Source organism: Aquimarina intermedia, assembly GCF_008124785.1.
Classification (GTDB): Bacteria; Bacteroidota; Bacteroidia; order Flavobacteriales; family Flavobacteriaceae; genus Aquimarina; species Aquimarina intermedia.
Genome location: NZ_VNHU01000009.1, coordinates 1 through 57,671 on the forward strand (window position 1 = coordinate 1; position 57,671 = coordinate 57,671).

At 35.1% G+C, this 57,671-nt stretch carries 60 protein-coding genes and 1 riboswitch (1 of these 61 running past the window's edge); of the genes, 20 read left to right on the plus strand and 40 right to left on the minus strand.

Features of this window, described 5'->3' with window-relative positions; all coding sequences use genetic code 11:
- Window positions 1-105: 105 nt before the first annotated feature.
- The 5 genes from BD809_RS12490 to BD809_RS12510 form a co-directional block, all read right to left on the minus strand.
- Window positions 106-846: a hypothetical protein gene (locus BD809_RS12490; RefSeq protein WP_148783319.1), complete on the minus strand. Its 741-nt coding sequence runs from the start codon at window positions 844-846 to the stop codon at window positions 106-108.
- Window positions 847-1,478: 632 nt separating this feature from the next.
- Entirely contained in the window at window positions 1,479-2,471 is a 993-nt protein-coding gene (gene lpxD / locus BD809_RS12495) for a UDP-3-O-(3-hydroxymyristoyl)glucosamine N-acyltransferase (RefSeq protein WP_148783320.1), read from the minus strand.
- 219 nt (window positions 2,472-2,690) lie between these two features.
- Entirely contained in the window at window positions 2,691-4,001 is a 1,311-nt protein-coding gene (locus tag BD809_RS12500; RefSeq protein ID WP_148783321.1) for a DEAD/DEAH box helicase, read from the minus strand.
- A 16-nt stretch (window positions 4,002-4,017) separates the two neighbouring features.
- Window positions 4,018-5,364, minus strand: a complete 1,347-nt coding sequence (locus BD809_RS12505; protein WP_148783322.1) for a DEAD/DEAH box helicase — start codon at window positions 5,362-5,364, stop codon at window positions 4,018-4,020.
- A 70-nt stretch (window positions 5,365-5,434) separates the two neighbouring features.
- A complete protein-coding gene (locus tag BD809_RS12510; RefSeq protein ID WP_148783323.1) occupies window positions 5,435-5,884 on the minus strand; it encodes a KTSC domain-containing protein in 450 nt (149 codons plus the stop codon).
- Between the two features lie 251 nt (window positions 5,885-6,135).
- A riboswitch (SAM-I-IV-variant riboswitch) is annotated at window positions 6,136-6,232 on the plus strand.
- Between the two features lie 49 nt (window positions 6,233-6,281).
- Between BD809_RS12510 and BD809_RS12515 the strand changes: the two genes are divergently transcribed.
- Window positions 6,282-7,589 (plus strand): Na+/H+ antiporter NhaC family protein, encoded by a 1,308-nt coding sequence (locus tag BD809_RS12515; RefSeq protein WP_148783452.1) that lies wholly within the window; start codon window positions 6,282-6,284, stop codon window positions 7,587-7,589.
- A 60-nt stretch (window positions 7,590-7,649) separates the two neighbouring features.
- On the opposite strand, the gene BD809_RS12520 is transcribed toward BD809_RS12515, so the two are convergent.
- From BD809_RS12520 to BD809_RS15760, 5 genes are all read right to left on the minus strand, one after another.
- Window positions 7,650-9,047 carry an NAD-dependent succinate-semialdehyde dehydrogenase gene (locus BD809_RS12520; RefSeq protein WP_246131535.1) on the minus strand — a complete coding sequence of 466 codons (1,398 nt, stop codon included), beginning with the start codon at window positions 9,045-9,047 and terminating at the stop codon, window positions 7,650-7,652.
- 348 nt (window positions 9,048-9,395) lie between these two features.
- A complete protein-coding gene (locus BD809_RS12525) occupies window positions 9,396-10,445 on the minus strand; it encodes an NAD(P)-dependent alcohol dehydrogenase (RefSeq protein ID WP_148783324.1) in 1,050 nt (349 codons plus the stop codon).
- Window positions 10,446-10,683: 238 nt separating this feature from the next.
- A complete protein-coding gene (locus BD809_RS12530; protein ID WP_148783325.1) occupies window positions 10,684-10,896 on the minus strand; it encodes a hypothetical protein in 213 nt (70 codons plus the stop codon).
- A gap of 64 nt (window positions 10,897-10,960) precedes the next feature.
- On the minus strand, window positions 10,961-11,221 hold the full coding sequence (locus tag BD809_RS12535; protein WP_148783326.1) for a peptidase associated/transthyretin-like domain-containing protein: 261 nt from the start codon (window positions 11,219-11,221) through the stop codon (window positions 10,961-10,963).
- 58 nt (window positions 11,222-11,279) lie between these two features.
- Window positions 11,280-12,386, minus strand: a complete 1,107-nt coding sequence (locus BD809_RS15760) for a trypsin-like serine peptidase (RefSeq protein ID WP_211356721.1) — start codon at window positions 12,384-12,386, stop codon at window positions 11,280-11,282.
- 283 nt (window positions 12,387-12,669) lie between these two features.
- Between BD809_RS15760 and BD809_RS12545 the strand changes: the two genes are divergently transcribed.
- The gene (locus BD809_RS12545; RefSeq protein ID WP_148783327.1) at window positions 12,670-13,035 is read left to right on the plus strand and encodes a hypothetical protein; all 366 of its coding nucleotides are present in this window, start codon (window positions 12,670-12,672) and stop codon (window positions 13,033-13,035) included.
- Here BD809_RS12545 and BD809_RS12550 read toward each other — a convergent pair.
- Window positions 13,032-13,400, minus strand: coding sequence for a DoxX family protein (locus BD809_RS12550; protein ID WP_148783328.1), 369 nt, complete (start codon window positions 13,398-13,400; stop codon window positions 13,032-13,034). The genes BD809_RS12545 and BD809_RS12550 overlap by 4 nt on opposite strands.
- Before the next feature lie 237 nt (window positions 13,401-13,637).
- On the opposite strand from BD809_RS12550, the gene BD809_RS12555 reads away from it, so the two are divergent.
- Complete coding sequence (locus BD809_RS12555) at window positions 13,638-14,528, plus strand: DUF4412 domain-containing protein (protein WP_148783329.1); 891 nt, start codon at window positions 13,638-13,640, stop codon at window positions 14,526-14,528.
- Between the two features lie 56 nt (window positions 14,529-14,584).
- On the opposite strand, the gene BD809_RS12560 is transcribed toward BD809_RS12555, so the two are convergent.
- Window positions 14,585-14,938 (minus strand): hypothetical protein, encoded by a 354-nt coding sequence (locus BD809_RS12560; RefSeq protein WP_148783330.1) that lies wholly within the window; start codon window positions 14,936-14,938, stop codon window positions 14,585-14,587.
- A 115-nt stretch (window positions 14,939-15,053) separates the two neighbouring features.
- Here BD809_RS12560 and BD809_RS12565 point away from each other — a divergent pair, with 115 nt between their 5' ends.
- The 4 genes from BD809_RS12565 to BD809_RS12580 all read left to right on the plus strand — a co-directional run bounded on the left by BD809_RS12565 (window position 15,054) and on the right by BD809_RS12580 (window position 17,375).
- A complete protein-coding gene (locus BD809_RS12565; protein ID WP_148783331.1) occupies window positions 15,054-15,251 on the plus strand; it encodes a hypothetical protein in 198 nt (65 codons plus the stop codon).
- Window positions 15,252-15,348: 97 nt separating this feature from the next.
- Window positions 15,349-15,645, plus strand: coding sequence for a hypothetical protein (locus tag BD809_RS12570; protein WP_148783332.1), 297 nt, complete (start codon window positions 15,349-15,351; stop codon window positions 15,643-15,645).
- A 170-nt stretch (window positions 15,646-15,815) separates the two neighbouring features.
- The gene (locus tag BD809_RS12575) at window positions 15,816-16,265 is read left to right on the plus strand and encodes a DUF2147 domain-containing protein (protein WP_148783333.1); all 450 of its coding nucleotides are present in this window, start codon (window positions 15,816-15,818) and stop codon (window positions 16,263-16,265) included.
- 30 nt (window positions 16,266-16,295) lie between these two features.
- Window positions 16,296-17,375 carry an endonuclease/exonuclease/phosphatase family protein gene (locus BD809_RS12580; protein ID WP_148783334.1) on the plus strand — a complete coding sequence of 360 codons (1,080 nt, stop codon included), beginning with the start codon at window positions 16,296-16,298 and terminating at the stop codon, window positions 17,373-17,375.
- Between the two features lie 653 nt (window positions 17,376-18,028).
- On the opposite strand, the gene BD809_RS12585 is transcribed toward BD809_RS12580, so the two are convergent.
- The 4 genes from BD809_RS12585 to BD809_RS12600 all read right to left on the minus strand — a co-directional run bounded on the left by BD809_RS12585 (window position 18,029) and on the right by BD809_RS12600 (window position 21,356).
- The gene (locus BD809_RS12585) at window positions 18,029-18,679 is read right to left on the minus strand and encodes a chloramphenicol acetyltransferase (RefSeq protein ID WP_148783335.1); all 651 of its coding nucleotides are present in this window, start codon (window positions 18,677-18,679) and stop codon (window positions 18,029-18,031) included.
- On the minus strand, window positions 18,676-19,368 hold the full coding sequence (locus BD809_RS12590; protein ID WP_148783336.1) for an HAD family hydrolase: 693 nt from the start codon (window positions 19,366-19,368) through the stop codon (window positions 18,676-18,678). Before BD809_RS12590 ends, BD809_RS12585 begins: the two co-directional genes overlap by 4 nt.
- A gap of 1 nt (window position 19,369) precedes the next feature.
- Entirely contained in the window at window positions 19,370-21,061 is a 1,692-nt protein-coding gene (gene ettA / locus BD809_RS12595; protein ID WP_148783337.1) for an energy-dependent translational throttle protein EttA, read from the minus strand.
- Between the two features lie 112 nt (window positions 21,062-21,173).
- Complete coding sequence (locus tag BD809_RS12600; RefSeq protein ID WP_101449145.1) at window positions 21,174-21,356, minus strand: CAL67264 family membrane protein; 183 nt, start codon at window positions 21,354-21,356, stop codon at window positions 21,174-21,176.
- Between the two features lie 316 nt (window positions 21,357-21,672).
- On the opposite strand from BD809_RS12600, the gene BD809_RS12605 reads away from it, so the two are divergent.
- Window positions 21,673-23,301 carry an acyl-CoA carboxylase subunit beta gene (locus tag BD809_RS12605; protein ID WP_148783338.1) on the plus strand — a complete coding sequence of 543 codons (1,629 nt, stop codon included), beginning with the start codon at window positions 21,673-21,675 and terminating at the stop codon, window positions 23,299-23,301.
- Window positions 23,302-23,308: 7 nt separating this feature from the next.
- On the opposite strand, the gene BD809_RS12610 is transcribed toward BD809_RS12605, so the two are convergent.
- The 7 genes from BD809_RS12610 to BD809_RS12640 all read right to left on the minus strand — a co-directional run bounded on the left by BD809_RS12610 (window position 23,309) and on the right by BD809_RS12640 (window position 31,109).
- Window positions 23,309-24,625, minus strand: a complete 1,317-nt coding sequence (locus tag BD809_RS12610; RefSeq protein ID WP_148783339.1) for a M24 family metallopeptidase — start codon at window positions 24,623-24,625, stop codon at window positions 23,309-23,311.
- 76 nt (window positions 24,626-24,701) lie between these two features.
- On the minus strand, window positions 24,702-25,802 hold the full coding sequence (locus BD809_RS12615) for an AMP-binding protein (RefSeq protein WP_148783340.1): 1,101 nt from the start codon (window positions 25,800-25,802) through the stop codon (window positions 24,702-24,704).
- Window positions 25,803-25,857: 55 nt separating this feature from the next.
- On the minus strand, window positions 25,858-26,808 hold the full coding sequence (locus BD809_RS12620; protein ID WP_148783341.1) for a CPBP family intramembrane glutamic endopeptidase: 951 nt from the start codon (window positions 26,806-26,808) through the stop codon (window positions 25,858-25,860).
- A gap of 3 nt (window positions 26,809-26,811) precedes the next feature.
- On the minus strand, window positions 26,812-27,855 hold the full coding sequence (locus tag BD809_RS12625; protein WP_148783342.1) for an o-succinylbenzoate synthase: 1,044 nt from the start codon (window positions 27,853-27,855) through the stop codon (window positions 26,812-26,814).
- Window positions 27,856-28,536: a metal-dependent hydrolase gene (locus BD809_RS12630; protein ID WP_148783343.1), complete on the minus strand. Its 681-nt coding sequence runs from the start codon at window positions 28,534-28,536 to the stop codon at window positions 27,856-27,858.
- 26 nt (window positions 28,537-28,562) lie between these two features.
- Complete coding sequence (gene menA, locus BD809_RS12635; protein WP_148783344.1) at window positions 28,563-29,516, minus strand: 1,4-dihydroxy-2-naphthoate octaprenyltransferase; 954 nt, start codon at window positions 29,514-29,516, stop codon at window positions 28,563-28,565.
- Window positions 29,517-29,588: 72 nt separating this feature from the next.
- On the minus strand, window positions 29,589-31,109 hold the full coding sequence (locus BD809_RS12640; protein WP_148783345.1) for an AsmA family protein: 1,521 nt from the start codon (window positions 31,107-31,109) through the stop codon (window positions 29,589-29,591).
- Between the two features lie 160 nt (window positions 31,110-31,269).
- Between BD809_RS12640 and gcvT the strand changes: the two genes are divergently transcribed.
- The 4 genes from gcvT to BD809_RS12660 all read left to right on the plus strand — a co-directional run bounded on the left by gcvT (window position 31,270) and on the right by BD809_RS12660 (window position 34,482).
- On the plus strand, window positions 31,270-32,352 hold the full coding sequence (gene gcvT / locus BD809_RS12645; RefSeq protein WP_148783346.1) for a glycine cleavage system aminomethyltransferase GcvT: 1,083 nt from the start codon (window positions 31,270-31,272) through the stop codon (window positions 32,350-32,352).
- Between the two features lie 89 nt (window positions 32,353-32,441).
- Entirely contained in the window at window positions 32,442-33,257 is an 816-nt protein-coding gene (locus BD809_RS12650; RefSeq protein ID WP_148783347.1) for a sugar nucleotide-binding protein, read from the plus strand.
- Window positions 33,258-33,331: 74 nt separating this feature from the next.
- Window positions 33,332-34,042, plus strand: a complete 711-nt coding sequence (locus BD809_RS12655) for a flavodoxin family protein (protein ID WP_148783348.1) — start codon at window positions 33,332-33,334, stop codon at window positions 34,040-34,042.
- 17 nt (window positions 34,043-34,059) lie between these two features.
- Entirely contained in the window at window positions 34,060-34,482 is a 423-nt protein-coding gene (locus BD809_RS12660; protein ID WP_148783349.1) for a thiol-disulfide oxidoreductase DCC family protein, read from the plus strand.
- A gap of 343 nt (window positions 34,483-34,825) precedes the next feature.
- On the opposite strand, the gene BD809_RS12665 is transcribed toward BD809_RS12660, so the two are convergent.
- From BD809_RS12665 to rpsF, 6 genes are all read right to left on the minus strand, one after another.
- Window positions 34,826-36,154, minus strand: a complete 1,329-nt coding sequence (locus tag BD809_RS12665; RefSeq protein ID WP_148783350.1) for a dicarboxylate/amino acid:cation symporter — start codon at window positions 36,152-36,154, stop codon at window positions 34,826-34,828.
- A 93-nt stretch (window positions 36,155-36,247) separates the two neighbouring features.
- Window positions 36,248-36,733, minus strand: a complete 486-nt coding sequence (locus BD809_RS12670; protein ID WP_148783351.1) for a DUF6495 family protein — start codon at window positions 36,731-36,733, stop codon at window positions 36,248-36,250.
- A gap of 85 nt (window positions 36,734-36,818) precedes the next feature.
- The gene (locus BD809_RS12675) at window positions 36,819-39,968 is read right to left on the minus strand and encodes a TonB-dependent receptor (protein ID WP_148783352.1); all 3,150 of its coding nucleotides are present in this window, start codon (window positions 39,966-39,968) and stop codon (window positions 36,819-36,821) included.
- A gap of 94 nt (window positions 39,969-40,062) precedes the next feature.
- Complete coding sequence (rplI, locus tag BD809_RS12680) at window positions 40,063-40,512, minus strand: 50S ribosomal protein L9 (protein ID WP_148783353.1); 450 nt, start codon at window positions 40,510-40,512, stop codon at window positions 40,063-40,065.
- 16 nt (window positions 40,513-40,528) lie between these two features.
- The gene (gene rpsR / locus BD809_RS12685) at window positions 40,529-40,825 is read right to left on the minus strand and encodes a 30S ribosomal protein S18 (protein WP_148783354.1); all 297 of its coding nucleotides are present in this window, start codon (window positions 40,823-40,825) and stop codon (window positions 40,529-40,531) included.
- Window positions 40,826-40,830: 5 nt separating this feature from the next.
- Window positions 40,831-41,169 (minus strand): 30S ribosomal protein S6, encoded by a 339-nt coding sequence (rpsF, locus tag BD809_RS12690; RefSeq protein WP_148783355.1) that lies wholly within the window; start codon window positions 41,167-41,169, stop codon window positions 40,831-40,833.
- Window positions 41,170-41,332: 163 nt separating this feature from the next.
- On the opposite strand from rpsF, the gene BD809_RS12695 reads away from it, so the two are divergent.
- Window positions 41,333-42,040 (plus strand): LytR/AlgR family response regulator transcription factor, encoded by a 708-nt coding sequence (locus tag BD809_RS12695; protein ID WP_148783356.1) that lies wholly within the window; start codon window positions 41,333-41,335, stop codon window positions 42,038-42,040.
- A 73-nt stretch (window positions 42,041-42,113) separates the two neighbouring features.
- Here BD809_RS12695 and priA read toward each other — a convergent pair whose 3' ends face one another.
- The 6 genes from priA to nadC all read right to left on the minus strand — a co-directional run bounded on the left by priA (window position 42,114) and on the right by nadC (window position 48,261).
- Entirely contained in the window at window positions 42,114-44,567 is a 2,454-nt protein-coding gene (gene priA / locus BD809_RS12700; RefSeq protein ID WP_148783357.1) for a replication restart helicase PriA, read from the minus strand.
- A gap of 96 nt (window positions 44,568-44,663) precedes the next feature.
- A complete protein-coding gene (locus BD809_RS12705; protein WP_148783358.1) occupies window positions 44,664-45,086 on the minus strand; it encodes a DUF2147 domain-containing protein in 423 nt (140 codons plus the stop codon).
- Window positions 45,087-45,195: 109 nt separating this feature from the next.
- Window positions 45,196-45,759, minus strand: coding sequence for a chalcone isomerase family protein (locus BD809_RS12710; RefSeq protein ID WP_148783359.1), 564 nt, complete (start codon window positions 45,757-45,759; stop codon window positions 45,196-45,198).
- 130 nt (window positions 45,760-45,889) lie between these two features.
- Window positions 45,890-46,453, minus strand: a complete 564-nt coding sequence (locus BD809_RS12715; protein WP_148783360.1) for a chalcone isomerase family protein — start codon at window positions 46,451-46,453, stop codon at window positions 45,890-45,892.
- Window positions 46,454-46,477: 24 nt separating this feature from the next.
- A complete protein-coding gene (locus BD809_RS12720) occupies window positions 46,478-47,395 on the minus strand; it encodes a YihY/virulence factor BrkB family protein (RefSeq protein WP_148783361.1) in 918 nt (305 codons plus the stop codon).
- An 8-nt stretch (window positions 47,396-47,403) separates the two neighbouring features.
- A complete protein-coding gene (nadC, locus tag BD809_RS12725; RefSeq protein WP_148783362.1) occupies window positions 47,404-48,261 on the minus strand; it encodes a carboxylating nicotinate-nucleotide diphosphorylase in 858 nt (285 codons plus the stop codon).
- Between the two features lie 124 nt (window positions 48,262-48,385).
- Between nadC and rlmH the strand changes: the two genes are divergently transcribed.
- The 7 genes from rlmH to BD809_RS12760 all read left to right on the plus strand — a co-directional run bounded on the left by rlmH (window position 48,386) and on the right by BD809_RS12760 (window position 53,776).
- The gene (rlmH, locus tag BD809_RS12730; RefSeq protein ID WP_148783363.1) at window positions 48,386-48,859 is read left to right on the plus strand and encodes a 23S rRNA (pseudouridine(1915)-N(3))-methyltransferase RlmH; all 474 of its coding nucleotides are present in this window, start codon (window positions 48,386-48,388) and stop codon (window positions 48,857-48,859) included.
- A 37-nt stretch (window positions 48,860-48,896) separates the two neighbouring features.
- On the plus strand, window positions 48,897-49,778 hold the full coding sequence (locus BD809_RS12735; protein WP_148783364.1) for a UbiA prenyltransferase family protein: 882 nt from the start codon (window positions 48,897-48,899) through the stop codon (window positions 49,776-49,778).
- A 1-nt stretch (window position 49,779) separates the two neighbouring features.
- Entirely contained in the window at window positions 49,780-50,367 is a 588-nt protein-coding gene (locus BD809_RS12740; RefSeq protein WP_148783365.1) for a Maf-like protein, read from the plus strand.
- A gap of 41 nt (window positions 50,368-50,408) precedes the next feature.
- A complete protein-coding gene (locus tag BD809_RS12745; RefSeq protein WP_148783366.1) occupies window positions 50,409-51,332 on the plus strand; it encodes a septum formation inhibitor Maf in 924 nt (307 codons plus the stop codon).
- Window positions 51,333-51,351: 19 nt separating this feature from the next.
- Window positions 51,352-51,639, plus strand: a complete 288-nt coding sequence (locus BD809_RS12750) for a 4a-hydroxytetrahydrobiopterin dehydratase (RefSeq protein ID WP_148783367.1) — start codon at window positions 51,352-51,354, stop codon at window positions 51,637-51,639.
- 112 nt (window positions 51,640-51,751) lie between these two features.
- Window positions 51,752-52,462: a YebC/PmpR family DNA-binding transcriptional regulator gene (locus BD809_RS12755; RefSeq protein WP_148783368.1), complete on the plus strand. Its 711-nt coding sequence runs from the start codon at window positions 51,752-51,754 to the stop codon at window positions 52,460-52,462.
- Window positions 52,463-52,579: 117 nt separating this feature from the next.
- The gene (locus BD809_RS12760; RefSeq protein WP_148783369.1) at window positions 52,580-53,776 is read left to right on the plus strand and encodes a site-specific integrase; all 1,197 of its coding nucleotides are present in this window, start codon (window positions 52,580-52,582) and stop codon (window positions 53,774-53,776) included.
- Here the strand turns inward: BD809_RS12760 and BD809_RS12765 are convergent.
- The 5 genes in view from BD809_RS12765 to BD809_RS12785 are tightly spaced (at most 2 nt apart) and all read right to left on the minus strand, a layout consistent with a single transcriptional unit that may run on beyond the window.
- On the minus strand, window positions 53,756-54,244 hold the full coding sequence (locus BD809_RS12765) for a hypothetical protein (RefSeq protein WP_148783370.1): 489 nt from the start codon (window positions 54,242-54,244) through the stop codon (window positions 53,756-53,758). The two genes, BD809_RS12760 and BD809_RS12765, sit on opposite strands and share 21 nt — an antisense overlap.
- Window positions 54,241-54,702, minus strand: coding sequence for a M15 family metallopeptidase domain-containing protein (locus BD809_RS12770; protein ID WP_148783371.1), 462 nt, complete (start codon window positions 54,700-54,702; stop codon window positions 54,241-54,243). The genes BD809_RS12765 and BD809_RS12770 overlap by 4 nt, the downstream gene beginning before the upstream one ends.
- Window positions 54,683-55,213 carry a hypothetical protein gene (locus BD809_RS12775; RefSeq protein WP_148783372.1) on the minus strand — a complete coding sequence of 177 codons (531 nt, stop codon included), beginning with the start codon at window positions 55,211-55,213 and terminating at the stop codon, window positions 54,683-54,685. Before BD809_RS12775 ends, BD809_RS12770 begins: the two co-directional genes overlap by 20 nt.
- Window positions 55,214-55,215: 2 nt before the next feature.
- On the minus strand, window positions 55,216-57,633 hold the full coding sequence (locus tag BD809_RS12780; protein WP_148783373.1) for a hypothetical protein: 2,418 nt from the start codon (window positions 57,631-57,633) through the stop codon (window positions 55,216-55,218).
- Window positions 57,630-57,671: the 3' end of an SGNH/GDSL hydrolase family protein gene (locus BD809_RS12785; RefSeq protein ID WP_148783374.1), read on the minus strand. It continues 3,081 nt past the right edge of the window; only the last 42 of its 3,123 coding nucleotides appear in the window; its start codon lies beyond the right edge, outside the window; the stop codon is at window positions 57,630-57,632. The genes BD809_RS12780 and BD809_RS12785 overlap by 4 nt, the downstream gene beginning before the upstream one ends.

Below are 57,671 nucleotides of genomic sequence, written 5' to 3' on the forward strand. Positions count from 1 at the left end.
ATACATATCAAACCCCATACTAAGGAATATCGACCCGGTTTAGTCAACACGGCCTGCATGCTCGGTCGTACCGACCGCATGAATGCTTAGTTGTTGTAGCACGTTTTACTCTATTTCGATTTTCTCATTAATAAACATAATTCTAAGTGCATATGCAGTTGAATCTCCCTTAACTTTTGTTTTATCATAAGCCGCAAAATCAACGACACCTTCAATTTCGTTGTGCTGTTTGTCTAAAATCTCTCTTTTGAAAGTGTAGTCATTATCAGCTTTAGCTACTGTAACCATAGTAGTATCTGATGGAACAATAAAATAAAGTTCAGACTTTACTACTTTATAATTTGGATAGTAGAACTCAAAGTCTACTTCAAGTGAGTCATTAACATTCCATTTTTTCTTTTTAAATTTTGCTCTATAAAAATGACTTTTGTCAATAATTGAATCTCCGTTTTTGTCAAAAAATATAACCGTATTTAAATAAGTCGAATCTTGTCTAACTTTGTATGTATTAAAGTCAATTGTTTCGTTTGCTCTATCTAAGTCTAAAAAGAACGGTTTTGGAACGACGTAATTTCTTTCACAAATAATCATATTTTTTTTATAAAAGAAATGTTTTCCAATTGCCATTTCATTTATGTACATCCCTTTTCGTAAAGTGTCTTTTTGGATGTCAAATTTTATTTTATACTTTCTACTGTAATTTTTCCCGTAAATTAAGGTGTCGGTCAATTGGTCGAAAATTATTTCGCTGTTGCCGTTCTCGAATTCAGATTCGACTTGAAATTTGTTTTCTTTACAACTTGTCAAAAACTGTAGAGAAATTATTACTATTAGTATTTTTTTCATTGGTTTAGACAAATGTGCTACAACACTGTTATATAGTTACCTTTAGTAACTATATTTCTCTTTTACGATCACTACCCTAAGGATACAAAGTGGAGTTGGCAGTGGGTTTTAATGTCACTAAACTACAGATTTTATTTTACATAACAGAATTTTTTGTAAGCACGGGTTTTTGTTAGTTGTTAGCCACTAGTTACTGGCCAGAAGGCAAAAGTTAAGCCAGTTAGCGAGATTTAAAGTTATCAGAACCAAGAATCAGGATTCGGGAGTTATAAAAACGGAAAACAGGATGTGATTTTAGTATATTTAAAATTATCACTTTTGTATTTGATATTCCACATTAGTGGCTACTCCTTTCACTACATTTTTTACGGTAAAATTTTTTATAATACGTTTTCTCGAATAGTGATTTCAATCCGCAGAAAATTCTTCCGACAAGGACAGCAACTTTTCAGGCAATGCTAGCAAGGATTTATGAAAAATGGCGATATACACAATATTTGTTTTTAGAGTGCAACTAAATAACTTCAAGTCAGACGAGGTACCTAGATAGATAATCAATAAATATAAACAGTGCTATTAAAGTTTACTGCTTTAATAGCACTGTGTATTATTTAGACAAAATATTAATCGTATTAAGATTTAACCAGTTTACGTAACGCTGCCCATTGTTTTAGCATATTCCTACCTTCTGTAGCAGGATATCCAAGTACTGTAGCACCGGCTGCAACGTCACCCATCACACCGGAACCGGCTCCTACCGTAGCACCAGAGTGAATGGTTGTATGATCTTTTATCGAAGCACTTCCGCCAATAACCACACCATCTCCCAGGGTTACAGAACCTGCCAATCCACTATGTCCGGCCATGATGCAACTACGACCTAAAATACAGTTATGAGCAATCTGCACCAGGTTATCAATTTTACAGCCATCTCCTATTATCGTAGAACTAAATTTTGCTCTGTCTACACAAGAATTAGCTCCGATTTCTACACCATTGCCTATCACTACATTCCCGATATGTTCTATTTTTACCAACCCACGGCCATCTTCACTAGGGCGGTATCCAAATCCATCGGCACCTATGCTTACATTATTATGAAAGATACAGTGATTTCCAATTATTGAGCGTTCACGTATGACTGTTCCAGACCAAACTACTGTATGATCCCCAATTTTAGAGTCGTCAAAAACGGAAACATTCGGATATAAAATCACACCATCTCCTAACACAACATCTTTACCAACATAACAACCTGCACCTATTTTGCAACCTTTACCTAAAACAACAGATTCATGCACCGTAGCTGCAGGATGAATATCGGCTTCAAAAACGGGAGCTTTCGGCTTAAATTCCTCCAAAAGTTTCGCCATAGCCAAATCTGCATTTTTAACAAGAATTAATGCACGATCAGAACCTGCCTCCACCGTAAGAGATTCGTTCACAATAGCGGCAGATGCTTTTGAATCGGGCCATAATTTGGCAAATTTACGAGATCCAATAAATGTGATCTGATCTTTATTTGCATTTTGTAATTGGTCCAGACCTGTTATTTGTTGACTGGTAGAGCCTATTAATTTTCCTCCAACGATTGCGTTGATTTCTTCAATTGTAAATACTTTCATTCTTTTGAGATAGTGTTCGTTTTAATAGATTTAGGGTATTTAGCATGAAAATTCATTAAACTTCCTGCTTTTTACGTAAATTCTAATATAATCTAAGCCTTCTAAAAGATTGTTCTTTACAAGTAGGCTTAGTTTTTATTAGATACCACGCATAATAATGTAATTATCTTAATAAAACAAATTCTCTTAAAAATGTAGCTGATTTTAACTTGAAAGAAGTTATATCTTAGTGATTCTGACCTTCTTTTTTTTAAGTCTACTATTATTTAGCTCAGTTACTACACGATCTGCAATGGTTACAGGTACAGCAACAAAGGTACAATCTTGTTTGAGCTCAATAACACCCAACTGATCTTTGGTCAAATTACCTTGTTTAAAGAATAATCCGGCAATATCTCCTTTGGATATCTTATCCTTTCTTCCTCCCGAGATAAATAAGGTCTGCCAATGCTGTGGTTTACGCGCTGCTTGATTTGAAATATCGGCTATTTCCGTTTCGGGAATAAAGTCACGCAATGTTTCTTCTTCCCATTTTAAAATAAAAGCGGTTCCTTTTGCATTGACACGTGCAGTACGGCCATTACGGTGTGTAAATTCTTCTGCCGAGTATGGAAGTTGATAGTGGATAATGAATTTAAGCTCTGGAATATCGATACCTCGAGCTGCCAAATCGGTTGCTAGTAGAATTTGGTGCGTTCCATTTCTAAATTTTATCAAGGATCGCTCTCTATCCTTTTGTTCCATATCTCCATGAAAGGTTCCATGATTGATATTTTTACGCTTTAAAAATGCACTCACCTCTTGAATACTATCTTTAAAATTACAAAAAATAATCCCCGGCTGACTTCCTGTATGGTTTAAAATAGCTAACAGACTGTCTAATTTATCTTTGGTTGGAGAGATAACTGTTTTAAATGTCAGTTTGGAAACTGATCCATCCAAATAATTGATGGTTTTAGGGCTATCTAATTTGACAAAATTGGGGATACTCACTCCCTGTGTCGCCGACGTCAAGATGCGTTTAGAAACATGAGGTAATTCCTTGATAATTTGTTTCATTTCGGTTTCAAAACCAACCTCCAGAGATTTATCAAATTCGTCTAAAATTAATGTTTTTATACGCTTTGTAGAAAAACGTTCCTGTCTTAAATGATCCGCTACCCTACCCGGCGTACCGATCAAAATCGCCGGAGCATGTTTTAATTCAATTTTATCTTTGGAGCTGGATCGTCCACCATACACCGCATTTACTTTATATCCGGATCCCATATCTCTCACAACTTGTTCTATTTGTATGGCAAGTTCTCGGGAAGGAACCAATATCAAGACCTGAACATCTTCACAATCCTCGTCTAAAAGAGCTATTGTAGGTAATAAAAAAGCTAAGGTCTTACCCGTTCCCGTAGGCGACAATAAAACTACATTATCAGTTTTTTTTATAACAGCGGTAGCCTCCTCTTGCATAGGGTTTAACTGCTGAATGTTTAATTTTTGAAGAATATCGGTTTGAGATCTTTTGCTCTTGGACATAACTATATTTTGATGACTAGTGTCTGGACTTCTTTTTACTCTTTTGTTTCTCTAAATTAGGTAAAACGGTAGCATTTTGTTCTAAATAATTAGCTAAAACTTTATCAACTAACTCTTCCTTGGTTAAATGGTGAAAAATGGTGTGGATTCCATCTTTCAAAGAAGGGGACATTTCTCTGTTTGGTTTTGTTTTAAACACCTTCCTTGCCCACAACAGTGCATTGTTCTCTGCCAGATCCTCTGGTTTTGCTTTACTGTATTTCTGAAAATAAATACCCAGCTCATCCTCAAAATCCTGAATTTCATGTTCCTCTTCCTTCTGAATCACTGTTAGAGAAAACCCCTTGGCTCCTGCTCTTGCTGTTCTACCGCTACGGTGTACATACACCTCATAGACATCAGGTAAATGATAGTTTACAACGTATTCAATTTCTTTTACATCAATTCCTCTTGCAGCCAAATCTGTTGCCACCAAAATCTGAATATGCCCTTGTCTAAACTGATCCATAATGCGATCACGAATCGGCTGTGATAAACTCCCGTGCAAGGCACCGGATGAAAACTTGTTTATTGCAAGATTTTTAGCTAGTTTATTGACCGCAGCCTTTGTTTTACAGAAAATGATTCCGCGTTTCCCACCCTGAATTGTCAGAAAATGCATTAAAACATCTAACTTCTCAATGGGTTCTACAACTACGTATTGATGATCGATCCCTTGATGACCTGTGGTCTCCATATCAGATTCCACTTGCACAACATGTTTAGACATGTAATTTTGGATCAACTGCTTGATCGTACCCGGCATTGTAGCCGTAAAGAGGAGGGTCCTTTTTTTCTTGGGAAGTTCTTTTACAATTTCATCCAGTCCATCTTTTAAGGATGTTACCATTTCGTCGGCTTCATCTAAAACCAAATAATTGGCATTGCTGATCGAAATGGCTTTTCTTTTTATCAAATCAATCAAACGACCGGGTGTAGCTACGACAATATGTGTTGGCTGCTTTAGTCGTTCGATTTGAGGTTTGATCGGGGTACCTCCGCAAATTGAAATAACAGAAACTTCTGGCAAGTACTTGGCAAAAACTTCAAGGTTTGCATGTATTTGCTGTCCTAATTCACGTGTCGGAGCAATTATCACCGCTTGTATCGAAGAATTTTCTTTATCAATTAATTGTAATAAGGGTAAACCAAAGGCTGCTGTTTTACCTGTTCCGGTTTTTGCCAAACCTACAAAGTCTTCTGTCTGATTAAGAAGAATAGGAATGGTTTGTTTTTGAATATCTGTCGGAATGGTAATATTTTGCTCCGTTAAACTTTTTTGAAGTGACGAATCTATACCTAAGGCTGAAAATTGTGTTGACATGAATTGAATGTATGAAAAATAACTAAGCTTTGATAAAAAGTCTTAATTATATAAGTAAAAACCGATTATATTAAGCTTCCTGAAGCGTTTTTTTTGATTTTCTATAGAGATAGGAATTGAAAATATTTCGTTTAGCAAAACGGTAAAGCTTATCAGAGTTTATCATTTTGATGTAAATTGATTTGGTCACGCCAAAATACTCATAAGTTGTTCCGTCCAAAAATGTAATTTCTAACACCATACCTTTATGCTGGTAATCAGCAATGCCGGAGGCAGTAGTTGTAACTTTATAGGCATCTAGGTTAGCGGCTATCGTTTCTGGAGCAATGCTCACCAAAAAGTGATATCCATCAATGATTTGACGACTTTTTAATTCTGCTATCTCCTTCTGAGGATCTCCTTCTTGAAATTTGTCCGGATGCCACTCTTTTACGAGATTTCTATAGGTTTTTTTAAGATCTTTTAAATCAATTTCCTTTTCAACAGTAAATAACTTTTTGTATTCTTTTATTCGCTTCATAACCAGGCATTTTTATTGCAGGCGCGAAACTACACTTTTTTTATGGTAAGCTGCTTGTTTTTAGCAATGAATGGTTAATAAAAGTAAAAATTGACAAAAATTTGCTAGTATCCTATTCATTTGAATTTGTCAAAATCATAGACTTACTATTGTTATTACTACAAAACTCTTTAGGTCAAATAGATACAAACACGCACTATTTATTTCTTAGTTTCTGCTATGCACTAGCAAATAATTTCATATTTTGGCGCCTTAATTATCAAGAATCTCAAAAGAGATAGCAACCTGCAATAACGAGCAAGGTGCTTCTATCGATAAGCCAATTTGATTGGAAAAAATGTTAACTGCATCTTCTCTCCGTGTCTTATCTCCTTTTGTTTTCTTTAAAACTAATTTAATGACACAATCTGTTAGCCAGTCAGGTAACTTTAAAGCGTTACTTCCATTATTCGTTTTTGTTTTCACTTTTCTCGGAGTAGGTATTTATCAAAATGATTTTTACGCATTACCCTCCCCCATTGCAGTTTGTTTAGGAATAATTGTAGCATTTTTTCTCTTTAAACAAAGTATAGATACCAAAGTAGCGGCCTTCTTAAAAGGATGCGGGGATTCTAAAATAATGACTATGTGCATTATTTATTTGCTTGCAGGTGCCTTTGCTACTGTAACAAAAGCTACAGGAAGTGTCGATGATATAGTGAACTTGGGACTTAATTATATCGCTATCGAATACATCTATTTAGGCGTTTTCATCATTGCATCGTTTCTTTCTATTTCTACCGGTACATCTGTAGGAGCAATTGTTGCACTCGCTCCAATTGTTGTTGGGATCGCTGATAAAAGTGGGGTTTCATTACCGATACTATGTGGATCCTTACTTGGGGGTTCGATGTTTGGAGATAATTTATCCGTAATATCAGATACAACGATTGCAGCAACGCAGTCCTTGGGCTGTAAAATGAGTGAAAAGTTCAAAGAAAATATTAAGATAGCATTACCAGCAGCTATTATTACCATTACGATTTTATTTTTTAAAGGGTTATCTGTTAACACAACATCTGTGATTACAGGAGAATCATATTCTTTCATAAAGATTATACCTTATCTGGTAGTAATCTTGCTATCCGTTATTGGAATTAATGTGTTTGTTGTTCTCTTATTAGGTATAGTTATCACTGGTCTTATAGGACTTGTATATCAAGATTTTACCATTCTTGAGTTTACGAAAATTAGTTATCAAGGCTTTACCAGTATGACAGAAATTTTCTTATTATCTATGCTTACAGGAGGACTAGCAGCCTTGGTGACACTTAACGGAGGCATAACTTATATTTTAGAGAAAGTAGATAGCTTTATTAAAAATAAAAGAACTGCTCAGTTCGGAATTGCAACATTAGTCGGCACGGTTAATTCTGCGATTGCGAATAACACAGTATCTATTATCATCACAGGACCTATAGCAAAAAAAATTAATGATGAGTATTGTCTGGATAACAAACAAACCGCATCAATTCTGGACATTTTTGCGTGTATTGTGCAAGGATTACTACCTTATGGGGCTCAAGTATTAATGATATTAAGTTTTGCCAAAGGTTCTATTGATTACATAGATTTGATTGCTAATACATGGTATCTGCTATTACTTTTTGTATTTACAATAAGTTGGATCTATTTAAGAAATAGAAAAAAAATAAAGGTTATCTAAATTAAAATCCACACCATTAAAATATGATGTGGATTTTAGTTTGTATACCATTTTGTAGTACTATTTATTTAATACCATAACAGCTTTTGCGTTTGTGAATTCTTTAATTCCAAAGCCACCATGCTCACGGCCATATCCAGAATCCTTTACACCTCCAAAAGGCATATTAGGCTGTGCTAGACCAAACGAATTAATGAAGATCATACCAGTATCAAAATGATTTTTGGCCAAATTTATTGCCTTTTCCTCATCCTTAGAGAAGATGCCGCCACCAAGTCCATAACGGCTGTCATTGGCAATTCGCATTGCATCTTCATTATCTTTTGCATGTATTAAGGATGCCACAGGTCCAAACAATTCATCATCATAAGCCGGTTGCCCGGGTTTAACATTACCCAATACGGTTGCAGGATAATAATATCCTTTTCCCTCTTGAAGCTTTCCTCCTGTCAATACTTCTGCGCCATTTTGAACACTCTCCTGCACTTGGTCGTGTAATTTTTCGAGTAAGTCTTTACGTGCCATTGGCCCAAGATCAGAACTGTCACTGGTAGGATCACCGGCTTTAACTTGTTTCATTCTGTCGACAAATGCATTCTTGAATTCTTCGTAAACCTTATCAACTACAATAAAACGTTTTGCAGCAACACACGTCTCGCCATTATTATATATTCTACCATTTACACACGTTTTTGCAGCGAGCTCCACATCAGCATCGTCCAACACTATATAGGCATCATTACTTCCTAATTCTAAAACGGTTTTTTTAAGTTCCTTGCCAGCTTTTTCGCCAATAATTTTACCTGCACCATCACTACCGGTCAATGTCACACCACGGACTAATTTATTTTCAATAACTTTATCCGATTGATCATGATCAATTATCAACACGGTAAACAGATTTTTTGGCAATCCTGCTTCTTCGTAAATTTTTTGAAGTAATAAACCTGATCCCGTCACATTAGCGGCATGTTTCAGTAGTACACCATTCCCTGCCATTAGATTAGCTATAGAATAACGAATTGCTTGATAGGCCGGGAAATTCCACGGTTGAATTCCGTAAATAACTCCAATTGGCGCATATGACACAATACCTTTACCACCATTAGGCAATTCTCTAGTTTCATCTTCAAGCTCTTTGGCACCTTGTTCTGCTGTATAATCGCAAATAGCCGCACACAAATCAATTTCTTGTCCGCCTTGTTTTATCAACTTACCCATTTCTTTAGTCATGAGTTCTGCAAACTCTGAGCGGTGTTTTTTTAGTCCTTCCCCAATTTTCTTTATAATTTCTCCTCTTTTTTCTAAGGATTCATGACGCCAGTCTAAAAAGGCTTTATGACAATTCTGAATGGCATTCTCCATCTCCTCATCTGTCATGTAATTGTAATTTGCTATTTCTTGTTCTGTTGATGGGTTAATTGTTGCAAACCCTTTAGTCATTGTTTCACTTTCCATTGTGTTTTTTTGTTTGTACCCTTCAAAAAGGATCATATTAATAGTGAGTTTTGTAAGTATGTGTATAAAATATCAGTAAATAGAGGATTTTTACTTAGACACTCTAAAATAAGAAATACTATGGCATTAAAACAGAAATTAAGAAAGCTTATCTTATCTTTAACGAGACGTTATATATTGTTTATTCAGTGCAATAATTTTAAAGCTACGACTGATTGGAATCTTCTTTAATCATTGAACAATTGATGAGTCATAAAAATCAAAAAAGCACTCTTACGGAGTGCTTTTTCAGATTAAGAAAATATGCTTTCACCTATAAATCATCTTTTAAAGTAAAATTGAAATACTTTAATTCTTAAGCGATTCCATATCTATTACAAAACGATATTTCACATCTGAGTTTTTAACTCTGTCGTAAGCGGTATTGATAGTATCTATGTCAATTACTTCAATATCACTGGTAATGTTATGCTTGCCACAGAAATCCAACATTTCCTGAGTTTCTTTAATTCCACCAATTAGAGATCCTGCTACACGTTTTCTTCCCATCACTAAACTACCGCCGTGCATAGGTTCCAATGGTTCTATAGCACCAACCATCACCATTGTTGAATCTCTCTTTAATAATTGTAAATATGGGTTGATATCATGTTTAACAGGAACTGTATTTAATAGAAAATCAAACGAATTGGCATGTTTTTTCATGTCCTCATCATTTTTAGAAATCAACACTTCGTCAGCACCTAAACGTTTGGCATCTTTTTCTTTACCCGGAGATGTGGTAATCATTACCACCTTAGCTCCCAACGCATGTGCAAATTTGATTCCCATATGTCCTAAGCCTCCAAGACCAATCACACCTACTTTATCACCTTTTTTAACTTTCCAGTGATTTAAAGGTGAATATGTAGTAATTCCTGCACATAATAAGGGAGCGACTGCTTTTTCATCTAAATTGTCAGGAATACTTAATACGAATTTTTCATCGACCACTATCATTTCTGAATAGCCTCCATAGGTATGACCGCCCAAATGTTTGTCTTTTCCATTATAAGTACCAACCATCCCTTCTTCGCAGAATTGTTCAAGATCATCATTGCAAGCACTACAATCCTGACAAGAATCTACCATACATCCCACACCCACAAGATCTCCTTCTTTAAAATTCTTTACATCGGAGCCAACTTCTTCAACACGACCTATAATTTCGTGTCCTGGTACTACAGGGTATTTGGAATTTCCCCAATCATTTTGAACTGTGTGAATATCGCTGTGGCATACTCCGCAATATGTAATTTTTATTTTGACATCATTTTTTTTAGTTTCTCTTCGCTCTATAGTCATTGACTTAAGATCACTATCCTTTGTATCTGCCCCGTAGGCTTTAATTGTGCTCATAATATTTTTTGATTCAAATTAGCTGAATTCTTCGATGAACCAAGGGATTATTCTTACTTTAATGTAAGTTTAACACCCTTCCTAACCTAAGTCAAGAAAAAAAAGATTTTAAAGACTATGGATGGTTTGCTTAGAAGGTATAAATGAGAAATCATCTTTAGACGAGTAGGATATACTACATTGCCAAAAGATGATTTTAATTACGTAGAATGAATTTAAGAAATACTTAAATTAGAGTTTACATACAACACTGATCATTTTGCACGGTTCCGTAACAAACACCTCCGTTATTATTTGGAACGGCGCATCGACTACCATCAACATCAAGAAAATAGTGATCATAGCAACCTCTTGGGCAACGATTGGCTTGTTGCACTCCTCCTTTTAGTACGGATTGCGTTGCTTTGTCTAAAATCTTTAATCCTTTAACACTTGTTAGCGAATTTTTCATAATAATTTGGTTTTAAGAATTTAACATATCTAAAATTACAAAAAAAATTAAATCATAGTTGTTTTCACTTCTTTTCAAGAATTATCTGAATTTCTTTAATACCACCATTATAAAAAAAAGATTTTTTTTTCTTTCGATATTCGTCATGAACAATGACTAGCATATAGCGGCCTTTTGGTAGGTTAGGGTATTTAAAATGTCCTTTAGAATTACTTACCTGTGCTATGTCTTTAGAATATGAATCTTCTTTATTTAAAAGTATAATAGCTTCGAATACAGGTTTGTGAGAACCTTGCTCCATTATAGTTCCTCGCAATATTTGCATAATAAAAAATACTACTAATAAAGAAAGAGTTACGTAGTGCAACTCTTTCTTATTTCTACTATTTATATTTATTCTTCCAGTTTTTTAGATTTTTAAAAACAGGAGATGTGATCCGAGTGGCAGAGTTGCCTAAAGAAGAACCATTCGTGTGAATACCTACCACATAACGCTTTCCATTTTTATACTTCCAAACAGGCGAGCCGCTTTGCCCTCCTGCACTATCAATATTATAGACTAGTGTTCGCGGGGTAACAAATTTTATTTTTCTGCAGTGCCACCATTGTGTCCCACTAGGTTTATCTCCGGGATATCCCGAAAGATTTACCTTCAAACCCAGTAAACTTGCAAAGCTATAATTAGCATATCCAAAATAGCCCAGTTGCTTACCATATTTGCAGTTTTTGGGCAGTATTATGGCACCGTAATCCATAATTCTCTTTTTACTCTTTGTCCAACCCTTAACCGAATGCAGATGACTGGATGTACAGGAACCAAAGGGTTTACTGGATCCATTTCTACCGGGAATGACTTCTATTTTCTTAGCCCAACCTCCATGATTGTGCATATACACCACATGCCCTGCAGTTATTACGGTCCGTGGTCCTATTAAAAATCCCGTGCCTATCCAATTCGTACCGTCTTTTGCTGTAATTCGTAAAGAACAAATAGTACGCCAAGGATACTTTTTAGTTTGAGTGATTCGTTTACGGTCATCCTTCCCAATAACGACTTCCTCTAGCATTTTCTGTCCGCTTTCTGTTCGCATAAGTGCTACCATATCGGGATCACCATAGCTCGCGTAATATGCATCCAGAGGCTTTGTATCCTGAAGTGTTTGATCGTTTTCCTGCTCTAATTCGGTTACAGAATAATCATACCCACTTATTTGCTCTAAAGTCTCATTACTTTGAGTAGCTTCTAACGTAGCTTCTTCGTTATCCGAGGTATCACCGCCTTCAAAGGAATCCTCACTATCAACATCTTCTGTGTGTATGGTATCTGATTCATTGCTTACTTCTTGATAATCAGTAGCACTCGCTTCCTCGTTTTCGTCAGTTTGTATATCACTATACGCATCATCAGAAAAATTTTCTACTCCATCATAGGATTCTTCATATACAGCTTCATCATACACTGCACTATGAGTAGTTCCATTACTTTTCATAATCAACTATTTTAATTGTTCAACTTATTTTTATTATCAGTTCTTATTTAAACAACCAACTTATAAATTAACAATTTGAATATCAATAGTTTATTAACGGTATTTAGTGTGTTATAACACCTGTTTATTGAGGGGTAATTATGGGAAAAAACAAGGAAAACCCCTTTTTAAGAAAATTTATAGCTTAGATAAGCCAATCATTTGAGTAGTCGTACTAAGTTTCCCTAAGGTTTAAGGTATATTCGTTGTAAGAACAAAATACAATTTACAGACTGACTATATAATGATGATTCTAAATAGCTTAACAATTTTTAGTTCAATAGCTTTTATTTTCTATGGAATTACTTGTATTGCTACAGCTACCATGAAGTTGGAATTTATTAGATTCGGTTTGGCACCCTACCGAGTGGTTACAGGAATTCTTCAGATATTTGGAGGATTGGTGTTAGGGATTTCATGGTATTACAATTTTCCTTTGTTAGCATCAATCGCTGCAGGAGGTCTATCATTGTTAATGTTACTTGGCTTCGGAGTAAGACTAAAAATAAAAGATACGTTTGCACAATCTACCCCTGCCTTATTCTTTTGTATCTTAAATATTTATCTATGTTATAAATACTTTGAGTTGGCTGAAGTGGTGAATGTTTAAAAAGGGTAAAATGCGATTATTAGACTTAAACTTAAAAAAACAAAGGCCGGCAATGATTTATATAACGGATCTTTAATTTTTAAATGCATGATTATAGACCCAATAAGTAAAACCGATAACCCTAAAGCGGAGGGTTGCGCGAGTTCGGGGTACCATATAGATAATAATAGCAGAATGGCTAATCCTATTTTCAACATGCCTATCAGATAACAGAACCACGTAGGCAGACCATATACATGAAATTCTTGTACAATCGTTTTGGCATTTCCTCCTCTCCATCGCGTTGGCTTATTATACTGAATAAGCCAAACATTTAAAATACTCAATGATACTATAAGTTTCATTGCTAGAAGAACATATTCCATGATATTAGCTATTTAGTTGCATGCAAATTAGTCATATAATTTGAAGAATTTGATATTACAGATCCTAAGAGTCCGTTAAAATTACTTGTGTTTTCATTGAAGAACTAAGCAAATTAGGAAAATTCATATAGTGTTAAAGGAGTTTTTTCCGGTTGATTTACAGTTTTTCACCCCTGGTTCAGCAACATTTATTGTTTTTAATTAGCATTAGAAATGTATACCACAAAAACTAGAATAATGAAAAGGTCCATATTTATTACAGTTATCTTCTTTTTGATTATTGGAACATCTAACGGAGAAGCTCAGATTTTAAAAAGGTTAGTCAAAAAAGTTAAAGGAACTCTCGAGCAGAAGACGGAAGAAAAAGCAGAACATAGCATTAACCAAGCCATTGATAGCCTGTACAATTATGAGAACAAGAAGAAAAATAAATCTATAGCAGGAAATGGTGACTCAATAAATGAGCACACCAGCAAATCCGGCCAACAAATCATATTAAACAATATCATCAATGCAGAAAAACCGACTATCAAGAATACCTATTTATTTACGACAAAAGCCATCTTTGAGATTTCAGATTTAAAAAAGAAGAAAAGTAAACCAATGCTATTCACTCAATACTATGGGAAGATGGAAGTTTTGAACGACTTCGAAGAAACTAATACGGCTATGATAACAGATTTTGATAATAAGGCACTCATTCTTCTGGATACAAAACAAAATACAGCACAAATACAATCGCTATCCTGGATGGAAAATGTCCTGATAAAATCTAAAAAACAAGAAAACAGGGATGATAGATTCGTTATTACTAAAACTGGGAAAGAAAAAATGATCAATGGTTATTTCTGTTTCGAATATGTTATCAGCGAAGAGGACTCAAAAATGTTAGCTTGGTTTGCTCCAGAAGTGACATTTAACTACAATGACTACCTAAGTGGACTAAATAAACTACTTAAAAATAATGCGACATTGGATAGGTTGACTCATGAAAAAATCGGTTATATGATGGAAATGACTCTACTCAACAAAAATGATGAGCAAATTACCAAAATGCTCGTTAAAGATGTGAAACAAGTCACCACAAAAATTGCAATGCAGAATTTTAAAGTAATTGAATTATTTTAAATAAAAAAGCGGAAGTCGTTATAACTTCCGCTAAACATATACGATATGTAATTATGCTACTTCTCTGCCAACAGGAAAAATTCATTGTTAGCAAGAGGAGCTACACTATACCCTTCAACATTATCAAGACGTTCAAGATAATTTTCAGCTTCTGAAAAAGCTGTTTCCATCGCACTCACTTTAGAGTTCCCTTTGACAGAAATACTTTTTACAAGAATATCACCATTGGTATACGTAATAGTAATTTTCCATCGCTTAACAGTGTGAAAATTATTGGATTCTTTACTACTCACTTTTGCTTCGCTTTTTTCTATTTTTTTCTTTTTCTCATTTAAAGTTGATTCAAAAGAATTCGCAAAACTACTTGTGATTAAAAAAAATGAAATACTAATAGTTAGTAAGAGTTTCATGGTTGTAAGATTTATGATTTGTTCAAAACGAATATACAAGTTTTATTTGATTATTCAAGTATTTTTTTAATAAAAATTTATTTGAATAGTATTTTTAATTATTTATCTTTGTAATATGATTAATAAGAAGTTAAAGCGGCTTTTAAAAAAAAGTAAAGGCACCAAAACCGTATATGGGATTTCTAAAACTCTTGGGGTGAGTCCGCAAGCAGGCGATTATGTGGTTAAACAAAAGGATTTGGCCAAGGATTTTGCTAGAATCCAAAAAATTGCAGACTACATGGGTGTGGACATTAGAGATATTATTGATTAGTACACTATCTTAATTATAGTTAATCTTTGTTTAGTTCACGTTAATCTCCACTAGTAATTCGGTTAAGTGATTTATCTTTAAGAAAAAAGATATTTATATGAAAAAGGAGACAGAAAAAACCAAAGATTTGCCGTACAATCCAGAAATCACGAAGCATGACAAGGATATTTTAGAGCAGCAGAATGCAGGTATTCGTAAAGATGGTGGTGACGATATGGATTTATTGCATCGCAAAGACGCCGTAGATTTTTCCGGAAAAGATTTGGATGTACCAGGTCGCAAAGAAGCTAAAAAAGGAAATGGACCACGGGGTCTTAATGATGAAGAAAATAAGCTACATAGTCAGGGTGGTGAGACTAAAAATAATCTTGAAAGAGATGATTCAGCAAGATAAAATAGAAATTTTCACATACAACTAATGAAAAGGACCATATGGGTCCTTTTGTCATTTATAAACTATAGAAAATGCGAGTCTTATTACAGAGAATATATAAAGAAATTTAACCTCAAAAAAACAATATAAATTAATTTAACTACCTTTCCTTCTTTATTGGTAAGATAAATATGATTTATAAAATTACACTATACTTTTTGCTCCTATTCTGCTCTTCTTCATCCGTAAGTCGTGATTCCTACTTAGGAAACTGGCAAATAGAAGGTGGATCAATAATTCATATTTATCAAAATGGAGATGTTTTTAGCGGAAAAATCCTTAAAAGAGCTGTAAACCCAATTTCCAACCTAAACGGTTTGGATAACAAAAACCCTGATATCGGTTTAAGAAACAGGCAATTAATCGGAATTGATATTCTTGAAAACCTAAGATATGATGAAGGAGTTTTATCGGGTGGAACTATTTATAACGCGGATAGCGGACATAGTTACGCTGTTAAGCTATGGATCTATCCGGAAGATATGAATATATGTTATATTCGTGCTTACAAAGGTTTTCTGTTCAAAACTTTTGAAGCCATCAGAGTAGATACAGAACATGTTTTTGCTAAAAAGAAATAACTTAACTAATTCAACCACAGTTTACGCTTTATGAAATTGAAACATTTTTTACGAGGATTTGGTGTTATTGCTATTATTCTGACCATATTTCCTTTTGTGGCTGTAGATGTTTGGTGGGTTCGATCCTTTGATTTTCCTCACCTACAATTAACTTTTCTCACATTAATTGCAGCACTCACCTATTTTCTTGCATTTGATATAAGAAAAATTGTAGATTATGTATTTGTTAGTGTTCTTTTTGCCTGTTTCTTTTTTCAGGCAGTTAAAGTATACCCCTATACCGCATTTGCTTCCTACGAAGTGTTAGATACCGTAGATGATAGCAACCTAATCAATATTTATGCAGCAAACGTACTTCAGGATAACACAGAGACATCCAAGGTGGTACAAGATATAGAACAATTTAAGGCAGACCTAGTGGTCCTTACCGAAACCAATACTTTCTGGAAAAATCAACTAAACAAAAAGCTGGATATTGATTATCCTTATAAAATAGAGGTACCCTTAGAAAATACCTATGGTATGATCCTCTATTCTAAATTTAAATTGGTTGAACCTCAAGTTCGTTACTTGATTGAAGACACCATACCTTCCATTGACACCAAAATTGTCTTACCATCCAAAGATACCATACAGATATATGCAATACATCCGGCACCTCCGGTGCCACAACATAACCCATCCTCTGTCGATCGCGATGCGGAAATGATGAAGACAGCGCGATTGGCGCGTAACTCAAAATATCCTGTCATTGTATTGGGTGATTTTAATGATGTAGCATGGTCAGAAACCACTAAATTATTTCAACGTGTTAGTGGATTACTGGATATGAGAAAAGGACGCGGACTTTTTAATACGTATAATGCTAACAGTTATATTATGAGATGGCCGTTGGATCATATATTTACCGATGTCGCTTTTAGAGCTAAAAAAGTTGCTATGGGAAATCATATAGGCTCTGATCATTTTCCTTTTTTTACTACCATTAGTTTCGAACCGGCTATAGCAAAAGAACAAAAATTACCACCCGCCACCAAAGAGGAGTTGAAACAAGCTTTTACCGAAATTCTTAAGGAAGAAGAACAGACACAGGAAGAACTACATGACTAACTGAAATAGCACTTTTGGACTATTGTCAACCTTTGTAAAGTTAATATTCCTGTTACAATGGATGTAAATTATTTGTATATCAAATATAAAAGGACACAGAAAAGCAATAAAGCATAGCTAGACACTAACTTATTCTCTTATCACTATTAATGATATTTATGCCTGTACTTATATTCAAAATAGGTAAAGAAATTTTCATATAAATTAGCTAGCGTCTGATGTCTACTTACATTTTGTATCTATTCGAAATTTTAATAACAACACCGTGAAAAATTTTATAGAATCACAGAGCCCATTCTTTTCTATGCTTTACACATCCTGAACATATTTGAAGAATTTATAGAAGAAAAAGCATAAAAATGAATTCAAAAAACTGATGCCTTTCCTCGTTTCTTAAGAATCAAAACTAAAGGATCAGAATCCATAGAGTGCTATCAAAATACTTCAAAACTTTTTACAGATCGTGGTCGTACGGTTATCGGCGAACACAGAAAACTTCCTTTGTAGTATGTTAGAAGAATAAATAGAGTGCAGTGCTATTACTTCTGAAATTTCTAAAAAAAGCAGCTATTATAGGCAAAATAGCTGCTTATTTATCCATATACTATTGTGTATAAAATTAAAGTTTTACTTTAACTTGTTTTTATAAATACCTATATACCAGTATATTTATATTTATCTAAAAGCAATTGAAATTTCTCCAAATACAGTCCGATGTGATAACCATCCATTAATCCATGATGTACATAAATTGCTACCGGTAGCAGTACGCGATCCCCATCTTTTTTATATTTTCCAAATGAAATTTTAGGGACACTGTCTGTATGTGAGTAATTGCGTGCATGAGTCAATCCTGAAAATGTATACCATGGTATCGACGAATAGTGAATTGTATCCAATCGCTTAGCATCCTCATTAAATCTCAACCCTTCACTATCCTGTACCAAGGCTATTTCTTTTTTTGCTGTAGCTTCGAAAACCTCAAAATCATCATGGAATGGCACAAAAGAAAAACCAAAGGAATGATCTTCTCTTCCTATCGTTGGAGAAGCATGAATCTGATCATATACATAGACAGCATCATCCTCTAGGCGGTATCTAAATTCGTCTATGGTATTAGCTGCCTTTAAAGAGCAATACAAATAATAAAGGAAATGAGAAGTGTTCATTTCTTTGGCTATATGATATCCTTTAGTAAAATCCACTTCAGTTACAATACCAAAAAAAGGTTCATCAAACGAAGAAAAGAACTGATAATGTTCTTTTCTATTCCATTGTTCAATATGTAAACGTGTTCGCTTCATAAGTACTGAAACAATTCGGTTGCCTTGCTTAAACTTCTAAAATTAGGATGCTTAACCTCTTCTTCAACCATTTCATGAATCCAGGTGGTGTGAAATGGTATATGAATCGCATGCGCTCCAATATTAAGCACAGGCAAAACATCTGATTTCAAAGAGTTACCAATCATTAAAAACTCATTAGGAGCTATATCAAGATGTTTTACCAATTTAGTATACTGTTTTTCTGTCTTATCAGAGACAATCTCGATATGATGGAAATACGATTCTAATCCGGATTTAATAAGTTTTCGCTCTTGATCAAGTAAATCACCTTTTGTAGCCATTACAAGCTTATAATCCCCGTTTAATTGCTTTAGAGTGTCTTCAATCCCATCAATCAATTCTACGGGCTCGTCCAGCATTTCCTTCCCTTTAGCAATAAGTTTTTGGATGAGCGCTATGGGCGTATTGTTATTGGAAATCTCAATAGCAGCCTCTATCAAAGAAAGTGTAAAAGGTTTGATACCATATCCATAAAGCGGTAGGTTTTTCATCTCCACTTCAAACAGCAGCTTATTGGCTTCGTCTTTTGGTAAGTACGCTTGCAAAAGTTCACAAAACTCATCTTCTGCTTTTCTAAATAAAGGCTCATTGACCCATAAGGTGTCATCAGCATCAAATGCGATGACTTTAATTTCTCTAAAAGGCATATTATCGTACCAATTTTTTGTATTTGATTCGTTTTGGCATTAAATCTCCACCCAAACGTTTTTTCTTGTTTTCCTCATAGTCAGAGAAGCTTCCTTCAAAGAAATACACTTGTGAATCGCCTTCAAACGCCAAAATATGGGTACAAATTCTATCCAGGAACCATCTATCATGCGAAATTACTACAGCACATCCTGCAAAATTCTCCAAGCCCTCTTCCAGTGCTCGAAGTGTATTCACATCCAAGTCATTGGTAGGCTCATCCAATAGCAAAACGTTTCCTTCTTCTTTGAGCGTCATCGCCAAATGTAAACGGTTACGCTCTCCACCTGATAAGGTTGAAACTTTTTTATTTTGTTCGCTTCCACTAAAATTAAATCTACTTAGATACGCTCTGGAATTTACCTGACGACCACCCATCATAATCAACTCTTGCTCATCGCTGAAGTTTTGCCAAATGGTTTTATCCGAATCGATATTAGAGTGACTTTGATCAACATACGCAATTTTTGCAGTCTCTCCTACATTGAACTCCCCTTTATCAGGTTGTTCCTCACCCATTATCATCTTAAAGATAGTTGTTTTACCGGCACCATTCGGACCAATTACACCCACTATTCCTGCTTGCGGAAGATTAAAATTAAGGTCTTCGTAAAGTAATTTATTCCCAAAAGCTTTGCTTACTCCTTTCGCTTCAATTACATTAGTTCCTAATCTTGGACCATTTGGAATGTAAATTTCTAATTTTTCGTCAACTTGCTTTTGATCCTGACTCAATAACTTATCGTAATTACTAAGACGCGCTTTTTGTTTGGCCTGACGTCCTTTAGGAGCCATACGAGCCCACTCCAACTCGCGTTCTAATGTCTTTTGTCTTTTACTGGCTTGCTTCTGTTCTTGCGCAAGTCTTTTAGATTTTTGATCCAACCATGAAGAATAATTTCCTTTCCAGGGAATCCCTTCTCCTCTATCCAACTCAAGAATCCAACCGGCTACATTATCCAAAAAGTAACGATCATGCGTTACTGCGATCACCGTCCCTTTATATTGTTGTAAATGATGCTCTAACCAATGTACAGATTCTGCATCCAAGTGGTTTGTTGGCTCATCTAATAACAACACTTCCGGTTCCTGCAATAATAATCTACACAACGCTACACGACGCTTTTCACCTCCAGACAAGACCGCTATTTTCTTATCCGGTTCCGGCGTACGCAGCGCATCCATCGCAATTTCCAGTTTTGTATCTAACTCCCAGGCATTACTGGCATCAATTTGATCCTGTAATTTAGCTTGCTTATCCATGAGTTCCTGCATTTTATCTGCATCCTCATAAACCTCCGGCAAACCGAACATATCATTGATTTTATTGTACTCATCTAGCACTGCTACCGTTTCAGCTGCACCCTCTTTCACAATCTCTAAGACTGTTTTTTCAGGGTCTAATTGAGGTTCTTGCTCTAAGTATCCGACAGAATATCCCGGTGAAAAAACCACATCTCCTTGAAAATTTTTATCTATTCCGGCAATAATTTTTAATAAAGTGGACTTACCCGAACCATTAAGTCCAAGGATACCAATTTTTGCTCCGTAGAAAAAACTTAAATGAATATTCTTAAGTACTGGAGTATTAGCGCTCTTATAAGTCTTTGTAACTCCAGACATAGAAAAGATAACCTTCTTATCGTCTGACATTGATTTGTGTTTTTTAAATAATTAAAAGATACCACACAGGTGCATGGTATTATTTTGTTGTAAAATTAAGGTATATGCTACTCTTTTTATAATATAGCGACTCAAATATGTATTAAACTCTTCCTTTCAAAGCATTAAAAACCCATGCAATAGCAAAAAAACCAACACCCACAGCGGCAAAACCATATCCGGAAACATCACGATATCTAAATGCACCTAAAGCAATTAAAGCTAAACCAACAAGTATCATAATAAAAGTGGCCCAAGCCAAAACAGTATTTTTATTCATTCCCATAAATAGTAAATTTTTCGATAAAATAACATACGCTTTACACTTATAGCGCATAAATTACAAATATCGACATTTTATCGTCAAAACACAGTGTTTTATAGAGTTCTTGATACGGTTTTAAACCTTATCAATTGAAGATTAGCTTCTTAAACAACACCTTTTTTAAAAGCTTTAGACACTTTAGTACCAAAACTGCAAACTTGAATCCGGTGAATCTCAGAATAAGAATTAAATAAATCGTAAAATAACCAGTAATTCTGTAAGAAATCGTTTTCAAAATCGTGCTTTTTTGTATTTTCGTGCAAACATTTTGCACATTATGGACATAAAATTTAATAAAAACGAAGATCACAATAAATTACTCCTTTCTGATTTAAAAAGAAAATTAGCGCAAGTTAAGCTAGGTGGTGGCGAGAAACGTATCGAAAAGCTACATAGCAAGGGTAAAATGTCCGCTCGTGAACGCATTTCATATCTTTTGGACAAAAATACAGATGCCATTGAGATTGCTGCGTTTGCCGGGGATGAGATGTATGAAGAGCATGGAGGATGTCCATCAGGGGGTGTTGTGGTTAAAATTGGTTACGTAAGCGGTAAACAATGCATAGTTGTTGCAAATGACGCCACTGTGAAAGCCGGAGCCTGGTTTCCTATTACAGGAAAAAAAAATTTGAGAGCTCAGGAAATAGCTATAGAAAATAAACTTCCAATTATTTATCTGGTTGACAGCGCCGGAGTATATCTACCTATGCAAGATGAAATTTTTCCTGACAAGGAACATTTTGGAAGAATATTTCGCAACAATGCTGTAATGAGCAGCATGGGTATTACACAAATTTCTGCTGTTATGGGGAGTTGTGTAGCCGGAGGTGCTTATCTACCAATTATGAGTGACGAAGCGCTTATCGTAGACAAAACAGGAAGTATCTTTCTGGCAGGAAGCTATTTGGTTAAAGCTGCTATTGGAGAAACCATAGATAACGAAACCTTGGGTGGAGCTACCACACATTGCGAAATTTCTGGGGTTACCGATTATAAATCCAAGGATGACAAAGCTGCTTTGGATACCATAAAGAATATTATGTCAAAAATCGGAGATTACGATAAAGCTGGTTTTAATCGTGCTAAATCGCTTTTACCTAAGGAAAATCAGGAAGATATTTACGGCATACTACCAAAAGCTCGTAATGAACCTTATGATATGATGGAGATCATAACGAGATTAGTTGATGATTCGGATTTCGAAGAATACAAAGCCGGTTACGGACAAACTATCATTACCGGTTATGCCAGAATTGATGGTTGGGCAGTTGGTATTGTTGCTAATCAACGTAAAATTGTAAAAACCAAAAAAGGTGAAATGCAGTTTGGTGGTGTGATTTATTCAGACTCCGCCGATAAGGCCACTCGTTTCATTGCTAATTGTAATCAAAAGAAAATTCCACTAGTATTCTTACAGGATGTAACAGGCTTTATGGTCGGTAGCAAAAGTGAACATGGCGGCATTATTAAAGATGGTGCAAAGATGGTAAACGCGGTAAGTAATAGTGTGGTACCAAAATTTACTGTGGTTATCGGAAACTCTTATGGCGCAGGTAATTATGCTATGTGTGGTAAAGCATATGATCCACGATTAATATGTGCTTGGCCAAGTGCAGAACTTGCTGTGATGGGTGGTGCTCAAGCTGCTAAAGTATTGCTACAAATTGAAACTGCTTCTTTAAAAAATAAAGGAGAAACTATTACTGCAGAAGATGAAAAAGCAATGTTTGACAAAATAAAAGCACGCTACGATAAACAGACTTCTCCCTATTATGCCGCGGCACGCATTTGGACTGATGGGATTATAGATCCCCTTGATACACGTAAATGGATTAGTATGGGGATCGAAGCGGCTGACCACGCTCCTATTGAAAAGCCTTTTAATTTAGGAGTAATTCAAGTTTAATCAGAAGCTAGCGTTTGGGAATTGAGATCAGCTCTGTTTGTCTGCCATTGACATAGCGAAAACCATCTTCTCCCCAAAAGCCAGCTTCTTCAAGCATAATCCTAATATCTTTGTTCCATTCTGGAACGTTCACCGTTGTATTTAATTCAATTGCATACACTGTATTAGGATATAAGGGATAATCACCTGTACCATTTACACCATTTTGTGCATCCCACATACCAATTGCAGGTCCTGCCGAATGCCCATAAACACCTAAAGGATGGGTGTAAATAGATGGTCTTAAACCGTCTGATTTTGAGTTATTTAATGATTTTAAAAGTATTTCGTTACCAGTCTGATTTGTCTTGAAATTATTAGTTAAATGATCTTGTACTTTGTTTCCATTTGTAAACATTGTTTTAAGGTAGTCCGGAACTTCGTTTTCATGATTCTTGAGTACATAGGCATGTTGTTGACAATCGGTATTAAGTCCCAAATAGGTAATTCCGAAATCACAGTGTATCAAATCTCCGGGCTGAATAATATCTTTATCCTGACGGCTCGAAAAAGCTTCTTTCTCTGAAAGCAAGACAGCATCCTTTCGCTGAATGTCAACGGTAGGATGAAACCAGGTTTCTAATCCCATATCAGTAACTTTTTGTCGTAACCACCATACGACATCATCGGTTGTTGTTTCTCCCGGTTTGATAACATTCGTACTAAAAGCTTCTGCTATGATAGTATGTGTGATACTTACCAGCTCCTTATATATTTCCATTTCTTCAGGGATACGAGTTTCAATCCAACGAACCGCTAATTTTTCGGCAGAGGTAATTTTGTTTTTATAAGCTTCGGGTAAGTTCTTAACTAGTAAATCATAATCTGTTTTAACCAACCCATCGGCGATGTTAAAATAATCAGACATATTGACTCCAATTATTTTTGGTTTTTTTTCTTTGATCAAAGCAGTCAATGCTAGCCATTGATTTGGTTGTTCTTCTTTGTTCCACGCGGCATCGATTAGGTTACCAATATCATATCGTGCTATGGCTTGTTTTGAGAAAGTATTTTTCGCGCTGTCGCGATAAAATACTATAATCGTTCTTCTTCTGGCATTTAGCCAGGTAGATGGAAGCATGGTTTTTAAAACAGGATCTTCATTATATTCTCTGGCGATAAGTACCCACATGTCTATCTCGGTTTCATCCATCAAAACCGGCAACAGGCTGTCTAAACGTTTTTCTAAAATTCTATCCTTGAGACTTGCTCGATCACGCTCACTAATAACTTGGGATAAACCAGAAAAACTGATTAAGTAGATCATTAGAAATAAATACTTCATCTTAAAGTGGATTTGATTAGTGAGCAGAATATAGTAATTATATACGAGATATACGAAATCGATATCAGCAACTACCTTAGAGTAACGCTACTGTCTTGGCTCGTTGAATTTTACCTGTGTCTGTCTCAACAAATTGCGGAATGCAAAAAATTTGCTTCGGTACCTCGTAGCGAGATAAGGTAGAAATGTTCGCTATCCCCTCTTTTATTGAGCTTACTAGTGTTTCTGAAGGTGCTGATTCGATGATTAAAATAAGTTGTTCCCCAAGAACCGCATCAGGCAAACTGGAAACAAAAAAACGATGGGTAATAAGAAGTTGTAATTTGGCTTCAATTGCTTCTGGAAACAACTTGACACCACCGCTATTAATAACATTATCATAGCGTCCCTTCCAGTCAAATTTTTTATACGATTTGAGCTCCACTACATCGTTAGTGATAAGTTGTTTATCATGTAATAAAGGAGCATTAATAACTAAACAATTACGCTCATCAGTCGCTATCGAAATATTAGGTAAGGTTTTAAAATAAATATTCTTTTTTCGTTCGCGTTTTTTAGCATTCACCCTGCGTGCAGCGATATGTGAAACCGTCTCAGTCATTCCGTAGGTTTCAAATATCTTAGTTTTACTTGCCTGAACTAAGGATTTGAGATTTTCTGAAATAACGCCACCCCCTACGATAAGTTTTTTAATGAGGTGAAGTCTGTTAATAGAATTATCCAATTGCAAAGGTACCATTGCGCAAAAATCATATTGCTTATAAACCGTATCCAACGGATTACTCTTAGGAGGTACACAATCCAGCTTCCACCCTAATACCATCGCTCTTACCAACATCATTTTACCGGCAATATAGGTCGCCGATAAGCATAGTAATACAGTTGTCTCACTATCAAGTTTAAAAAATTCACCTGTAGCTTTAGCACTGTTAACCATATGTTCTTTTAGAACTTTAATTGTTTTTGGTTTTCCAGTGGAGCCGGATGTCTTTACTTCAATAAAAGATTTTGAGTCTAACCACTCTAACAAGAAATGACCTATATCCTGTTCGTAAGGTTCCCCTTCTTTTATAAATGAATAAGCGATTTCTATTAACCCATCGCTGTCTAGCTTTTGTTTGTTCAATTCAAAAGCCTTGTGAATAGGAAATCTTAATATGGGTTGTGGTTCATACATATACAAATTTCAATTTAAATAATGACTAGCATGTTATTAAATTATGAAAAATTATCTAAATCTCTGTTATTTCTTTTGACGTCGGAATTTTAATTTTACCCATTAAACGCTCTTTCCAATGACTCCAATGATATTTTTTGGAAAAAATAAAAAGATAAATAGGATAGATTATAAGTATTGGAAGTACGATATCTATTCCTCCTGAAGGCTCTGAAATATCCAGAAAAATTGCATCCGTCTGAAAAACACTCCAATTTGTGGTTACCATTACAGCTGCCATAATATTGTTTGCTGCATGAAATCCTAAGGCAAGTTCCATTCCTTCATCCATAAGGGTTATCACACCAAGAAGTAAACCTGTACCTATATAAAAGACCATCATGATATTTCCGAGTTTAGCCACTTCGGGATTAGCACCGTGCAAAAGTCCAAATATTATAGAGGTCAACACTAAGGGCACCCATCTGTTTCTAGCCAAGATCCCAAACCATTGCATCAAATAGCCTCTGAATAAATATTCTTCAAAACTTGTTTGAAGCGGTAACAATAGAAAAGAAATAACCAGTAATATGAGAAAAGGTACCAAGTTGAAATTCCAAACAAAAATTTCAGGTTCAATAGCATAACTAATACCAAAAAAGACAACGTTGGTTATCGCTACTAATAAGAATGCAAAACGTATTCTACCCCAATCAATGGATGATCGTGTGGTAGTTACATCAATAATTTTTTTATGATGAATAGCTTTTATGCTTAAAAAAATAGCTGCTAAACCGATAGCAAAGCTAAAAATCATAAGTATTAAAAACAGATTGCTATCGATATCAAGTGACATAAACGAACTTTCTGCAGCTTCAATAAATGCCATTGTGTCTCCGGCCGCTGTAAAAGCTACAATCACTAAAGGTATTAAGCCTAGGATCTGCCATCCAAAAAATATCAGTACTAATCCTATAATATATCGCCAAATTTCATTTTTCCCTCTGAAGGCTTGTTGTATAAACATCTGTTATTTCTTTAAATATGGTACGTCCCACTCAAAAGGAGCGCGATAATATAGTTTTCCGTTTTCTACGTGTAATGGAGATTGAAAGTTATTAGTGTATAAGGCTCCCGTACCCAACCCCTGCGGAAGATTACTTTGTAATGTATAGGTGTACTGTGCGATTGCGTTGAGACCAACATTACTCTCCAAAGCACTTGTTATCCACCAATCAATATGTCTTTCCTCTGCTAGATCTATCCATTCCTGAGTACCTTTAAATCCACCTATCAAACTTGGTTTTAGTATGATATATTGTGGTTGTATCTGATCTAAAAGTTCTTTCTTATCGCTCAACTCGAATATACCAATTAGCTCCTCGTCCAGAGCTATAGGCAGCGAAGTCTTTTTACAAAGTTCATGCATATCATCAATCTGACCTGCTTTAATTGGTTGTTCGATACTATGCAAATCATATTGCGACAATCGCTCAAGCCGATCCAGTGCATCAGTTGGATCAAAAGCTCCGTTAGCATCCACACGAATCTCTATAGTGTCTGAGGCATATTGGGTTCTTATATAGTTCAAAAGTTCTAACTCTTTATCAAAATCAATCGCACCTATTTTTAGCTTAATGCAGTTAAATCCTTGATCTAGTTTTTCTTTAATCTGTGCTTTCATAAAGGATTTTTCCCCCATCCATATCAAGCCGTTAATCGGAATAGCGTCCTTACCTCTTGTAAACATCGAAGGGAAAAGTGTAAAGGGGTGCTCACTTTCCAGTGATTTAAAAGCTATTTCTACACCAAATTGAATACTCGGAAACTCCTTCAACGCTGCCCAAAGCTTATCCTTGCCTAACGAAATATTAGCACAAACCCACTTTAGTGTATCTTCATAATCCGGTCGGTCTTCGACACTCAAGGTTCTCAAAATTCCGCATTCGCCAACACCTGTCTTTGTACCATCATTAAGTAGTAGAAACCAGGTTTCTTTAGTTTTTAAAATACCGCGTGAGGTTCCGCTGGGTCGCTTAAAGTTGAGCATGTATTTTTTGTAAGTTGCTACCATTTACACCGTGATACTTTCGCCGATATCCAACAACATTAAGTCTTTATCTTTCTCAAAAAACTTTCGTTTGGCTTCATCATGATCAATTTCTATATACCCAAAAGTATCATAGTGCACCCCTAATACTTTGTCGCATTCTACAAAGTCGCTAGCTAGTATGGCATCATCCACGCCCATGGTAAAATTATCGCCGATGGGTAAAATGGCCAGATCCAATCGAGTGAATAAAGGAATAAGCTTCATATCCATTGTTAGTGCTGTATCTCCGGCAATATAAATATTCTTATGTTCTCCTTGGATCACAAAACCTCCTGGTTGTCCACCATAACTTCCGTCAGGAAAACTACTGGTATGAATAGCATTCACATATTTTACCTTACCAAATTCGAAATCCCAAACTCCCCCGTGATTCATAGGATGAACTTCGAATCCTTTTTCCTGGTAATGCATAGCGATTTCATAATTGGATACAATGACTGCATCATTATTTTTTGCAATTGCTTCTGCATCCAATATATGGTCCTGATGCGCATGGGTTAATAGGATATAATCAGCTTTAATCGTGTTGATATCTATCCTATCTTTAGATAAGGGATTTTCCGAAATGAAGGGATCTACTAAAACGTGACAATCATCAATTTCCAGTAGTAGACTATTTTGACCGTAAAAAGTAATTTTCATGTGTGAAATAATTTAAGAATTGAAAATTATAAAATTTGACCAAAACAAAATAGTATCGCTAGCAAAAATGTTGTTAAAGCCACTTTTTTCAATTCAGGGTCAAGTAATACTGAACTTTCTGTTTTATAAACCTTTCTAAGATGCAAAATCAACGGAATGAAAGCTATAAAAAACAATGCGTTAACACTAACGGTGCTAGTCAAAACATAATGTAAAGAGAGACTGATCATAGCACCAACGATAAGTATATAATGATAGCTTTTGGCTTTTGCAAGACCTAACTTCACCACGAGCGTATTTTTGCCTGCTTTCTTATCACCCGAATAATCTCGCATATTGTTTAAATTAAGTACTGCTGTGCTTAACAAGCCTATGGCAATGGCAGGAAATATTAGATAAAATTGTATGCTTTTGGCAAACAAAAAGAACGTACCGATGACGCTCACTAATCCAAAAAAGATAAAAACAAAAACATCTCCAAAACCTCTATATCCATAAGCGGAATTTCCGACAGTGTACTTTATAGCCGCTGCTATTGCAAACAATCCGAGGAAAAAGAAAAACACAGAATACCCAAAATTATCTTTTCCAAAAGCAGTATAAATAAGTAGTATCGCTACAACAAGCGTTACAATAGAAGTAAAAATGACTCCTCTTTTCATCTCACGATGAGATAAGATTCCGCTCTGCACAGCACGCATGGGTCCCACCCTGTCTTCATTATCCGTTCCTTTTACTCCATCTCCATAATCATTCGCAAAATTTGATAGAATCTGTAATCCTAAGGTGGTTGCAATAGCTAACCAAAAAATTTCACTGGTATAAAATGAAGAATATGTGATTTCACTATATAAAGATGTTTCTCCAATTGCTCTCAAATATCTTTCGTTAAACAGGGAGGCTCCTACCAAAATTCCTGAAATAGACAATGGTAAGGTGCGTAATCTTGCTGCAGAGATCCAAGCTTTTAATTTAATCATCCTATAAATTTGAGGTCAAAGTAACAGTATTTTTTTAAAAAAAGAAGATTTTACATCCAACAACCTTAGCTGCTAAATAATTGTTTCGACAAGTCCGTTTTTTATACATAGCCAGAAATAGTTCCAGAATGACTTTGTTTTATCCCGGGTTACTTCAATATCTCTCTCATTAACAATTCCTTTATCTTCTTTTCGATCAATTATAAGATTGGAAATAAAGGTCAATACTGATTTTTCACGTCTCCCATCCTCTTTTAAAATTTGTATATCAAATGCATCGAATTTCATTGCAGTACTCCCTTGAGCTGTGTGCTTATCACCACTAAAATTAAAATACAATGCATCTAAGCTTCCTTCTGCTTCTATATTTAAAGCAGGTTTAATAAATGCATTTATAGACGATGCATTGACATTTTTGATATTTCCTTTTATACTGAAGGGATCCTCAGTGTTTTCTACATCAAAACTCCAGTCAATTTCAATAGGCGCCTGATTCATAAATTTACTGGTTATTCTTACAGCTATATCCGAATTAACTAAAGGTTGTACTGTATTGATTGGACTCACCGCCATACTGAGGTCATTAAAAGAAAGCATTCCGGGATGATCTGCTTTTTCTAAATGCTCTGTATATTCAATTTTGCCAGATTGAAGTTCAATCGAATCAATAGCAATACCCATATTTATAGTTCGTAAAAGCTCACTGTACATTGGTTTTATAGATAGATCATCAGCTAATCGTTTGTCTCTATAGATGTCTAAGCTAAATTGTTCTAATTTTAGAAAACTACTATTAAAAATCAGTCGATCATCTACTTCATCCAATTCAGGGGATTCGATCTGCACGTGTCTACCATCAAGCCTCATGTGATCACGTTCCTGTGTCAAGGTATCGCTAAAAGCACTTTTCGAGAGTAACGGAGTAATGGATAGGGAATCAGCTAACCACCTATTTTGACTCATAGTAAAGCTGCGAAGCTCAAAGGAATGAAACGGATCCAGCGCTGTTCTCACATTTACTATCTTTCCTTTATACGTTCCATAGCTAAAAGGTATTTTACGTGACGCTATCTCATTGTTTGAATTGATTTGAGTAAATCCCAAGGTTTGAATTAAAAAACTGGTTTTAAATGATTTTTGAAGTGAATCTATCCCGACGTGTACCTTTGCGTTTCTTATGTTAACTTTCTCTATTTTTAAATCAAATGATTTTGGCTTACCTATCCCTGCTTTAACTGATTTTTTATCCTTGTTACTATAATAGATATTCGCGTTAGTAAGTGCCACTTCCTCAATGACAATTTCCTCATATTTCCATAATTTCCAGAAACTAAGCCCCAATATTTCGAACTTCTCAACAGTTCCCGATTCTCCATTATTACTGTCAAATTCTGCACTCTTTAACGAAATATTACCTAGTACGGGTTCCACATGAACAGAAGAATAAGAGACTTGAATTTGATCATTCTTCAATTCGGCTAAGGCATCTTTTATTTTATGCTCTATCCATACACCTACTAAAAAATATAGAATAAATAATAACGCTGCACTATAAATAATTATAATTAGTGATTTTCTATGTTTTATTTTCATACAGATGGACAGCTACTAGTGTTTGGCTGTCCAATATAATGCAAACCGCTTAAATTAAATACAGCATTTAGAAGAGTATAACATTATATCTTATAAAAGCATTGCAAAGGATTATAAAGTTTTTTACTTTCGGCATCAATTAGATTAAAAGCAAGAATTAATGAAAAATACCGCCTTAACAGAAATTCACAAAGCACATGGTGCCAAAATCGTTCCTTTTGCAGGATATAACATGCCCGTTTCTTATGAAGGTGTAACGGTAGAACATGAAACCGTACGAAAAAGTGTTGGTGTATTTGATGTATCACATATGGGTGAATTTTTGATCACCGGACCTAATGCTTTAGAACTCATTCAGAAAGTAACTAGTAATGATGCTTCAAAATTGGTGAATGGCAAAGCACAATATAGCTGTTTTCCAAACGACAAAGGAGGTATTGTGGATGATTTAATTGTCTATAAACTAGAGGATGAAAAATACCTACTGGTTGTTAATGCTTCTAATATTGAAAAGGATTGGAACTGGATTAGTAAGCACAATACAATGAACGCTGTTATGCGTGACATATCTGATGACTACTCATTACTAGCCATCCAAGGACCTAAAGCTGCTGAAGCAATGCAAAGTTTAACTTCGGTTGATCTATCTGCTATGAAATTTTATACGTTCGAAGTTGCTCCATTTGCAGACATCCCAAATGTTATAATTTCGGCAACGGGATATACCGGTAGTGGTGGATTCGAAATTTACTGTAAAAACGCTGAAGTTGAGCAAGTTTGGAATAAGGTAATGGAAGCCGGTAAAGCTTTTGGAATTAAACCTATAGGATTGGCTGCACGTGATACCTTACGATTAGAAATGGGGTACTGTTTATACGGAAACGATATCAATGATACTACCTCTCCTATCGAAGCAGGTTTGGGTTGGATCACAAAATTTAGCAAAGACTTCATTAATGCCGAAGCGATTGCAAAAGAAAAAGAAGCTGGGCCTTCCACAAAACTGGTTGGTTTTACTTTAGATGAAAAAGGAATACCGCGTCATGATTATGATATCGTGAATGAGTCTGGCGAAAAAATCGGTGTAGTAACTTCAGGAACCATGTCTCCGTCACTCGGAGTAGGAATTGGCTTGGGGTATGTTCCAGTAGCCTATGCTAAACCAGATAGTAAGGTTTTTATACAGGTTCGTAAGAAAGCAATACCTGCCACGGTAACAAAATTACCATTTTATAAAGGTTAAATATATAGGATATCTTTACAATATTGTTAAGTTTCAGCGTTGTCATATAGACAATTCTGAAACTTAATTATTTTTAAATTAGAGCGTATTTGAAGAAGATTTTAATCATTGGAGGTAGTGGATTTATAGGGAATGCGCTTTACAAGGAGCTTAACTCCTATTTTGACACGTATGCTACTTATCGAACGGACAATCCGGCATTCGAAAAAAATCAAAAGTTTTTTCAGTATGATATGGAGTTGGAGGATATTTCTATTCTGTTGGATAATCTTAGACCGACATATATCATTTCTGCGATTCGTGGTAATTTTAATGCGCAATTAGATGCACATCAGCGCATTATTCATTGGATTAAAACTCATCAAAGTAAATTGATTTTTATTTCTAGTGCTAATGTTTTTGATGCCTTTAGCAATTATCCGTCGTATGAGTATGATAAGACGTTAAGCGATAGTGTCTACGGACGCTTTAAAATCAAAATTGAAAACGCATTGATGCGGTTGCCTACCCATAAATACGTAATCGCCCGTGTACCTATGGTTTTTGGATCGAATGCCCCGAGAATACAAGAAATCAAGACTTTACATGAACTACATGCTCCTATAGAAATTTTCCCAAATGTTATTCTAAATGCTACTTCAATATCTAAATTTACACAACAAATTCATTATATAATCAATAGAAGTAAAAAAGGAATTTTTCATTTAGGAAGTACTGATTTGTACTATCACTTTGACTTGATTAAAGAAATTTGTGACACATTAGAGTTACAGGATCCAATTTTTAAGCAAGTATACGATTCTAACAATGATCGTTATTTAGCTGTATTACCAAAGGATAATAAGTTACCAAAAAATTTACAGATTACCACGCAGGAAGTTATTACTTCTGTGGTAATTCAATAACGTTAAGAATTATCTAAATTTCTACCCGTGGAGTAATAGAGCAGCTTAATTTTATAACTTTAAACAAAAAAGTTATGAAACAGCCCGATTTTTCTGAATTGAAAGCTTTGTTTATTAATTGTACCCTCAAAAAATCACCAAGGCAAAGTCATACACACGGACTTATTGAAGTTTCTAAAAAAATATTTGAAAAAGAAGGGGTTGATGTCGAAGTCATTCGCGCAGTTGATTATGACATTCCTTATGGTGTTTTACCGGATATGACCGAAGAGGATGCCGAATATGATGCTTGGCCTGCCTTGTTTGAAAAAGTAATGAATGCAGATATTCTAATTTTGGGAACACCAATTTGGTTAGGAGAACGTTCTTCTGTATGTACAAAGATTATTGAACGTCTGTATGGTATGAGCGGAAAACAAAACGATAAAGGTCAGTATATATTCTACGGGAAGGTTGGCGGTTGTATTATTACCGGTAACGAAGATGGTGTTAAACATTGTGCGATGAGTATGTTATATTCACTACAACATATAGGTTATAGTATTCCTCCGCAAGCTGATTGTGGTTGGATTGGTGAGGTAGGTCCTGGTCCAAGTTATCTGGACAAAGAATCAGGAGCTAAAGACAACGAATTTACGAATCGAAATACTACCTTTATGACGTATAATTTACTCCATCTGGCCAATATGATGAAAACAAATAATGGGTACCCCAGCTATGGGAATTCAAGAGCACAATGGGATGATGGAACCCGATGGAATTTTGAAAATCCTGAATATCGATAAAACTTAAATACTAGGCTATGAGCGTGAATATACCTGAAGGAACCAAATTAATTTTATTTGATGGTGTTTGCAATCTTTGCAATAGCGCTATCAATTTTATTATCTCTCATGATAAAAAGAAAATATTTCGCTATGCATCCTTACAAAGTTCGATTGGACAACAATTTCTTAAAGATAGGAATTTGGATGCTACAGCCTTGGATTCAATTCTTCTTATTGAGCCAAATGTTGCCTACCATCATAAATCTACCGCAGCATTAGAAATTGCTAAACATCTTAACGGTTTATATCCAGCCCTCTCCATCTTCTTAATACTTCCAAAAACATTTAGAGATTGGATCTACGATATAGTTGCCAAAAACCGTTATAAATGGTTCGGAAAAAAAGATAATTGTCAAATCCCTACACCCGAATTAAAAAGCCTATTTATGGATCAATAGATACCGTGTCAGCAACTCTTCATTTGGAATTGGACTCGTGGTCGCCTACTCTTGTTGTGCTCTGTTGTTTAATTTTAGATAATTTTTGCTGTAATTCGGTAGACTCTTTGTCCAATTTATTAATATTCTCTAGGTGTACTATACTTAAGCAGATGACTGCAAAAGACAGCAAAGCAATGGGTAGAAATAATCGTTTCATCTGTAGTGAGATTGAGTTATAATTTGTGATATTCAAATGTAAACCCAATTATAAAACTGTGTAAGGGGAAAAACACCCTTTTGATGAAAGATTATTCTTAGTAGCTATACTATAAAACAAATTATTTAAAATGCATTAAAAGGACTACTCACCTGTTCTTTTAATTTGGTCCGGGCTAGGATAGTTATCATCCCAATCTTTGACTTTAGGATCTCCCAGTTTATCCACACTTTTTGCAACCATCATAGAAACTGCAGCATCTCCCGTTACATTTACAGTGGTTCTACACATATCCAAGGGTCGATCTACTGCAAAAATTAGTGCCAAACCTGCTTCAGGAATTCCAGCTTGTGCTAATACGATGACAAGCATCACCATACCTGCTCCGGGTACAGCCGCTGATCCAATAGATGCTAACGTAGCCGTAGCAATTATACCTAATTGCGCTCCTAAACTCAAATCCATACCAAAAGCCTGGGCAATAAATACTGCTGCAACTGCCTGATATAAACTTGTTCCATCCATATTAATGGTAGCTCCAATAGGTAAGACAAAACTTGTGACCTCCTTCTCTACTCCCAAATGCTCCTCTACACGTTCCATAGTAACCGGTAACGTAGCTGCGCTGGAGCTTGTAGAAAATGCTAATAGCTGTGCTGGAGAAATTCCGTTTATAAAAAACAATGGGGAACGTTTTGTAAAGATCCAAACGATTAAAATATATACCCCAATCATTAAAAGAAGTCCTAAAACAACACAAAAAGCGTACATCGCCAAGGCAGCAAATAAATCTGTACTTGGTGATTCTACAACCAATGCTGCCAACAGCGCAAAAACCCCATAAGGAGCGACCAACATGATTAAATCAATGAGTTTGAGGATAACTTCGTTAAAGCCATCAAAGAATGCCTTAACAGGTTTTGATTGTTCTTCCGGAATCAGAATTAAACCAATACCAAAGAAAATTGCAAAGAAAATAACTTGCAACATATTACGGTTGTCTCCTGCAGCGCTGAAAATATTACTTGGAACGAGATCCTCTAAAGCCTGTAAAGGTCCAGCATCTTTTTGCTTTTGAGCATCCGCAATTTTACTATCGGCATCCCCTTTATAACTCTCAATGAGCTCTGTTCTGGTTTCTTCTGTAATTGCACTACCGGGTTTTATAATATTTACTACTAACAAACCGATACTTACCGCTATTACAGTAGTTACAATATATGTTCCTATGGTTCTTCCTCCCATTTTTGAGAGTTTTGAGATATCTTTTAAATCAGATACACCTTTGATCAAAGATGCTAGAATCAATGGAACTGCAATCAGTTTAAGAGCATTAATAAAAATAGTTCCGAAGGGTTTGATCCAATCCCCAATAAAATCAGCGCCCCAGCTAAATTTAGAGAGTATGATGGCAAAAACAACTCCTGTTACCATTCCTATTAATATTTGCCAATGCAGTGCCAGTTTTTTCATAGTATGAGGTTCCTTAATTTTTGATGTTGCCGAAGATATAAATTTATAGTTTAAAAAGATAATATTCCCTTAATAACTAATTTACACTTGAATCTAACCTTTATTTTGATGATTCATAATCTTTTCAAAGTACAAATACAATTCTCCTTTGGTTATCGATGCACCTTGTTGTATGATATTGAATTTATCCAGATTCTTATCTTCGTTGTATGGCTTATTTGCATTAAAAAACACTACGCGATCATCCAAAAGATTTTCTCGTAACCAGTCATACCCCCCTTGCGTGGTGATATCAATGGAGTCGTCTTCCACTTTGATAGCAATTAGTTTCATCTCATTTTCCAAAAGCCTGAAAAGATGAATTTGATCTTTTGAAAAGTGTTCTAAAAACTCAGCTTTCGCCAATACTCCTTCCCAAACTAAATCACTAAAAATATCGATTTCTTCTTCAGCAACTGCCGGGCTATTTTGTTTAATAGTATCCCATTCCTCTGCAGTGATAGATTGTGTCGCCAGAAAGTTTATAAACTCCGGATGCAACTCTTCTAACTGCTCCTTTGTTAATCTCGTATACTTCATGATACTGTATTTTAAAATTCTTAGTTAAAAAATCCGTCCCCAAAAAGATGGGAACGGATTTTAATCTCTATGTAATTTAATCCTTTTAGAAAATATATCTCAATCCCACTTGTGCTTGCCATCTGGATTGCAATGAAGCATCGTATCCAAAGGTTTCGGTTAAGTTGGGATCAAAAGTATAGGTTGGTTGATTATTGTCATCAACCGTTACTCCTAAAATTTGAACATTATTAGGTTGTTGCACTAATCCCCAATCAGAATTGATCATGTTCCCGATATTCAGCACATCGACACTAAATTGAATTGTATTAGTACGCTCTCCTACGTTGATATTAAAATCTTGTAAAAACTTAAAATCAATCTTGTTTCTCCATGGAGCTAAAGCTGCATAACGTTCAGCATATTGACCACGATTGTCGCTTAAATACTCATCTTGTCTGATGTATTGCTCAAAAGCGGCTGCTTGCCCAGGATTACTAAAGTTCATTTGCTGCACTTCGGCTGCAGTAGGAATGTACATTAGGTCATTCACTGATGATCCGTCATTATTAATATCTCCTCCATAAGTATAGTTAAAACGTCCCCCTTCAGCAAATTCAGCAAATCCAGAAATGGTTGTTGCATATTTACCATCACCATACGTCCATTTCTTAGAAGCTACTGCAATAATACGATGACGATCTCCGTACTTAGAATTTCCTAAAACATCATTATTTACATTTCCGTTAGCCGGGTTAAATGCAAAAGCATCTCCGGTAATTTCTGCCTCTATCGAATTTACATCTTTAGAATCCAAATAACTATAGGCGACACTTGCGTATAAGTTATTTTTGAAATTCTTAGCTGCTTTGAAAGAAGCATTGATGACTCTACCTTTACTAGAGTTTGTTAAGACAAAAGCACTATTAGCTCCTTTATCATTAGCACCATAAATTGCTCTATTGTCAACACCTTGTAAAGTTTGTGTAGGAGCTCTCAATCCCCAGTTTTGAACGTGTGCCGCGTTGATGTCTTCTGTATAAGAGAAATCACCAGTTAAGATCACGCCATTTTTGAGTTTATAATCTGTCCCAAAACTAGATCTCCACACTTGAGGGAATTGAAATTCAGGATCCACAATCTGGAAAAATCCATCATCAGCTCCACTCACTTGATTTCCAACCCAAACAAATGGTAAACGTCCGGTAAAGATTCCTGTACCCCCTCGTAGTTGTAAAGTTTTATCCCCTAGAACATCATAATTAAATCCTAAACGCGGAGATAATAATAAACGATCCGTTGGCAAGGTAGTTGAACTTAAATTTACTTCGTTATTTGTCTGTGGATTGAAATAGGTAATACTCTCATCACGACTGGCACCATTATCTGTATCTATATATTTTTGTATTAAATCAGAGGTATCAAAGTATAATGGTTTATCAACACGTAATCCATAACTCAATTTGAAATCTTCGGTTACATTCCACTCTTCCTGCAAATATACCGCTAACTGGCCTACGTTTAGTTCTGCCAACTTCCAACCACCATCATTCCCATCTCCAGCTGCATTAAAAGAAGCATTTTGGTTTTGAGCATACTGTATATTCTCTGCTAAACCTCCGGCTGGATTAGTAGCATCGGTTAAAAATTCATTAACACTACCATAAGGTCTGAAAAGTCCGTAATAATTGGATCCTCCAAAATTCTCATAAGCCGTTAAATTAAAAGAATTCTTAAATCTAAACATTTCAAAAGAAGCTCCTGCAGTAATCGTATGATCCCCTACAAAAATGGTTAAGTTATTAGTGGCCTGAATAACTTTTTGATCTAGTTTATTATTTATTGAAAAAGGTTCATGACCCGCAATTATGTAATTAGATCCACTTCCATCTTGTATAGTGATTACAGGTGCCGGGCTTGATAAAGGATTTCTAAAGTCATCAAAATGCGTATATCCTGCCTGAAACTTGTTAGAAACTTTATTAGAGAATGTAGAATTCACTTCTAATTGAAAAGAATTGATACGATTATTAATTTCATAACCAGAATTCTCAAACTGTAAAGTAGCTGCATTAGGTCCTCTAAAACCTAAAGCCGTTGGATGCGCAGGTTTCTCTTTTGAAGCAGTTAGAAAGTTATAAATCAACGCAGCTCTGTGCTTATCGTTAATGTTCCAATCTAGCTTAAAAATACCCTTTGTTGATTCAGATTCGTACGTAAAACCTTGGTATGCTCCAGGATTGTATCCTAAAGATTGTAACGCATCGCTTACAGCTATTAAATCTGACTCCAATACTCTAGATTCATTGACTGCGCCACTGTTAGTGTTTGGAACCCATGCAGATCCTAGATCTGTTCTTTGATCTCTTTCTGCATTGGCAAAAAAGAATAATTTATTTTTTATAATTGGCCCACCAATACTAAATCCATATTGAATTTGCTCTAAGTCTGCTTTAAAAACTTCATTACCTTTTACCTCACCACCGGTTAGATCTTCATTTCTAAAAAAACCATAGGCAGTCCCTTTAAATTCATTAGTTCCACTTTTGGTAACAGCATTTACAGATGCTCCGGTAAAACCAGACAACGTAACGTCATACGGTGCTGTAGATACCTGAATTTGCTCAATTGCATCCAGGGATATCGGTTGAGAATCAGTTTGCCCTCCGGGTGTTGCAGCATCTAAACCAAATGGATTGTTAAAAACCGCACCATCAAGGCTAAAGTTGTTATACTGATCATTACGTCCTCCAAAAGAATTTCCACTCGCCGTAGGTTCTAATCTAGTAAAATCTGCAGCAGATCTTGAAATAGTTGGCAATGTAGTAAGCTCTCTTCGGCCTACACTAGTCTCTGCTCCTGTACGTTCACTACTAAAAGTAGCACTCTTATTAGAAGTAATTACTACTTCTTCTAACTGGTTATCATCTTCTACAAGGTACACATCAAAATTTGATGTTTCACCCAGTTGCAGATACACATCCGTAATGGTTTGTTTTTTGAAACCCAAATAACTAATAGTAATTTCATAAGGTCCGCCAACACGCATGTTAATAAGATTGAACCTTCCATCGAAGTTAGTTACTCCCCCATAATTAGTTCCAGTAGGTGTATGGAGCGCGGTGATGTTAGCGCCTGGTAAAAGCTGTTTAGCATTGTCGTATACCACACCAGAAATATTGGAAGTAGTCACCTGTGCAGAAACTGCGATAACCAATCCAAATAATAAAGCAAATAAAAGAATCCCCTTCTTCATGTTAAAATAAATTAATTAATAGCTTATTAATAAAACACAAAAAATCGCTCTGACGAGCGATTTTTTGATATGTGATTGAATTTTTCAAGTAGAATTATGCTTGAGGAATTACTTCAAACGCTACCGATGTTATCACAGCTCTATGCAATCGCACAGCAGCTTCATATTGACCAAGTCTCTTTATAGTTCCACCTGGTATTGTGATAAACTTCTTTTCGATGTCAATTCCTTCTTTAGCGAAAGCTTCTGCTACATCTGCATTAGAGATCGATCCAAATAATTTGTCTCCACCACCAACTTTTGCAGTTAACTTAATTTCAAGGTTTCCTAATTTCTTAGCAATCTTTTCAGCTTCTTCAACTTCTTTCTTTTCTTTGAAAGCACGTTGCTTTAACGTTTCAGACAATACCTTCTTAGTAGATGGAGTTGCCAAAACTGCTAATCCTTGAGGAATTAAATAGTTACGACCATAACCATTTTTCACTTCTACTACATCGTCAACGAATCCTAGATTCTCAACGTCTTTCTTTAATATAAGTTCCATAATGTTATGACGAATTTTATTTTAATAAATCTCCAACATAAGGCATTAAAGCCAAATGACGAGCTCTTTTTACTGCTACACTTACTTTACGCTGGTATTTTAAAGAAGTACCAGTTAATCTACGAGGTAAAAGTTTACCTTGTTCATTTACAAAAGCCATTAAAAAGTCTGGATCTTTATAATCGATATATTTAATACCAGATTTTTTGAAACGACAGTATTTTTTAGCTTTTGTTGTATCTATATTAAGAGGAGTAAGATATCTAATTTCTCCGTCCTTCTTTCCTTTAGCTTGTTGTTCTATAGATGCCATACGAATTACGCTTTTTGTTTGTTTCTATTTCTTCTTTTTTCAGCCCAAGCAATTGCATGCTTGTCTAGACGTACAGTCAAATAACGCATTACACGCTCATCTCTTCTGTATTCTACTTCTAGAGTATTGATAGCTTCTCCTGGTACGGTGTATTCAAATAAGTGATAAAACCCACTTTTTTTGTGTTGAATAGCGTAAGCAAGCTTTTTAAGCCCCCAGTCCTCTTTTGATATCATCTTGGCGCCGTTAGAAATAAGAATATCTTCGTACTTCTTAACTGTTTCCTTTATCTGTTCATCAGATAAAACGGGATTCAAGATGAAAACAGTTTCATAATGATTCATAAAAATGTATTTTAATTAATTTGCTGCAAAAGTAAGACTATTTTTAATATATTCAAATAATAAATGCACTTCGATGAAACACTCTTTTTATCGGTTAAATGCGAAAATTGTTTGTCCAAATAAGATATATTCCTTAATATTGTAATGTAATTAACTCAAACAAGTGGAACAAAACCAATTAAAATGCGCCGTTGTAGACGATTCGCGCCTTCAGAGACTGGCTATCGTTAAGCTAATAGATGAGCACCCTTCATTAGAATTGGTGGCAGAGTGGAACAATGCAATTGAAACTAAAAATGGCCTGCTGGATACAACGGTAGACCTTTTATTTCTTGATATTGAGATGCCTATTCTTACTGGATTTGATTTGCTTGATGATTTAGAGAATAAACCTCACATTATATTTGTTACCGGAAAAACAAAGTACGCTTTTAAAGCTTTTGATTATGATGCAGTGGATTATTTACGTAAACCTTTAAAAAAGGATCGTTTCAATGCTGCTGTGGATAAAGCCCTGAGCATGACACGTCTCAATGCTGAACAAGCTGTTGTTGAAGATGACGATTATATTTTTGTAAAAAGTAATTTAAAGAAACGTAAAATTTACTTGAGTCAATTGAAGTATGTGGAAGCTCTTGGGGATTATGTCAAGTTAATTATGGAAGATGGTGACCCAATAGTTGTGCTTGCAACTATGAAATCATTTGAGGCAGAGTTGCCAAGTGAACGTTTTTTAAGAATTCATAAGTCTTATATTGTTAATCTTGATAAAGTAGAGCGATACAACTCTAGGAATATCGAGATTGCAGATGAAAAAATACCATTGAGCAGACACAAAAAGCACTCGCTAATAGAGGCCTTGAACGGTTAATTTCAATTTATTTTATTTTTTATTAGCCGTAGGAATTAGTAGTTTCCTTTTCGTATAGTTACAAATATGGTATCTAGTAGGTATCCACATTTATAATTATCCGTACTCCGGAGAATTCTTTAATGCTTTGAAAAGTTGCCAGTATCTTAGTGGTAAGTTGCTTGGTCTTTTGTAGTGATTGACCTTGCGGAATTTTAATTAGAACATGTTTATGGTATTGATTTCTGATTCTCGCTATAGGTGGAAATTCCGGTCCCAAGACATTTTCCTTAAATACTGAAGTTAACGATGTGCCTAACCAGCGCATACTGTCATTTACACGATTATAATCTTTATGTCTTGCTGTAATTTTAATTAATCGATAAAAAGGAGGGTATTTATACTGTCTACGTTCCTCAATTTGATCGTGATACATGCTTACATAATCATTCACTGTGACCTGTTGTAATATTTGATGATAAGGATTGTATGTCTGAATTAGAACTTTACCTCTCTTCTTTGTTCTCCCCGCCCTACCCGACACTTGCTGAATCAATTGAAAACTTCTTTCATGTGCTCTAAAATCTGGAAAATTCAGTAAGTTATCTGCATTCATGACCCCTACCAAGTGTACGTTTCTAAAATCTAAGCCTTTAGACAACATCTGAGTACCAACCAAAACATCTATTTCTTCTTGTTCAAAGCTGGTAATAATTTTTTCATATCCATGTTTACCACGTGTAGTATCCTGATCCATTCTGGCAATAGTATGATCGGGTAATAATTGTTGCAACTCTTTCTCAATTTGCTCAGTACCGAAACCTTTAGTAGAAAGTTCTGAGCTGCCACATGCCAAACATTGAAGCAGCATTGCCATATGATATCCACAATAATGACAGCGCAACTGATTTTTATGACTATGAAAAGTTAAACTTACATCACAATTTGGACATTGCGGTGAGTGTCCGCAAGTAGTACATTCAACAACCGGAGAGTATCCTCTCCGATTCTGAAATAAAATAACCTGACCGCCTTCACTCAACGTATACTCTATCGCTGTGATAAGGGTGTCACTAAAGTGACCTGTCATCTGTTTTTTCTTATATTTAGTTTTTATGTCAACCAAATTCATTTCTGGCATCATCACCTCACCATATCGGCGATCCATCACTACAAGACCATATTTTTTTTGCAAAGCATTGTAATAAGTCTCTACAGAGGGCGTTGCTGAACCTAATAGAATTTTTGCCTTAAACATATTTGCAATAACCACTGCTGTATCTCTCGCATGATATCGTGGTGCCGGGTCAAATTGCTTAAAGCTTGTTTCATGCTCCTCATCAACTATTACCAGTCCTAAGTCCTGAAAAGGTAAAAAAATGGATGAACGCGCTCCTATGATAATCTTGGCTTTTTCGGAATTTTTCTTGACATTATTCCAAACTTCAATACGTTCGTGAACATTAAATTTAGAGTGGTACACACTTAGAGAGGTACCAAAATACTGCTGTAATCTTGTTATTAATTGTGTTGTCAACGCTATTTCTGGCAATAAATAGAGAGTTTGTTTGCCTCTTTCTAATTGCTCTTTTATCAGTTTTACGTACACCTCTGTTTTACCGGATGAAGTTACACCATGAAGCAAGCAAACGGCTTTACTTTCAAATTCCTTTTTAACTTCATCAAAGGCTTGAACTTGTGCACTACTCAAGGTTTTGATCGATGCATCTTCACCGCCATCATAAACAATACGATCCTCTCTACGCTCGAAAATTTCTATAATATCTTTCTCTGCTAAACTTTTAATTGTAGTCGTTGTCGTAGCAGCTTTATCTTTTAAGTCATTTAATTTGATAGGTTTTTTTGAGGAAGCCTCCAGAGAAAATAAATTTAAGATTATTTCCCGTTGCTTTGGGGCTCTGGACAATTCATCCAGTAATATTTTGAGTGCTTTGTCATCCCTATACTTTTGATGTAGTCGCACAAATTTTACAAGCTTGGGTTTGTACTGTTCGTATAATTCTTCTCTAATTAACACCACGCCTTTTTCAATTAGGGTTTTAATCAAAGGGAGCACTGTTTTTTTGCCGACAATAGTTATAATTTCATCTATCTTGAGTAAACTTTGGTACTGAAGTGCTTCAAAAATCAGAAACTCCTCATCAGTTAATGTTTGCTCATCGCCAGAAAAATTTTCGTTTTTTACTACTAGTGTTTCACTTTCTAATAAAAATGCACTCGGCAATGCTGCTCGCATTACTTCACCCTGCGTACACATATAATAGTCAGCAATCCATCTCCATAAGTTTAATTGTTTCTCTGTTACGATAGGAATCTCATCCAGGATGTGCTCAATCTCCTTGGCCTCGTATACAAGAGGCGCTGTATGATGAAGATTTACTACCAAGGCTGCATATACCTTACTTTTACCAAACTGAACAGCAACTCGCATCCCTAACTCTAAAAAACCATACTCTCTTTCTGATACTTGATACGTAAAAGTATTGGACACGGGTACAGGAAGAATTACATCAATGAAATATAACATATAGCACGCAAAAGAAAATTAACCGGGTATTACGAGGTAAAGGTAGGCAGCTTGTAGGGAAGTTGAAACTTTAATCTAAAAAAGATAGTAAGTACTTTATAGTTTTTGCCATTGCTGCGTTCTATAAAAAAAAGCAATGTAGCCTCTTACATTTAGAATATCCGGATTATCGTCATCTATCCACAGCTTACAACGATAGGTTTTTCCATTTTCTGGATCTGTAATGGTCCCATCCTCATAACTACTTCCGTCACGTTCCATATTCTTAATAATCTCCAACCCTTCGATCGGTTTATTATAATCACTACCGCTACAGTAAATACATGTTTTAGAACGATCAGACTCCTTCAAAACGCGAATAATTTTTCCGAACACCTTATTCCCTTTCTTATATATTTCAACAATTGATCTTTCTTTGCCTGTTTGATCATCTATCGTTTTCCATTTTCCAATGATTGCCGACTGTGCATTGGCAAAAGTTGCCGTTAAAAATAAGATGAAACATATTCTATAGAGCATTGTGTGAAATTGTTAATTAATACAAGGTAAAAGATAGTAAAATATCAAAATAAAAAAAACGATCTAAAAAAATTAGACCGTTTTTATTATATGATAATGAATTGAAGAGCTATTGCAATCCAAGCATTCCATCCTTAATACCTTGACTGGCAGGTTCATCACCTAACCAAATTTTAAAGAGCGCATATTTAAAGTCTCTTCCTTCAACTAGACCTAATTCTTTTCCATTCTTATAGGCTTTTACTCCAACATCTTTGACATATACAATATCAAAAATGTCATTCTTTACGATGGGTTCATTGAAGAAGTTGATAAACTTATTGATTCTTTCTTCAAGAGGTTTAGTGTTACCAAAGGTAGCCTTTTCAAATCCATCCTGCACAGCCTTTATCATTTTTGACTGTGTTACGAAGCCTGAAACAATATTCAATTTTATTGACATGGTTTCATCAAGATCTAGAATTGCTTTAGGGTCTTTATTTTTGTTTTGTAAGTAGAGTCCTCCTGCATAGAGATCTATCCACAACATTTCACGCATACCTGCCCCATTCAATTTTAAGGTGACATCTCCTCGCGTTTCTTCATAAGGCAAGATAGCCTTTCCGATTCTAATTTGTGCAGTAGCACTTGATAATGAAACCAATGCCACGATTAAAAGAGTAATTTTTCTCATACTGTATTTAAGTTTATCGGGGGTATTAAAATAAAATTTTGACCCTGCAAATATATAAGATTTATACATTCAATTACGTATAAACCGTAATAAATTTATGCATTTTAACGTTAAAATAAGTATTTCAACCTTAAAATGACCCCAAAAGTTCTGCTTTCAGTCCTTTGTCAGCAGGTTTATGTCCGATCCAAATATTAAATAACGCCTTTTTAAAATCCAACCCTTCTACATATCCCTTTTCTTGTCCATTTTTGTAAATGACACTACCTTTTCCCTTTTCATACACTAGATCATAGGTTTGTCCCACCTCAATCTCATCAGAAACAAAACCTACAAATTTATTGATTCTTTTGTCTAACGTCTTTGTATTATCGTTGGTAGCTTTTTTAAATCCTTCTCTTAGCGCATCTTCCATCTTACTTCTAGACATCATACCAGACAGTATATATAATTTAATTGCCATGGTTTCATCTGCACTTGCGATGGTGCCGGCAGACTTCCCTTTTTGTTTTACATACAGTGCTCCTGCATAAATATCGAAAAAGAATTTTTCGCGAAGCCCCGCCCCATTAATTACTAATTCTTCATTATTAAAGGTAACTTTTTCGGGCAAAGAAGCGTCACCAACTTTAATTTGAGCATTCGCAAAAGAAATCGATAAGAAAAGTGTCAAAAGGGTTACAATTTTTTTCATGTGTTTGATGTGTTTGTGTTTGTGTTAGAAATTCTTACGTAATTTAGTCAATGAAGCGTTAAGCTCAAAACCCAACAGTAAAATATTTGAATTAAGCCAAATATAAATCATCAATATTAACATAGCACCAATAGAACCATATAATTGATTATAATTTGAAAAATTATCAATATAGACTCCGAATAAATACGTAGTTATAATAATTAAAACTGTAGTTAAAAATGCTCCAGGGGAGAAAAATCGATTCATTTTACCCTCCGTAGTTCCATAATAAAATAAAGTAGCGGTTATCAAAAAAATCATAATAACCAACAGTCCATATTTACCTATAGTTAACCACAGTAAGGTATCACTAACCATCCCTAATCTACTTAAATTATCTACCAAATACGTGAGATACAAAGTACCTACTACAGTAATTAACAACAACAATGCCACTATTAGAGAGACTCCTAATGCAACTAAATATTGCCGTATAAAACTACGATTGAGCGTGACATGGTAGGAGTATTCAAAACCTGAGAATACTGCATTAATCCCATTGGTCATTAAAAAAAGTGATAATATAAAAACCGTTGATAGTAAGCCTCCTCTTGGATTGGAGGCAATATCATCAAAAATTCCTTTAAAAAAGATTGCTGATTGTCTGGGTAATGCACCACTTATAAATTCAAAAAGTTTTTCCTGAAAATTTTCGATCTGCAAATAGGGAATCAAATTTAGAAGAAAAAGTAAGAAGGGAAACAAGGATAAAAAGAAACTCCAAGAAATCGCGCTCGCCCGAGCTGAGAAGGTGCCTTTAAGGATCCCAAGAAAATAAATTTCAAACAGATCGTATAGTGATAACCCTTCAAAGCCCGGTAGAATAATTTTTTTACCTGTTCTAACCAAAAAATTAATTCCTGGAATCTTTTCTAATTTATCTTCAATAGTTTTTGACATGTTGATGGCTATACAGCTTTCAAACTAAGATCCAAATTATATACCGAATGTGTCAGCGCTCCACTACTGATATAATCCACTCCGCACTCGGCGTACTTACGAATTGTTTCCTCATTGATACCACCACTGGATTCTGTGAGACATTTGTCTCCTATTAATTGAACTGCTTTTTTAGTGTCTTCGTAATTAAAATTGTCAATAAGAATTCGATATACCCCACCTGCTTTTAAAATTGCTCTTATTTCTTCTAAATCTCGTGCTTCTACGATTATTCTTAAATCTAAATTGTTGTTCTTCAAATACATCTTCGTAAGCTCAATAGCTTCATCAATTCCTCCCGCAAAATCAATATGATTGTCCTTAAGCATAATCATGTCATACAATGCAAACCTATGATTTACACCCCCACCAATTTTAACCGCCCATTTTTCCAAAGCTCTAATTCCGGGCGTGGTTTTACGAGTATCAAGAACTTTTGTACCTGTTCCTTCCAATAAACTGACGAAATGATTGGTTTTTGTTGCAATAGCACTCATGCGCTGCATCGCATTCAACACTAAGCGTTCTGCTTTGAGAATAGATTGAGAGCTTCCGTAAACATAAAAAGCAATATCACCATACTTAATCTGATCTCCATCGTTTAGCAGAACTTCTATCTCTAAGGTTGGATCCACGTAGGTAAAAACCTGTTTCGCAAATTCCACTCCCGCCAAGATACCTTCATCCTTGACCAATAACTTGGCTTTTCCTTTTGCTGTATCAGGTATGCATGCCAGCGAACTGTGATCTCCCTCCCCTACATCTTCTCTAATTGCATTACTGATGATTAATTCTATTTCTTTCTCAAATTGCGCTTTGCTAATCATATTGAATAGTTATTTTTGCTAAAGTAAAAAAAGATAAGAACAGTAGCTTCGCTCCGGTAGTTGTTTTTCTGAATATTTTATCTTCGTATCACCTAATTTATTAGCGCATCGTTTAAACAATTATATGCATATTAAAATCTTAGCCATCGGCAAAACAGATGATAAAGCTTTAACTCAATTAATTGCTGATTATATAAAACGCTTAAGCTTTTATGTCAAATTTTCTTTAGAAATTATTCCGGATCTAAAAAAGGCCAAAAACTTAAGTGAAACACAACAGATGGATAAAGAAGGCTCCTTGATTCTGAACAAAATAACCACTGCCGATACCTTAATTTTGTTAGATGAAGGAGGAAAACAATATAGTTCTGTAGCTTTCTCTGAATACCTGCAAAAGCACATGAATAGCGGAATTAAGCAATTAGTATTTGTAATTGGTGGTCCTTATGGTTTTAGTGATGCGTTGTATGCCCGTGCCAATGGAAAATTATCCTTGTCCAAAATGACTTTTTCTCATCAAATGATTCGATTATTTTTTATCGAACAGATATATCGTGCCTTTACAATTCTAAAGAACGAACCGTATCATCACCGTTAATATACGAACCCCCAAGTCTAATTTATATGCTAATTTTATGAATCATTACCTCAAACTTATCAAAATTGAATCCTTGCTTCTCATATTCCTTGTTCAAATTGCAATCAAATTTGGGTTATTTCGACCTTTTGATGTTGCGATCACACTCAATGGGTATGGTTTTATACTTTTACTAATTGCAACCCTGTCGATTGCTGCCGGTGGCAATGCGCTAAACTTTTTAAACAGCAACAATAGTACTCGCATTTTTTCTGAACGCTTTATTAATCGTTTTTTTGTTGTGCTAAATATAGTTGGAGTCGGACTTGGCTTCTATTTATCAAATATTATTGGTAGACCCGGTTTTGCAGCACTATTCATTATTGCCTCGGGTCTTTACTATAGTAACAGTATTTATCTTAAAAATATCGTGGTAGTCAACATTCTGGTAATAGGCCTTTTAAGTATGCTTCCTATTCTTATTGTTGGAATTTTTGATTTGATTCCCGTATTGAACGCAAACAATCAGGCTTCTCAAAAAGTAATCTTTTCAATTCTTTTGGATTATGCATTCTTTGGTTTTATGTTGGTGATTATCCGAAAAATGTTAGTTGCCTGTACTACAATGGACACCGATCATCGTCAAGGAAAACAAACAGTTGCCCTTGTTTTAGGTAAAGATCGTACGCTTCAGCTGATTGGTGCGCTTACAATTTTACCTATTGCCGGGGTTATCTATTATCTATACAGCTATTTATTTTCTAATAGCTTGGCTGTGTTTTTAGTATTGATTGGTATCGTAGCTCCGCTGCTCTATGTAGCTATCAAATCATGGATCGTTACCTCTACCAAAGGAATAAAACAGTTGATAGGCGTACTACAAATCATCCTTTTTATAGCGGCCGGATCTTTATTTTTATATCAATATATTCTTCTTTAATATGATACAATCATTTCTGAATAATCACACAGTCATTCTCGCTTCAGGTTCGCCCAGAAGACATCATTTTTTTAAGGAACTTGGAATTGATTTTAAGATTGATGTGCGGGAGGTTGAAGAAATATATCCTGAGCATCTCAAACGTGAAGCAATATCCAACTATTTAGCCGAATTAAAAGCTGAAGCATTTAATATACTTAACCCACAAGAGATCGTTATTACCAGTGATACTATTGTGTGGCATAATGAGAAGGCTTTGGGTAAGCCAAAAACATTGGACGAAGCCAAAACGATGTTACAATCTATGTCGAATCAAACACACGAAGTCATTACCTCTGTATGTTTTAAAACTGCCACAAAAATAATTGTAAAACATCATACTACTCAGGTTACCTTCAAAACACTTACGGATCAAGAAATTGAGTATTATGTGGAGACTCATCAACCACTAGATAAAGCCGGAGCGTACGGAATACAAGAATGGATCGGATATATTGGTATCACTTCAATAACCGGTAGTTTCTTTACCGTCATGGGCTTACCCACACATATTGTGTATGAAACGTTAATTGAACTTGCCAAATCCTGAGATTATTGTAATTTGAGATTCATTAAAAAATTAATCCGGTCATGCGTATTTTAATCAGCTTATTGTGCTTGAGTCTAGTGAGTTGTAATCAAAAAACTACAGACACTACAGAAACTTCTATTGCTTCTATACTCCCTGTGGAAAATGTCTTTGCAACAGAAAAAGAACTTTCCAAAGAGTTTAAGAACTATTGGTATGCCGGTAAAGCCGAAATCACCTCGTACGCATTAGAACAGGTACGCTATGGAGAGCTTCGCAAAGGAACAGCTGCATTGATCTATGTGACTGAAGATTTTTTGCCAGAGATTCAGGTAAAAGCGAATCAAAAGAGCGCATCTACCGTATCCGTGCTTAAACTAAATGCAACTAAAAAATTTAATACCGGGATTTATCCTTATTCGATTATGCAAAGTACCTTTTATCCTGTTACTGATAACCAACACGCGCTAAAAATAAGCAGCTCCATACAGGAATGGTGCGGACAAGTATACGCTCAATTGAATACTAAAGAAAAATTCGAAATTTTATCGCATTCCTATTTTCAAGGTGAAGCGGATCAAACGTTTTCTTTGAAAAAAACTATCCTAGAAAACGAACTATGGACAAAGCTTCGTATAGCTCCGAACGACATGCCACAAGGCGAATTATCTATCATTCCATCTTTTGAATATTGCAGGTTATTTCACAAAGAGATACAGCCTTATTCTGCAAGCGCAAAAATGGAAAAGCAACAAGATTTTAGCACGTATACCATTACATACCCCGAACTCAGCAGAAGTTTAGCTATTACTTTTTCCAACAAATTTCCATACGAAATTGAATCCTGGACCGAACGGTATAACCTAACTGATACTACAGATGCATTAGTTACTAAAGCTACACGTTTAAAAACAATAACTTCAGATTATTGGAGTAAGAATAGTACGCGACATGATGCCTTGCGAGACACCCTTAAATTAAACTAAAACTATAAGTAGACACACTATGAAAATGACAGAAGTAGAAATAAAAAGTGCTTTAAAAGACTTGAAAGAATGGGAATATCACGAAAATGCAATTCACACAACGTTCGAGTTTAACGATTTTAAAGATGCCTTTTCTGTGATGACACGCATCGCTTTTGAAGCAGAAGCACAAAATCATCATCCTGATTGGTCAAATGTGTATAATAAATTAATGATTACTCTTACAACGCATGATGCCGGTGGTATTACAACAAAGGATATACAATTAGCTAAAACGATAGATCAAATTATTGAGGGCGACGAGTAAGCGGTATTTCTGAAAATATAGCTCCAAAAAAGTGGCTTTTAAAATCATAGAGCAGAGTTTGTTAAAAAAGGGCATTCTGCTTATGTTTGTAACACAAATTAAAATTTAGCATATGGGAAGAGCTTTTGAATTTAGAAAAGCACGAAAAATGAAACGATGGTCTGCAATGGCCAAAGCATTTACACGTATAGGTAAGGATATCGTAATGGCGGTGAAAGAAGGCGGACCTGATCCTGATTCTAATTCAAAATTGCGTGCTGTTATTCAAAATGCCAAGGCAGTAAATATGCCAAAGGATAACGTAGAGCGCGCTATCAAAAGAGCTTCAGACAAAGATCAGGGCGATTATAAAGAAGTGCTATTTGAAGGTTACGCACCGCATGGGATTGCTATCTTGGTAGAAACAGCTACCGATAATAATAATCGTACTGTTGCCAATATACGTTCTTATTTTAATAAATGTGACGGAAACTTAGGTACTTCCGGTTCGGTAGAATTTATGTTTGACCACACTTGTAATTTTAGAGTTGCCGGTGAGGGAATCGATCCTGAAGAATTAGAGCTTGAGTTTATCGATTTTGGTGCAGAGGAAGTTTTTCAGGATGATGACGGAATTTTAATTTATGCCCCTTTTGAAAGTTTTGGTGCTATTCAAAAAGAATTAGAACGTAGGGAGATTGAAATTTTATCTTCCGGATTTGAAAGAATTCCGCAGGTGACCAAAAAACTTACCGAAGAGCAAGCAGCTGATGTCGAGAAACTCCTAGAGAAGATTGAAGAAGACGAAGATGTTCAGAATGTTTTTCACAACCTTGACGCCTAAAATACTGTTAACTCTGTGTTTATCGGCTATTTCTTGTTTACAAAACTACATAAAATATTAATAACTACAAATAATAATTAATAATTCATACATTTGTTTACTAATTGTTTTCAAATTATGACTTTAGATTATACGCTTAACGATTACAAGAAAAGAGACGGTTCACAGGCTATACGACTAAGATTAATCATTGATAGAGTACCGCAATATATAGCTACTGGAATCACAATTCAAAAAAAACAGTGGAATTTTAAGAAGTCAATTATTTGTAAACATCCGTTAGAAGATCAATTAAATGGTAAACTATCTAATTTTTTACTAGAATTTCAAAGTTTTGCAAATCAATATTCTGATTTAGGGTCAAAAAAAATTGTTTCCCTCTGGAGGGATTACAAAAAAAATGGACTAAAAGGTAAGGAAATAACGTTTTATGAATTTTTTCAACGTTCAAATAATAGGATTCGCAATAAGGGTAAGATAAGCACTGCAAATACTAGAGATGGCCATTTAAAGAAGATTAAAGGTTTTAACGAGAATATTCATTATTCTGAATTAACACCAGATTTTTTATTAAGATTTGAACGGTATATGTTTGATAAAGGAAATAAGCAAAATACCGTTGCTTCAAACATGAGCACCTTAAAAATAGTTGTCAAGGAAGCTTTAAAAGATGGGTTAATTGATAAAAACCCATTCGATACATATACCATTAAGCGAGTAAATAGTAATAAAGAAATTCTTTCTTATTCGGAAATACTTAAAATAGAAAACTTGAAAATTGAGCGGCATTTTATCGGTATCATTCGGGCACGTGATATGTTCCTTTTTGCTTTTTATAATGCCGGGATGAGGTTTGGCGACGTTTGCCGTTTAAAATGGTCCAACATTGAAGATTCAAACATTGTATATGTTATGAATAAATCAAAAAATTTAAATGGATCCAAACGTAATATACCTTTAACGCCAAAAGTAATTAGCATCTTAGACAAATATAAAGGAATGGATAAAACCTATGTATTCCCTATTTTAAAGGGGGTAGATCCAAAGGACGAAGAAACTATAGTTCAAAAAATAAAGGTTGCTAACAATGCGGTCAATCGTAGTTGGCGAATCATGTGCAAAAATCACGGAATTAAGGAAACTACGTTTCACGTCTCCAAACATTCATTTGCTGATTATGCGGTTCAAAACAAAATTGATTTGCTTGTTATAAGTAAATTGCTTGGTCATTCGAGATTAGCCACCACACAAACTTATTTGAAAGACTTTTACCAAGATAAACAAACCGAAGCTTTAAAAAGTATGTTTAAATAATTTAAGTATTTTAAACCTGTTCGAATACAACAACCAAACTATTGCAATTGCCAGGAGTAGCCAAAACCAATCCCAAAAACTAAAAGAGTTATCGCGGTCAACGGCTACATCTTTCTTTAGCTCCTTTTTTTTAATATCGGTTTCTGTTTTATCTTCCTCAATTCGGTTTTCTTTTTTAACCGTTTTAGAGCTATCTGTTTGCGTTTTCTTCTTTTTCTGGATAACTACGTTATAATATTTCTTTCCTTCAACCTCCATAGGTTTGGTGTTGTCTACGGGTGTGTAAGTGGTGTTATCTTCAGCGGTTTTGATATCAGTATTTGAAACTGTTATTATAACTTCTTCTTTTTTGACATCTTTTTTTTCTGAAGTTTCAATTTCTGTAACTGTTTTTTGCATCACACGTTTACGGGTTCCACATGAACAGATTAAAAATATAATTAATAAAAATATGATTCTAGTTTTCATGGCTCAATGATTTCATGGTGTGGCATGTCTTGAAAAGATTGATCAAACTTGATAATTCCGTCACTATCCCAATTACCACCCCATCTAATTAAATGTTTTATTTTACCACATTCGTAAAGTTCAACCGCACATGCATCAATTACACCCGACACATAAGATAGATGCACTTCGTCGTAATCAATTTTACCTCTCATTGTTTTATCAGGATGGTATATATAAATATCCGCAGCTAAGGAAGGAAAATAGTTGTGTTTCCCTTTTCTCTTATAACCATCAATTTTTGAAGCTCCTTTTAAATACAATCTATATTGACGTTCTACCGGTCTATGACCTTCACTAATGCCAAAATCAACTTTACTTCGAGATATTGCCAGATTCAAAACCTTTTGTAGATCTTCATGACATGTTTCTAAGTTTTTACGACTACGATCACCGAATTTATATGTTATTCTCATCATCTTTTTTTTGAAAATCTTTTATGTCAAGATTTTTGTTAAACAGATTTATTCTTTTAGTCCATGAAATAGGCGGAAATTTTCCGTTTGTAATTATTGAAGAATTGGTCCATGCTGATCCGGCAGGATATACAAAAACCATAAGCTTTAGTATAACTACTAAGTAAATCCCTAATGTTCCATCTTTTCCAAGTATATGTAAAAAGCCTTCGTTTAAATAACCTACTGTCACCACCAAAACACATTTAATCATTAATCCTTTAATGTTTTCTAAAATCGAAAAATCATTTTTAATAAACTTATGTATATAGCTCCCTAATATGTGGTCAATAATAATTGCTCCGAAAACAAATTGAACATAAACTATGTTGAACTCAAACCATTTAAACATAGCATCTCCCAACATCGCAAAAGGTGAAGCAAAAACAGAAAGTAATAAGCTTGATTTAATTCTGGCTATTAGGGTTCCTGTATGTATCAGCAACAAGTTTTCAAGGATGAATTTTAATATCATAATTATAAGGTTATAAGAGTTGGTGTATTTTGTAAAACAACATCAACATCACGTGGTGTGAAATCGATATTGTAAAATTTATTATTCTCGAGATGAATCGGTTTTACTTTCAACTTGTTCAAGTCCATTTTTGAACCTGGTACTTTAGAAATGAAATTCGTATTTTTAATGAGCGTACCACCATTGTGTTGCAAGTCTAAGATGTTGCCGGTAGGATTATCTGTATTGATTTTAACAATACAATTGTCGAATACAATGTTAACGTCTTTTTTAAACACTTGGACAGCATGCGTACCACGCAATAGTAAATCTAAATCATCAATGTTTATTGTTTGATCTTTTATGGTAGCCGTTGTGAACTCACCTTGGTTGCTGTCCGGATAGTTATCGAGCATCAACCGCAAACATCCATTTGTAGTACCGTTTGAGATTTTAAAATCACGTGGTAATCCAACGCGAATCAATAAAGACGTATCACACACCATTCTTTTAATATCTTGGACTGGCCAGTCGAGCCCGATTTTGTGTTTAAGTGATGATTTAGTGTGAACGTTTAAAATTTGTAGTTTATCCACTGAACCCTTTGACAACATTGGGTTTGCCGTTGCTACCTGTGATAGTTTTTGGTTAGTAGTATTGAACTCCTGACCCATGAAATCAAAAACAACATCTCTATAAATGAGATTTAAACCATAACGGTGATAGAACACTGATCTTTTATCTAGCGGACGATCATATATGAAGGAGCTTTTTTCTATATACGCAACGCCATCCTTATGAAATTTATGACCGGTTTCAATCTTCACGTTCTTAGCGTTAGAATGATTTTTAAATACTTCGTTTTCTAACTCGAAATGTAGTGTAACATCACTAAGCTCATTATTGGTCACCACATTAGCGCGGCCCATCATAAGGGTTCTATTTTGAACTAAATTATTTTCGAATACAACGTTGTACCCTCCATTAATGGAAATAATGTTTTTTTGTGTATACCCTTGAATCTTGGATTGTAAGAACTTGCACTTTCTAATCGTGATGTATCTGCAACCTTTTAAGACGATATCACCGTTTAAATTATCATGAAACACGACATAAATGAGATCAATATTAAAATTATTCTGTGCTCCATCTTCAACATCCCATCCATACCCCGGTTTTCCTTTTTCTCCACGAAATCCACGTCCAATTTCTGAAATAGTACAACCTGATATCGTTGTATGTGGTGCAGGGTTAGAAAGTCCTTGTCTTAATCCTTTAATTAAAGATTTTGATTTTATCACCGTGCCTATTGAGTAATCAGGCGCGTAAATAGTTCCCTTTAAATCGTTCCAATTCTTAGGCGTGTAAATTACAAGCGCAATGTATTTGCAATTCTTGGGCTTATTTACTCGGTTGTAGGTTTCATTAACCAATGATCTCCCTATAAAATTACCAGATCCATCATAAAAAACTGCCCAATATTCGTGTACGTCTAATCCAAAGCGACCACTATAGGACCCACCCCCAAAAACAAAACCATTAATTTTATCAAAAGCTTCGTGAGATACATCAAACTTTTGGGAGTAACTAAATCGATCATCTGTTTTAATAACTCCATCATCATCAATAAATTTACCTTTAGTGAGTTTTTCGGCAGTGACTTTGTTAAGGTGAATGAAGTTTGGGGCGTATTTGAAATAAATACAATCCCCGGCTACCTCTCTGGCAGAAGTATCAATAGTAAGATTCACATTGCCCGAAGAAATATAAATTGCGTGATTATGTTCACTTACACTTTTACTAAAATCGTGGTGTCTCAACTCCCCTACTATCTCACCACCTTTTAAAAAACTATTCTTAGTATTCCAAAAATTAATAATATCATACTTCTCCAAATCGTTTGGTAAAGCTCCTACAATTACATCGGTTGCAAGCGTCATAGTTGCAGTACCGGTAACATACCAATTTGATGGAATATTTTTTGGACTCCTGGTAGTTTCTACAAGCGAATACATAAACACACCTTTACCGTCTATTCTCGCGTTACCACCTGAAGAATTATATATCTTTTGGGCTTGTAAAAATACATTTCGGTTGTCGGTTCCTGTACCTTTTTCTATGTTACCATCTCCAACCAATCCGAAATTTACAAGATTAATATCACCGCAAATAAAAGTTGATTTGTCGTTAATTGTAGCCTTTGAAAAGTCCATAACCTTGCGGTTATACGGAAAATCAAAACACGCTACATCGTCGAATAAAACATCATGAGTACCAAAATCTATAGTGCCCCCACCATCTTTGAAAATCACTCCTTTACATCCGGTCATATCAACGTTCCCATCAATAGTAATATCATGCTCCAATGACCAAACCATTTTAGAATGTTCTGGCTTTGGATTTTTGAAATCTTCTGCATTAGTCGGAATAAAATTTGTCATGATATTTTATTTTTTTCGATTAGAAGCTTATAAAAAAG

Bases quoted from the DNA above. Each gene is read 5' to 3' on its own strand.
- rpsF (WP_148783355.1), bottom strand. From the start codon at position 41,169: ATGAATCATTATGAAACTGTTTTCATCTTGAATCCCGTTTTATCTGAT.
- BD809_RS12705 (WP_148783358.1), bottom strand. From the start codon at position 45,086: ATGCTCTATAGAATATGTTTCATCTTATTTTTAACGGCAACTTTTGCC.
- BD809_RS12760 (WP_148783369.1), top strand. From the start codon at position 52,580: ATGACTTTAGATTATACGCTTAACGATTACAAGAAAAGAGACGGTTCA.
- BD809_RS12535 (WP_148783326.1), bottom strand. From the start codon at position 11,221: ATGCAAATATTGCGAGGAACTATAATGGAGCAAGGTTCTCACAAACCT.
- BD809_RS12615 (WP_148783340.1), bottom strand. From the start codon at position 25,802: ATGTATGAACCACAACCCATATTAAGATTTCCTATTCACAAGGCTTTT.
- BD809_RS12620 (WP_148783341.1), bottom strand. From the start codon at position 26,808: ATGTTTATACAACAAGCCTTCAGAGGGAAAAATGAAATTTGGCGATAT.
- BD809_RS12585 (WP_148783335.1), bottom strand. From the start codon at position 18,679: ATGAAGCGAACACGTTTACATATTGAACAATGGAATAGAAAAGAACAT.
- BD809_RS12715 (WP_148783360.1), bottom strand. From the start codon at position 46,453: ATGAAAAAAATTGTAACCCTTTTGACACTTTTCTTATCGATTTCTTTT.
- BD809_RS12490 (WP_148783319.1), bottom strand. From the start codon at position 846: ATGAAAAAAATACTAATAGTAATAATTTCTCTACAGTTTTTGACAAGT.
- BD809_RS12515 (WP_148783452.1), top strand. From the start codon at position 6,282: ATGACACAATCTGTTAGCCAGTCAGGTAACTTTAAAGCGTTACTTCCA.
- BD809_RS12555 (WP_148783329.1), top strand. From the start codon at position 13,638: ATGAAAAGGTCCATATTTATTACAGTTATCTTCTTTTTGATTATTGGA.
- BD809_RS12740 (WP_148783365.1), top strand. From the start codon at position 49,780: ATGATACAATCATTTCTGAATAATCACACAGTCATTCTCGCTTCAGGT.
- BD809_RS12590 (WP_148783336.1), bottom strand. From the start codon at position 19,368: ATGCCTTTTAGAGAAATTAAAGTCATCGCATTTGATGCTGATGACACC.
- priA (WP_148783357.1), bottom strand. From the start codon at position 44,567: ATGTTATATTTCATTGATGTAATTCTTCCTGTACCCGTGTCCAATACT.
- BD809_RS12675 (WP_148783352.1), bottom strand. From the start codon at position 39,968: ATGAAGAAGGGGATTCTTTTATTTGCTTTATTATTTGGATTGGTTATC.
- BD809_RS12550 (WP_148783328.1), bottom strand. From the start codon at position 13,400: ATGGAATATGTTCTTCTAGCAATGAAACTTATAGTATCATTGAGTATT.
- lpxD (WP_148783320.1), bottom strand. From the start codon at position 2,471: ATGAAAGTATTTACAATTGAAGAAATCAACGCAATCGTTGGAGGAAAA.
- nadC (WP_148783362.1), bottom strand. From the start codon at position 48,261: ATGATTAGCAAAGCGCAATTTGAGAAAGAAATAGAATTAATCATCAGT.
- gcvT (WP_148783346.1), top strand. From the start codon at position 31,270: ATGAAAAATACCGCCTTAACAGAAATTCACAAAGCACATGGTGCCAAA.
- BD809_RS12630 (WP_148783343.1), bottom strand. From the start codon at position 28,536: ATGAAAATTACTTTTTACGGTCAAAATAGTCTACTACTGGAAATTGAT.
- ettA (WP_148783337.1), bottom strand. From the start codon at position 21,061: ATGTCAGACGATAAGAAGGTTATCTTTTCTATGTCTGGAGTTACAAAG.
- BD809_RS12755 (WP_148783368.1), top strand. From the start codon at position 51,752: ATGGGAAGAGCTTTTGAATTTAGAAAAGCACGAAAAATGAAACGATGG.
- BD809_RS12545 (WP_148783327.1), top strand. From the start codon at position 12,670: ATGATGATTCTAAATAGCTTAACAATTTTTAGTTCAATAGCTTTTATT.
- BD809_RS12750 (WP_148783367.1), top strand. From the start codon at position 51,352: ATGAAAATGACAGAAGTAGAAATAAAAAGTGCTTTAAAAGACTTGAAA.
- BD809_RS12560 (WP_148783330.1), bottom strand. From the start codon at position 14,938: ATGAAACTCTTACTAACTATTAGTATTTCATTTTTTTTAATCACAAGT.
- rplI (WP_148783353.1), bottom strand. From the start codon at position 40,512: ATGGAACTTATATTAAAGAAAGACGTTGAGAATCTAGGATTCGTTGAC.
- BD809_RS12775 (WP_148783372.1), bottom strand. From the start codon at position 55,213: ATGATATTAAAATTCATCCTTGAAAACTTGTTGCTGATACATACAGGA.
- BD809_RS15760 (WP_211356721.1), bottom strand. From the start codon at position 12,386: ATGAAAAGTAATGGAACTACTCATAGTGCAGTGTATGATGAAGCTGTA.
- BD809_RS12530 (WP_148783325.1), bottom strand. From the start codon at position 10,896: ATGAAAAATTCGCTAACAAGTGTTAAAGGATTAAAGATTTTAGACAAA.
- rpsR (WP_148783354.1), bottom strand. From the start codon at position 40,825: ATGGCATCTATAGAACAACAAGCTAAAGGAAAGAAGGACGGAGAAATT.
- BD809_RS12565 (WP_148783331.1), top strand. From the start codon at position 15,054: ATGATTAATAAGAAGTTAAAGCGGCTTTTAAAAAAAAGTAAAGGCACC.
- BD809_RS12780 (WP_148783373.1), bottom strand. From the start codon at position 57,633: ATGACAAATTTTATTCCGACTAATGCAGAAGATTTCAAAAATCCAAAG.
- BD809_RS12570 (WP_148783332.1), top strand. From the start codon at position 15,349: ATGAAAAAGGAGACAGAAAAAACCAAAGATTTGCCGTACAATCCAGAA.
- BD809_RS12610 (WP_148783339.1), bottom strand. From the start codon at position 24,625: ATGAAGTATTTATTTCTAATGATCTACTTAATCAGTTTTTCTGGTTTA.
- BD809_RS12720 (WP_148783361.1), bottom strand. From the start codon at position 47,395: ATGTCAAAAACTATTGAAGATAAATTAGAAAAGATTCCAGGAATTAAT.
- BD809_RS12765 (WP_148783370.1), bottom strand. From the start codon at position 54,244: ATGAAAACTAGAATCATATTTTTATTAATTATATTTTTAATCTGTTCA.
- BD809_RS12510 (WP_148783323.1), bottom strand. From the start codon at position 5,884: ATGAAGCGAATAAAAGAATACAAAAAGTTATTTACTGTTGAAAAGGAA.
- BD809_RS12500 (WP_148783321.1), bottom strand. From the start codon at position 4,001: ATGTCCAAGAGCAAAAGATCTCAAACCGATATTCTTCAAAAATTAAAC.
- BD809_RS12770 (WP_148783371.1), bottom strand. From the start codon at position 54,702: ATGATGAGAATAACATATAAATTCGGTGATCGTAGTCGTAAAAACTTA.
- BD809_RS12660 (WP_148783349.1), top strand. From the start codon at position 34,060: ATGAGCGTGAATATACCTGAAGGAACCAAATTAATTTTATTTGATGGT.
- BD809_RS12520 (WP_246131535.1), bottom strand. From the start codon at position 9,047: ATGGAAAGTGAAACAATGACTAAAGGGTTTGCAACAATTAACCCATCA.
- BD809_RS12525 (WP_148783324.1), bottom strand. From the start codon at position 10,445: ATGAGCACAATTAAAGCCTACGGGGCAGATACAAAGGATAGTGATCTT.
- BD809_RS12625 (WP_148783342.1), bottom strand. From the start codon at position 27,855: ATGGTAGCAACTTACAAAAAATACATGCTCAACTTTAAGCGACCCAGC.
- BD809_RS12665 (WP_148783350.1), bottom strand. From the start codon at position 36,154: ATGAAAAAACTGGCACTGCATTGGCAAATATTAATAGGAATGGTAACA.
- BD809_RS12710 (WP_148783359.1), bottom strand. From the start codon at position 45,759: ATGAGAAAAATTACTCTTTTAATCGTGGCATTGGTTTCATTATCAAGT.
- BD809_RS12670 (WP_148783351.1), bottom strand. From the start codon at position 36,733: ATGAAGTATACGAGATTAACAAAGGAGCAGTTAGAAGAGTTGCATCCG.
- BD809_RS12640 (WP_148783345.1), bottom strand. From the start codon at position 31,109: ATGAAAATAAAACATAGAAAATCACTAATTATAATTATTTATAGTGCA.
- rlmH (WP_148783363.1), top strand. From the start codon at position 48,386: ATGCATATTAAAATCTTAGCCATCGGCAAAACAGATGATAAAGCTTTA.
- BD809_RS12735 (WP_148783364.1), top strand. From the start codon at position 48,897: ATGAATCATTACCTCAAACTTATCAAAATTGAATCCTTGCTTCTCATA.
- BD809_RS12745 (WP_148783366.1), top strand. From the start codon at position 50,409: ATGCGTATTTTAATCAGCTTATTGTGCTTGAGTCTAGTGAGTTGTAAT.
- BD809_RS12655 (WP_148783348.1), top strand. From the start codon at position 33,332: ATGAAACAGCCCGATTTTTCTGAATTGAAAGCTTTGTTTATTAATTGT.
- BD809_RS12580 (WP_148783334.1), top strand. From the start codon at position 16,296: ATGAAATTGAAACATTTTTTACGAGGATTTGGTGTTATTGCTATTATT.
- BD809_RS12505 (WP_148783322.1), bottom strand. From the start codon at position 5,364: ATGTCAACACAATTTTCAGCCTTAGGTATAGATTCGTCACTTCAAAAA.
- menA (WP_148783344.1), bottom strand. From the start codon at position 29,516: ATGATTAAATTAAAAGCTTGGATCTCTGCAGCAAGATTACGCACCTTA.
- BD809_RS12605 (WP_148783338.1), top strand. From the start codon at position 21,673: ATGGACATAAAATTTAATAAAAACGAAGATCACAATAAATTACTCCTT.
- BD809_RS12600 (WP_101449145.1), bottom strand. From the start codon at position 21,356: ATGGGAATGAATAAAAATACTGTTTTGGCTTGGGCCACTTTTATTATG.
- BD809_RS12575 (WP_148783333.1), top strand. From the start codon at position 15,816: ATGATTTATAAAATTACACTATACTTTTTGCTCCTATTCTGCTCTTCT.